The organism is Desulfosarcina cetonica JCM 12296, assembly GCF_001311845.1.
In the GTDB taxonomy this organism is placed as follows: domain Bacteria; phylum Desulfobacterota; class Desulfobacteria; order Desulfobacterales; family Desulfosarcinaceae; genus Desulfosarcina; species Desulfosarcina cetonica.
Genome location: NZ_BBCC01000006.1, coordinates 1 through 57671, shown reverse-complemented (window position 1 = coordinate 57671; position 57671 = coordinate 1). Strand labels below are relative to the sequence as shown.

Sequence of the window (57671 nt, the reverse complement as noted above, 5' to 3'; positions counted from 1 at the left end):
CATGCATCGGAACAGGCCGGTCACATCCAATCCAGAAAGGATTTCCTGGACGCCATGATAAAGGAGGTGGACCGACGCGCTCAAACGGCTTCCGATGAGGATTTTTATGCCTACGACGCGCTTCACACAACCATCGGCGTGGAAAAAGAAAAATTGAAGATCTTCAAGCGTCCGGAGATGCTGGCCTACATGGCCGGACTGCAAAAACATATGGAGGCAACCGGGCTGGTGGGGAAAACTACTTCCGTGGTGGATGTGGTGCGCAAAATCAATCAAGAGATGATTGACGGCAAGACGGAAAACTACCGTATCCCGGATACGCTGCAGGGCATCGCCGAATGTTACTTGCAATTCCAGCAGGGGCATCGGCCTGGTGACCTGTGGCACATGGTTACGCCGGACTTCATGCAGGCCAATCTATGGATGCAATTGAAAAGCGGGGACAGCAGTGCCATGAAATCCGCTGTAGAGGCCGTCGATGCCTATATGAAAGAGAATCCCGCGCCGTTTAGCATAACCCAACGTTGGGCCGGCCTGCATTATATCAACCTGGTGCTGCAGGAAAAGCTGACTCCTGCCATGCTGCGTTCGTTCATCGGAAGTTTTGCCGTGGTTTTCGTCATGATGGCGTTTTTGTTCCGCTCCTTGCGCTGGGGCCTGCTTTGCATGGTGCCGCTGACCATCACGATCTTGACGATTTACGGTATGATCGGCATCTCCGGCAAGGATTACGATTTGCCGGTTGCCGTTTTAGGGGTCCTGGCACTGGGTATGGCGGTGGATTTTGCCATCCATTTCTTGCAGCGTGGGCGCGTTTACTACAACACCACCGGGTCGTGGGAACAAACCAATGGCCACCTGTTCGGCGAACCGGCTCGGGCGATCAGCCGTAACGTGCTGGTCATCGCCATTGGTTTTCTGCCGCTTTTGATCGGGCCGATTGTCCCTTATAAAACCATGGGTATCATGCTGTTCGCCATTATGACCCTTTCCGGGATCGTTACCCTGCTGGTTCTCCCTTCAATGCTGACGGCCTTTGAAGATTGGTTTTTAAAAACCGAAAACGAGAGCAACCACACAGGCATCGGAAACGGCCAGTACTGCCGCTATCAATACTTCTCATAAATAATAGAAAAAGGGAGACCTTTCATGAAACGACGCTTTTTAATTCCACTGGCAGGGCTGTTGTTGCTACCGGTTCGGCCATGGCGCAAACGGCAACGCCGACAGCCGATGAAATCATCCATAAAGCCAACCACATGGCCCTTTACCAGGGTGTGGACACCCAATCGAAGGTGTCTTTGACGATCACGGACAAACAGGGGCGAATGCGCAAAAGAGCATTTAGCAGTCTGCGTAAAAACGATGACAACCTGGATCGGAATCAGAAGTACTACACGTTTTTTCAGGCACCTGCCGACGTACGCAAAATGACGTTCATGGTGCATAAGCATGCCGATCTCGAAGAGGACGACGATCGGTGGCTCTATATGCCGAGCCTGGATCTGGTCAAGCGGATTGCCGCAAGCGATAAACGGACGAGTTTTGTGGGATCGGACTTTCTATATGAGGATATTTCCGGTCGCAGCCCAAAAGACGATTTCCATGAACTGGTAGATACCACCGAGGAATATTATGTGATTAAAAATACGCCGAAAAAACCCGATACTGTGGAGTTTGCCCACTACATCGCCCATATCGACAAAAAGAGTTTTTTGCCGATGAAAATCGAATTCTTTAAGAATGACGGCCGGGCTTACCGGGTGATTGAATCATTGCAGGTGGATGCCATTAAAGCCAAGCAAAACGGCCGGCCGGTCATCTATCCGACGGTCACCGTTTCCATGGCCAAAAACCTGGAAAGTGGCAGTACGACGAAAATGACCGTTTCCGATGTTCGCTACAATGTCGGCATCCGCGACGATATTTTTTCCGAACGTTACCTGAGAAGGCCGCCAAGGGATGTTATGCGATGATACGAATCTTCAAGACAGGCTGTCTGATACTGCTTTTTTCCCTGATGCAGACCGTTGCTCCCACCCATGGGGCCGAGGGGAAGGAGAAGGCCTGGCCGAATTTTCTCGGACCGGTGGACGTGCATGGATTTTTAGAGATGCGCGGCGGAACCCGGACAAGAGACGATCCCGAGGCCAGGGACATTTCGGTGATGGAGGTTAGGCTGCAGGCGGATCTGTTTACTTACACGGATTGGGCGGAGTTCAAATTCAAGGGAGATGTGTGGGCCGACGGCGTTACCGAGAAAGGAGAGGGAGATGTCCGCGAGGCCTGGGTTTTCTCGCGCCCGTCCGGTTTCTTGGATCTCAAGATCGGCCGTCAGGTCCTGACCTGGGGCACGGGGGATCTGGTTTTTCTCAATGACCTCTTTCCCAAGGATTGGCAGTCCTATTTCATCGGGCGAGACAGCGAGTACCTGAAGGCGCCCTCGGATGCCGCGAAGATCAGCCTTTTCACAGAGCTGGCCAACCTCGACCTGGTGTACACCCCGCGGTTCGATCCCGACCGCTATATCACCGGTGAGTATATCTCCTATTGGGATGTAGCCGCGGCCGGCCATGCCGGGCGGAACGACATCATCCATGCCGACCGGCCCGATCGCTGGTTCGAGGATGACGAACTGGCCGTGCGTCTCTACCGCAATATCAGCAATTACGAACTGGCGGTATATGGGTATTGGGGCTTCTGGAAACGACCCGGAGGCCAAACCGTATCCGGAACAGCCATCTTCCCCGAACTGAATGTTTATGGTGCCAGTATCCGGGGACAGGTGGCCGGAGGGATCGGCAACCTGGAACTGGCCTATTACGATTCGGCCGAGGATTCCGGCGGGGGTGATCCGCTGATCGATAACTCGGAAATTCGCTATGTGGTGGGCTATACGCGTGACCTGGCGATGGATCTGAACGCCAGCCTTCAATATTACGTGGAACAACTGCTGGATTACGGAGCCTATGAGGAGAGCCTGTCCGGTATCCCGGCCCGGGACGCGTTCAGGCATGTCATTACTCTGCAAATCACTCAATTGCTGATGAACCAGACCCTTGCGCTGTCGCTGTCCGGCTACTACTCCCCCAGTGATAAAGACACTTATCTGCGTCCCAAAATCAGCTACGATTTCACCGACAGTATTATTCTGGAAACCGGCGCCAACATTTTCATGGGAGAAGTGGACCATACCTTTTTTGGCCAGTTCGAAAACAACACGAATGTCTATGCGGCCGTTCGCTATAGTTTGTAAGAGCCTGTTTGAAAAGCCCGCCTAAGGAATGGCGGAGAGGAATTGTAAAATGGAAAAAAATAAAGAAACCGCTGGTAAAAACATCGGCTCCCGGGACGAAACTATTTTTTCTCCGAGGATTCGCCCCATAGGAGTCATCAAAAACGAAATCGAAGAGCCGTTTCTGGTCGCCGGTAACGAAGGCCTCGACATGCAGAAAAGTATGGAGAAGGTACGCGAAGAAGTACGCGAATTGGACCAACGTATTTCAACCATTATTGTCGATGCAGACTGGGGCGATGCACTCAAGGGCATCGAAGCGTACTCCCATCTTCTCGTCTTGTACTGGGCGCATAAAGTGAACGAGCAAGGACGCGCCCTGAAACGGGTGCACCCCATGGGCAGAAAAGAAATCCCCGAGGTCGGTCTTTTTTGCACTTGCAGCCCGGCCCGGCCCAATCCGGTGCTTGCCTGCGTCGTTCGGCTGCATGAAAGAAAGGGCAATATCCTCAAGGTTTCCGGTCTCGACGCAATCGACGGAAGCCCGGTGGTCGATATCAAGCCCTATGTAAACAGTTGGTATCCCCGGGAAGCGGTGTCGATGCCCGAATGGATGCGGCGACTCATGGAAGAAGTCGACCAGTATGACCGTCTGAAACAAAATCCCAGGGCGGATTTCATCGAAGCCATCGAGAGGCGCGATTTGGCACGCTGCCTAATAAAAACGGCGGAGATCCACGGTCATTATTGCCCGGGCAGTGCGCTTGGCGTCATGGCGTCCATGCACGGGCTCAGTCTGCTATATGGGCTCAACCGATTCGACGCTGCCGTGACAAGTTCCGATGGTCTGGAAAACCTCATGGCCATCGTTGAAATAAATGCCTGTTTTGCCGATGGTGTGCAGGCGGTATCGGGGTGCACCCTGGGCAACAATGCATTGATCTATCGCGACCTGGGAAAGCATGCCGTGACATTGGCTATCAGAGGAAACGATATGGGCGTGCGTGTTTGTGCCCGCCCCGATTTTCGTGAAACCATCGGGCGCCTGGTCCCGGCGTTCTATCCGCTCATGGAGAAGGTGATCAAGAATAGGGTTCATACCAAAGAAGATGAAAAGCGATTCAAGGATACCGCCCGGGAAGCCGCCTTTGCCCTCATCAAACAGGATTTCGAGAATGTTTTTTCAGCCGAGCGGGTTCGCGTTGATTTGCCCGGATACGCGCCGATTGTTGACAGCATTATCTGTCAAAACTGCGGCGAACAGCTCATGGCGACAAAAGCCGCACTGAACGGGATCTGTCTGACCTGCGCGGAAAAGCCATACTTTCAGGTCGAAGGCAGGGGGATTGTTTCCAATACAAGACGGCAGGCATGATTGGAGCAATGGATGCCTGGCCGTACTGAACACAACCCGTAAGAAATCATATCGAATCTCATTAATGTATTGGAAAGAGGGTTTTAAAGGCAACGTTGAAACCTTAAGTCGAAAAAGGAGGGGGAAAAATGAGAAAAACGATTACATTGATGGTAACCGCGACAATCATACTGGCTGCGGCGACTGCTTTGGCAGAAAATGTAATAACCGTTAATGGAACTTTCAAAGGGGCTCTATACTCCTACCTTGGAAAGAAGCATCCGGCCATGCTGACCAAGGCACAGATCGCCCTCGAACCTGATTTTGTGCTTTGCGATGAGAGCGGCAAAGATTATTTTGTCGCCAACCTGCCACGTTTGAAAAAAGTCAGTTGCGTCAACGAGCTGGTGCGCGTTTCAGGCAAGCTGGATGAAGACGGAACGCTTTGCGCCGAATGTTTGGAGGTCTATCGCAATGACAAGTATGTCAAGGTTTGGGATCTCGACCAGGAGATAGCGGAAAGAAAAGCGCTGCTTAGATAGTGCCAAACACGTATGGGTTGAAGGGTCTACAATGCCTATATCGATGTTTACTAAAATTATACTGCCGTAAAAATAAAAACCCTCTTTTCCATAACCGTCACACATTATCGATGCCATTCAAACCAAATCGATTTGAAGAAAAGCAAGGATACCGAATGCAGGGGCCACGGGGTACAAACACATAAGGAGGTAGTGTGGATGGAAGCGAAGATAGCCGCATATTGTCTGGGACTCGACATCGGCTACGCAGCGGTGAAAGCTGCCGTAATCGATAGGCATGGCGCGGTGATGCATCATGCCTATCGCCTGCATAAAGGCAATGTTGCCATGGTTTTAAGAAAAATCATGGCGGATATCCTGACCATACTCGGCCCGGAAGAACTCATATTTGGCGCGGTGACAGGCAGCGGTAGCAAACGTTTTTCCCGTGGCGGCGGCATCGATTGCGTCAATGAAGTTGCCGCCATCGTTCAGGGCGGTCTGTCCATTGACGCGGATGTGGCCTCGATTATCGAGATCGGCGGGCAAAGCGCGAAATACATCACCGATTCCAGCAGGCAGGCCCCATCCGGCACACAAATTTCCATGAACAGCAGTTGTGCCGCCGGAACCGGTGCTTTTTTGGAAGAACAAGCGTCCCGGCTGGACCTTGCGTTGGACGAGTTCGGCCTTTATGCGGCCCAAGGCAATTCCATCCCGCGCATCGCCGGCCGGTGCAGCGTGTTTGCCAAAACCGATGTCACCCATCACCTGCAGGAAGGGGTTCCGCTGGCCGATATCGTACTGGGGCTTGCCCATGCCATGGTGAGAAATTATCGCGCCGCGGTCATGGGCAGCCTGCCCCGGCGCAAACCAATTTTGTTTGCGGGCGGTGTGGCCAAAAATCCGGCCATTGTTCGGGCCCTTGAAAAGGAGCTGAAACTTGACGCAGGCACCTTGATTGTTTCAGAACTTTCTCCGGTTGCGGGCGCTCTGGGCGCGGCGATCATGGCAAGCCGGCAAAAATCCGCACTTGATTTGAAACGGCTGCTTAATGAACTGGATAAGACCACGCTTTCATTTTCCGACGAAAACGTCCGGCATGACCTTCCACCCCTGGCCACATTCGGTTCCCATGATGGGGAAAACAAACACAATTGTGTATCCATTCCCTTAGAAAGCACGGCAGGACGTTTAAAATGCTGGCTCGGCATTGATGTGGGATCGACGAGCACCAACCTGGTCCTGTCGGATGCCGATGGCTGTCTGATCGCCTTGAAATACCTGAGAACTGCCGGCAAGCCCATCGAGAGTGTCTGTAGGGGGCTTGGCGAACTGAAGTTCGGATTCGGGGAGACAATCGCGGTCCAGGGCGTCGGTGTCACCGGTTCTGGCCGGCATCTGATCGGCCGGTTGGTGGGTGCCGACGTGGTCAAGGACGAAATCACCAGCCAGGCTAGAGCTGCCGCCGCCCTGGATGCGGATGTGGATACGATTTTCGAAATCGGCGGGCAGGATTCAAAGTATATTCGTTTGCAAAACGGCAAGGTGACGGATTTTCAGATGAACAAGATCTGTGCTGCGGGAACCGGTTCGTTCCTTGATGAGCAGACCAATAAATTTGATATTCCCATCGAGGATTTCGGCGATATGGCCCTCGCCGGCGAAGCGCCCACCCACCTGGGAGAACGCTGCACGGTGTTCATGGAGAGCAGCGTTGCCGCGAATCTATCCGGGGGAGCAAAACGCGAGGATATTGCCGCCGGGCTGTGCTACGCCATCACGAAAAATTATCTTAACCGGGTCGTGGGACACAAACCCATTGGGGATACAATCTTTTTCCAGGGCGCCGTGGCCTATAATCAAGGGGTCGTCAATGCCTTCAGGGCACTGACCGGCAGGGAAATCCATGTGCCGCCGTTCTTCAGTGTCACCGGTGCATATGGCGTGTCTATCCTGGCGCGGGAGGGAAACGAAAGCGGAAAAACAGTATTCAGGGGATTCGATATCGATCCCGTGGCACCGACCGAAATCCGGAAGCCGTCTGAAAGCGTGACGGGAAAAAAGGCCCAACGCTTCGACGTTCAAATGGCAAATATCTTTTTCCAAGGGTATAACGAGGCCCTTGAAGAGAACAAAAAGACTGTCGGCATCCCCCGGGCACTCTTTACTTACGGCATGTTCCCCATGTTCCATGCATTTTTCAAGGCATTGGGCTTCAATGTACTGCTTTCGGATACCACCAGTGACGAAACCGTCCGGCTGGGGCAGGAATATTCCCTGGACGAGGCCTGCTACCCGGTCAAACTGATCAACGGTCACATGGCGGAGTTGGTTCGAAAGAAAGTGGACTACATTTTCTTCCCGGACCTTTACACCGTGGACCATCCCGGGTCCCATACGCGGCAAAATTATGGATGCGCCTTCATGCAGTTGGCATTCAAGGTGATCCGCCGGGCCATGGACCTGGATGCCAAGGGGATCGAACTTCTCTCGCCGACCATCGCCTTCAACCAGGGCCGGGCGTTCATGATGAAGCAGTTCTCTGACCTGGGCCGGCAGCTTCATCGTAGCGATGCTGAAATCCACCCCGCCCTTCAACAGGCTATGGCGGCATTTCACGCATTTGAAGCGCGGATCGAGGAAAACGGTAAAGCGGTTTTAAGTCGGATGGATCCCTCGAAAAAGACGTTTGTTCTGATTTCGAAAATTTACGGGATCGCCGACCCGGTCCTTAACATGGGCATTCCCGAAAGGCTGACGGCCATGGGCTATCCGGTCCTGGGGTTTCATCACTTGCCCCCGGGAGACATCTCAAAGGAGCATCCGAACATGTTCTGGCCTTTTGGCCAGCATATTTTGGAGCCGGCGCATTTCATCAAGGCCCATCCCAACTTGTACCCCATTCTCCTGACCCATCACGGCTGCGGGCCGGATTCGGTCCTGACCCACTATTTCGCGGAATTGATGGAAGGCAAACCCTACCTGAATATCGAGGTGGACGAGCATGCCTCGGACGTGGGCGTCATCACCCGGCTCGAAGCCTTCGTGAACAGCCTGGATCCGCAAACTTATTCAAAAGGTATTGTCCGCCACCCGGTGAACATCAAGACGGATATGACCGAGATTGATCCGGCATCCACACTCTACCTGACGAACCTGTATCCGTACTCTGAAATTTTCGCGAGAATTATCATTTCCAGAGGAATCCACGCCGTCGTCCTTCCAGAAACCGATGCGACGTCCATCGACCTAGGCCGGCGTCACACGGTGACCAATGAATACTACTCCCTGACAGCCCTTTTGGGTGATGTGCTCCGTGCGGTCGAAGACGGAAAAATGTGCGACAACAAGGCAGTTTTTGTGATTCCGCAAAATGAGGGGGCGGAAATCGACGGTCAGGCCAATCGCTTCATTCGTGCCAAGCTGGATGGGGAGGGATACAACCATGTCGGCATCTTAGCCCCGTATATGGAGGATGTTCCAAGCCGCGGTTTCGAAGTGGCCTGGCCGGTTTTTCTGGGGCTGCTTGCCGGCGATCTCATCCGGTTTGCCTCCATTAAACAACGGGGTGCGCTTATGAACACCATTATCGCCACAATCGATAAGGGGCGCTTTGACATAGAGGAACTCATGACGGTTGCCGGCACGATTGCCCCAAAAACCGGATTCGGCCGGAACGGCAAAAGGATCCTGGTCGTCGGAGAGCCCTTGATTGTGTTCAATGATTTCTTGAATGATTACGCATTGCGTAACCTGGAAAAGCAGAGCCATCGTGTCATCTATGCGCCACTTGCCGAGTATATGTGGATGCTGTGGCGGGATTTTATCGGCCGGAACGGTAAAACACCGTTTCTTGAAGGACGAATCGGCGAAATGCGAAATGCCATGATCCGCTTGTCAGAATGCATTTCCGGGGAAGGTCCTTTCGAGCCCGATCCAGAAGCCTCATTGAACGGGCGGACAGGACCATCGGCTATTATGCCGGCAATTTTGGAAGGTATCGGCAGGCGAAAATAACCGGCGACCTGCGGCGCATTGATGGAATCGTTACCCTCTCATCCGCCTATGAGAATACGGGAATATCGCTGAATATCGTGAGAAAAGAATTTGAAACCGCCGGTTCCAAGCCTGTCCTCAATCTGACGTTTGATGGCAACCAAAATGAGAATGACCGCACAAAGATCGATTCGTTTCTCTATTATCTTTGAGGGGATACCATGCTTAAAAAATGTACGTCTCTAACCCTGGCTTTTTCCGGATTGGTCATGCTTGTCACCAGTACCGTGCTTTATCTGGGACCCGCCGGCCATGTCAGTCATTTTTGTCCATGGACATTCCTGGGGCTTTCCCGTCATCACTGGGGAGTCCTTCATTTGAACTCCGGCATGCTCTTTTGTCTTGCTATGGTGGTGCATGCTACCTGAACTGGCCCCTATTGCTGGCCTACGTCAAGAAAAAAAAGTCCGGATATGAAAGCCTTCCCCTGGCCGTATCGCTTATCCTGACCCTTTATGTCTGTGTGGGGGGGTATTATGAGATTCCACCCATGGGCCAGCTAATCGGTATCGCAAGGGCTTGTCGCATGTCGTCCATTGAAGAATACGGTTCCCCGCCCTATGGGGCCGCCGCTGAGTATCCCGTGTCGCAAATCGCTCGGTACATGGGATGGGATCCGGAGAAATCGATTGCCAAGCTTACCCTGAACCACATTGTTGTTAAATCCCCGAACCAACCCCTGACCGACCTGGCACGGACCAACCGAACAACGATAGGCCGACTCATGGATATCATGTGCAAGGATTTAACGGGAGGCGCCAATGAAGGAAAACTGACATCCCCTTGATGTTTTTACGGAATAGAACCGGAAAAGAGAAGACAATGAATTCTAAACATGGAAACGATTGCCATCATAAGTATAACGGTGGAAAAGAGCACGATGGGCGCGGTCCCAGTAGCGCATGGTTGCACGAGCCCAAAATGGTATTGGGGCACTTGCCGCTAAAAGCTGGACATGTTTTCGTCGATTTGGGCTGTGGTGCCGGCGATTACACCGTCGAGGCGGCGAAAATTGTCGGTCACGGCGGTAAAGTGTATGCCTTCGACAAATGGCAACATCTGATCGACAGCCTGGCAAAAATCGCAAAATCCCTGGAGCTGAGCAATATTGTGGCTCTAAAAGCTGATATTTGCGCCCCATTGCCGATTCGGGACAGCAGTGTGGATGCCGTATTTATCGCCACGGTGCTTCATATTTTCAATTTAAGAAAAACGGGGCCATCTATTTTTTCCGAAGTTTTCAGAATGCTCAAACCCGAAGGTTGTCTGGCTATTGTCGAGTGCAAAAAAGAGGAGCAGTCCTTCGGCCCGCCCAAGCACATGAGAAATGCTCCCGATGAGGTTGAGGCGGTAGTGATCTCTTGTGGCTTCAAAAAAATCGGCTACATTGATTTGGGCTACAATTACATGATCCAGTTTGCTTCTACTAATAAAAGGAGAAAGGAGAAAGACATGACGACACCACAACATTGCCCCGGCTTTGAACAGTTCAGGGAGTTGGACTCGTTTATCTGCCAGTGCCCGAATTGCGGCAAAGAAATAGAAATTTTCTCGGACGAATTCAACAAAGAACATCGTTGTCCCGGATGCGGTGAAAAGGTGAATTTCACCCAATGCGAGTTGAGTGGAAGAGGCCGGAAAGGAACGAAACGGTAAAAATGCAATCTGTTATGGCCCGGCAATTGGAAAGATGGTAACGGGATAGATGGGAACAGCGAAATGAAACGGCGCATCGATGTCCGGCCAAACGATAACAGATTGACGCTTTCGGAACTCGGCAAGCGCAGTGATCCTTGCGAGGATGTGGGCATCGATGACCACGGTTTTTATCCGTACCTGCGTTGCGAGAGTATCCGCATCCGGCCCGGCGTCCGGTTGGTGATGGCCGATCATACCCTGGATCGGCAAATTTGCATGAAATATGAAATCGACCGGGCGCCGGTCTCTTTTTGTTTTTCCTTGTCCCAGCGCATGCGTTGCACCATGCGCCAGGGGCACCGGTCGACAACGGTGGCCGAACGTGTCCCCGGAGACGGTGTGATAGCCTACTTGCCCAAAACACAAGGAACCGTCGACATTTTTCCGGACCGGCATGTTGCCGGCGTTTCCCTGCATTTTTCCGTCGCGGCTTTTTGCGACCTGTTCCCCTCGCCGCCCGAGTGCCTGGCCCATCTGACGGCAACGGCCCACGGCTCATGGAAAGACAAGCCGGTTTACCGGCAAACCCGTTTCAGTGCCAAGACCCTGCATGTTCTTGAACAGATCATGGGCTGTCCTTACACCGGTGACATTCGCAACGTTTTTCTCGAGGCCAAGGCCCTCGAACTGGTTGCGCTCAACATGGCCGAGCGGGTCCCCGGGCATTGCCCGGTCTCGCCGGAGCTGGACCGCCGGGACGTCGACCGGGTCAAAGAGGCGTACCATATCTTGTTGACCCGTTTGGATCATCCTCCCAGCCTGGTCGATTTGAGCCGCAGCGTCGGTCTCAACCGCAACAAACTCAACCGCGGTTTCAAGGCCCTGTACGGCGGCACCGCCTTTGCCCTCCTGCGGCGGGAGCGGCTTTCCAAGGCCCGTTTCCTGCTCGACAATTCGGACCTCAGCCTGTCGGAAATCGCGCTTTCCGTGGGGTACAACAGCCAGGCAAACTTCACCACCGCCTTTCGTCGGCGTTTCGGCACGCCCCCGAATACCTTCCGCCGATAAGTCCCGCGTTTCGACATTGTGCGTCGCGCAATAAAGAAAGTGCATGGCGCAAAAGACCGGCCGTCCGTTTCGCTATATAAAGATGCGTTACCAACAGATGGCTGAAGCCATCGGGCAAAAATCCGGTACCATTTCCCATAGTCATTTACTGCGACGGTCCAGTAGAGCCATGAAGGCTTTTCCCTAATTGAGGTGAATTGCCGTCATGGCTTTTTTCATTTGGAGACGAGGCGTATGGACATGCACGGGCGTTGGACGAAGCGAAGCGGAATGCGAATAGCGATATTGGGATTTTGTCTGTACGGGTTGATTTTCGCGGGCAAGGTGCTTGGCGCAGAAACGTCGGTCCACAAGCTTGACGATGTGGTGGTCAGCGAGAAAAGCATCGAACCTGAAATCACCCAAACACCACAAATGACGACCATCGACGTGGGGGCCTACGAGACGATCGGCAGCGTGCAGAACATCGGGGATATTCTCAAGGACCAGCCGATTCTGGATTTCAGAAAGGCTCGGATCTGGTTCCCGGCGATATCGTGGACGGTGAGGATGCCTTCTGGATGCGGGGGGTTGGCAGCAGCCGCTTCGTTACCGCCGTTGACGGGTCGAACATTCACAAACCCGGCGGACGCCAGAGCTATCATGTGGTGGATTATTCGTTATTGCCGACCGATTTAATCGAAAACGTCGAGATTCTACCCGGGCCGCATTCGGCATTGTATCCGGCGCAGAGCATCGGCGGGGTGATCAATTTGGTCACCCGAAGGCCCGAACGGTATGACACCATCAAGCCCCGGGTCCATGTCGCCACCAGTTATAAATCCTACAACACCCAAAATCACAGCATCACCGCAACCGGCGGTATCGGCGATTTGGTTTACGATGCGGGATATCAACGATACAGCACCGACGGCTACCTGAGACATTCCGAGGCGGATATCGATTCGGCGTTTGGGCGGATCGGTTACCTGCTGCCGTCAACCGGTTATATCACCTTGACCGTCAACCATAGCCAAGGGGAGCGGGAAATCCCGGTGAACAATGACGCCGCCTTGGGGGATCATGACGGCGATTATCCAACGGTAAACCAATCTTCCTATTTCGAATGGCAGTCGCCCGCATACGATGGAACGGCCAACGCCTTCCGCCTGAATTATCTCCAACCCTCGCCGCTGGGGGACTGGTACCTGAATGCCTACTACAACGAGGAAGCGTGGAAACGGACGACCCTGCGCAAAAACACCACGGGAATCGTTTACGATGCCGGCTGGGAGGCCACCTGGTATACGCGGGGCGCCAAATTGCAGGATACGATCCGGTTCTCGGATGCCCATGAAACCGTTATCGGCGCCGAGGTTCAGCAGTTTCTCGACGGCTTTGACACCAAACAGGGATCGCCCGCCGCCTTCGATGATCAGAAACGGGTGGAAACCCGGGCCGGTTTTGCTCAGCACCGCTGGCGGATCATCCCGCGGTTGACCCTGACCGCCGGTCTCCGGTACGAACATGCCGACACATGGACGGACAACATGTCCTCCAGCACCGGTGCGCTGATGATTAGCGGGCAGCCGCGATGGATCGAGAGAAGTTTCGACGGCTGGCTGCCCAAGTCCTTTCTCACCTATGACTTGGATGACTTGGCCGCCGGACTGCGGGATACCTCCGTTTCGCTCGGCGTCAGCCGCATCTGGCGCGCACCAGTCAACTTCGCGGATTTCAATTATGCGGGACGGCCGGTGGGGGTATGGACCGAGCCCGAACACGGCATGGGTTACGATTTGGTGCTTACCCGGCGGTTGATCAACGATATTGAGCTCAAGGTCAATTACGCCTATTATGAAATCAAGGATTATCTTGCCTGGAACGGCAACTTCTCTAAGTACACACCCGGCGGCGGGAATTCGGTCACGCCCGGCATGGAATACAAGGATTACGTTATCAATCTTGAAAAGATCGTGCGCCACGGCATTGAAGTACAGCTCAGCGGTCATCTCATGGACGATCTCTTCTTTTATTGCGGGTATGCCTATCAGAAATTCGAAAACAAGGGGGGAGAACTGGCCGGAGAAGACGCCATCGACAATGTCGCCCAAAACAGGGTCAACGCCGGTCTGCGCTATCGATTGCTGCCAAACACGACCTTGCTACTCGACTATAAATACCAGGACGACCAGGTGATCCAAAAGGCGGAAGAGGTCGCCCCGGATGTATGGGCATTTTCGGAAATCGCCATGGACGCCTATCACGTGTTCGACCTGGCGGTTAAGCAAACCCTGTTTAAAAGATGGGGCTTTTTGGAAAATGCCACCCTGAAGGTCTATGTCAACAACCTGCTTGATGAAGACTATGAAAATCTCAGCGGCTATCCGGCGACGGATCGGACGTATGGCGCCGCACTGGATGTTTGTTTTTGATTCATTGATCCGTTCTCGACAATCGCCCCGTTTAGGATTGATGAACTCGTAAAAAGTCGCATTTCCGACGGATTCGTAAAAAGCCCAAGATCAAGGCTTGCGAATCCTGAGGAATGAGGCGTACTTAGCGTACTCCGCAATGACGAAGGATACGCGTAACGCCGATATTGGGCTTTTTACGAATCCGTCAGGATTGAATTACTTCCCAATGACCGCCTTTGGCCGGCCCGATGCGCCGAAGCCGGCCCTGATCCTGCAATTTACGGATATTTCTTTCGATGGAACGTTCGGTCACGCCAATTAACCCAGCCAGTTCCGGTATGGTTAGATGCTTGTTGCGGCTTAAAAGCGCCAAGATTTTCACCGACGTTTTCACCGACGTTTTGGACGGCATTGAGGCCGGTGTTGTTTTTTCCACCGATTTCCGGTGAACTTTTACAATAAAGAGGCAACCATCACGGTCATCAATGAAATCAATTTGCGGCCAAGCGTCCAAGGCGCGTTTGATGCCGGAGCCCAATCCGTGATAGGGCAGCAGCCCCTTGGCAACATAGGAAACAAGGATCGGATTGCGGATATTCGAATTGCCGACCAGTATCTTTTCCACGGTCAGATTGTTCGGCAAATGCCCGGGACTGATAATCTCGATGCGGTTGTCGAAAATAAACAGACGAACCGGCGCACTCACCAGATAATCACGGTGTACCAAGGCGTTCACCAAAAGCTCTTCAAAAACGCTTTCCGGGATTTCGGGTAGTCCCGGGGCATTCACACCCCGTCCGGCCTGGATCTTGTGAAGGTTCCGCATTACAAACGCAAGGGCATCGTCGAAGATCTTTTTAAGGGTGCCTGCAAAGTCTTCGGTATCCACGTAATCGGTAACGTGAATCTCGTTGCCCGGGTAGCGGATGGCCTTAACCACGAACTGGGGTTTAATCCATTCAGGGCGTTCGGCGAACATCAGCACCCCGGCCAAGTTCAGCATTCCACCGTCGGTTGCCAGGTTCATGTTCTGCAGCAGTCGCAACAATTCCGACGGGTCTTCCGGAAAATTGCGTTTGTAGATGTCGCGCAGAAAATCTCGAAACCGCAACTTGTCCAATGTCTCCACCCCTGCTTTGGTCGGCAGTTCGTCCGCATGGAACTGATCGGAGACCTGGAAAAGTCTTCGTAATTCTTCCTTGGAGTTGACTCGTCGTTTATCCGCGCCCACCTTGAGCCAAATCACTCCATTTTTATCGAAATACTGAACGTCGACGATTTGGTCTTTTTTTACGAAGATCGGCCGGTGCTTGATCGCATCACTTTCGACCTGTTGCCGGGACAGATTCTGGCCTTGCTGGGTCCCAACGGTGCCGGCAAATCCACGTTGCTCAAATGCATCGACGGCCTGCTGCGGCCGCAAAAAGGCAGTATCGAACTGGGCGGCAGGCCGATCCGGGGCCTGGGCCGCAAGGCGATTGCCAAACGCATGGCCTATGTGCCGCAAACCAGCGGCGAGATCTTCCCGTTCAACGTCATCGACATGGTCCTTCTGGGCCGGTACCCTCATGGGAACGGGCATACCGGCAAGAAGGATCTTGAGAAGGCCTTCAAGGCCCTCGAGCGGATGGGCGTCCAAGACCTCGCGATGAAGGACTTCGGAGCGATCAATGGCGGACAGCAGCAAAGAGTGACCCTTGCCAGGGCCATTGCCCAGGAGGCCGAGGTATTCCTGCTGGACGAACCCACCAGTAATCTCGATATTCGTCACCAGCTCGAAGTCATGGACTTGCTACGTCATTTGGTAAAAACCAACGCCTTGTCGGCCATCATCTCCATGCATGACCTCAATTTGGCCGCACGCTATGCGGACACGGTCATCGTGTTGGATCAAGGCCGGATTGCCGCCTCTGGCGATCCGGCGATTGCCCTGACGGCTGAAACGATCGCGTCGGTTTATGGCGTGGCGGTTGAAGTCGGACGCGTGCAAGACAAACCGCATGTCATCCCCCTGAAGGCTCTCCCGGATCAGGAACAATAAGACACCGTGAAGCCGCATATCTAATTTACATTAAGGCAACGTTGCCGCCGCATTGAAAAAAACGTGGCGGATACCTTGACGATCCTTGATTCGGAAGAGATCGCGTTTGCCGCGCTGACGGCCAGCGGCAGCAAACATTCAGTCTCAAATGATAAATCGGCTCGCCTTGCCAAAAGCAGTTACAACGACCGCCTTTTTCGCCCGTGTCGCAGAAACATACAACAATGCTCGCTCACTGATCTCTGAGTCGACCTTTACGGTGGGGTCAGAGGATCGCGCCCCAATGCTTTCAAGCGGAATTATTCCATCGTTGACGCCGGCAATGATGACATGATCGAATTCGAGACCTTTCACACGATGCATGGTGCCCAGACGAACGCCCGGCGCTTGGCGATCCTCGGCTTCGCTGCGTTTGACCATATACACGTCGATATCTTTTTCCTTTAATGAGTTCTGATATTGCATGAGCAGGTTGTTTGTTCTGGCGACCAGGCAAATACCGTTTAATACACCCGTGTCCGTTTTTATTGTATTCAGATAGTCGGCAATAAAATCGACCTCTTCCTTAAAACCGGAGAAGATTTTCACCTCTGGATAGACGCCATGCAGCAACGATTTGTACCCTTTCTGGTCGTCAGTGCCGCCGTCAAGATCATCGATGGACAACCCTTTGAGCAGGCTGATGGCCCAGGCCCGCGTTTCGTCAGTGGTCCGGTAATTAATTTTCAGTTTTCGACTTCTCCCGACGATATTTATCCCACATTGACCCAATACGACTTTGTGCCGATAGATTCGCTGATGTGCATCGCCAACGATGAAAAGATCGTTCTTGCCCTCCGGAACCATCTGCCGGATCAAACTGAAGGCCTGAATCCCCATATCCTGGGCTTCATCCACAACGATTGCCCGGTAAGGCAAATCCTCATTCTTATTGGCCAGCAACAGGCGGGCGTCTTGCATGGCATCCGCCGGTTCTCTCAAACCATTTTCATTCAGCAATGCCCAGTATTCTTCAAACACGGACCACACGCTTTTTCGAGCTTTACGGTTTAAGCGGATGCCCCGGCCGATTCGACTGGCCTGCATGTACTCATTGGCGGATGAAATCGCCTGGGGTTGAACAACCCGTTCCCACTCTTCCCGATAAAACGAAGGCTCAAGATTTAACCCATCGGGTGCCATGTCCACGGCCTGCTTCCATAGTTGATCCGTGCGATTCCCGTAATCGATCTCGTATTCGTACCCATTGCGCCGCAAAAAGGTTGCCACCCATCGGTCCAGATTGGCCACCTCGATTCGTCTCAACACATCCTTGGAGCAGATTTTACTGAGGTTGTCCTGAATATCGGCGGCCAGGTTTCTCGTAAAAGTGGTAAAAAGAATGCGATCGTTCTCATCGTTGAAAAGGTGCTGCGCCAGCCACTTGGCACGATGAATGGCGGCCACGGTTTTCCCGGTCCCGGCACCTCCCAATACCCGGACCGGACCGTTCCAGGACCGTTCAACCAGTTTTTGCTGGGAGGGATGCAGAAAAACACGCCATTTTTCAAGCGGTGCATTGAGCATTGCGGCCAGCTCGAGGTCATCTTCCACAACGTAAAAGCGGCGTCTTGAATCAGGATTTTCCAGTGCCGCCCCAAAATCCTCGGTATCAACAGGCTTTTTCGCCTCGGACGCTTCAATTTCCTGGAAGACGTCTTCCAGGCTGTAGCCACTGGCTATGAAAAACAAGGATTCGTAGGCTTCCTGGGGAATTTGGCCAGCTAATCGGTCGAGATCCGATTCATCTCTCACCCCTCTCACCACTTGAAGCTGCTGCTCGGGTACACCCAGCTTTAGCAGGTGTCGATCACGCACATCGTCAAACAGGCCCTTTTCCCCATCATCCGACTGTGATTCAGCGATCACTTGCGACGGATCACCAGCCTCCACGTCAATTACCTGTAGACTGCCGGTTTCCGGATGAATCTGATACGTTTTGTTCTCAGCCCATCGATACGCTTCATCGTGGTGGTCCACCCACAAGAGCACATAGACATTTCCCGATTCCGGTTTCAACACGATGCCCCGGTAGGATTGATCGATGCGCACGGAGCGCATGTTGGGGTCCTTGGCACAGACGATACGTTCATAGTTGATGCCGGGGAGCATGGGATCTGACCTGAACTTGTTGATGAAATCGAGGACTTTGGCCTGCTGTTTTCGGGGTACCTTGGAAAATGAGGTAAAAAAATCCGAGGCGATGGCCACTTTGATTTTCGATTTATTTTTCTTCATCAGTTGCCTTTACGTAAGCCGAGGATAGAAGGGATACGAAAACGGTTTTTTAGCGCAGAGCACGGTCAAGAAAACCGGCCTGATCATCAAGAACGGATTCAATTTCCACGGCCCACCAACCCAATGAGGTAAATGCATCCTTGAAGCGAAGGTGCGCTTGAGTGAGAAGTGCCACTTTCTGCTCAGCCCAGGCAAGTTCAGCTTCACCGATAATTTCACCCGTATCGGATTCAAGCTCAAAACCGACTTCCGGGACAGCCCACCCGTTTTCCGCCATTTTATCGACAAGGCCATGCAAGGAATTATCGGTCAACGATTTAACTTCTTCCCATGCATCCGGGTTTTCCTTTGCCGCTTCCGAAACCGCATCTTGAGCGGTGGATGCCTTCCGATACACCTGTCCCGTAACCTTGCCTTCGGTGGTTGAGAAAAACGCATTTCCTAAAAATTGGAACAGATTATAACAACGAAGGAAACCATTCCATGCCGCTTCGAAATCGGCTTTCTCACGTTCCGTCGGTCCATCGGAAAGACACCATGCCGTATAAAGGCCGGATGGGTTCCCTTTGTTGAGGGAATTTTTATCAATCGAAAAAAATGCATTGATAAAATCCTCATCCGCACTGGTTTCAAACAAACCATAGTAGCACGGCGGTTCTATGCTTCCGGCCTGTTCTGCAATCTCCTCGGGAAAACGTGCCTGTAGCTGTTCTACCCAGGCCACTCTTTCTTCGTCCTTGGCAAAACGCTTATGATCAAGATGCAACAAACCATTAACAAACGCGTGGTATTGCCAACGATTCTCATCGGGTGCGGATAGGAAACGGACCAGCCAGTTGAAGCTGTCCGTCGTGTTCAGATTCAACAGTTTTTCGATCTTGAAGGAAGCCATCAGCCGATTATAGTTTGCGTTTTTCCCGTTGTCGGTGATGCTTAGATAGTTGTTAAAGAACGCCCCTTGGCTTTTATACTGGTTCTCCAGGTCTTTCCAGGAAAGTGACCAGACATGGAATTTACCGGATCTTGAAATGGCATACCGCTGTGCCATATCCTGACCAATCCGTGTTTTGTGGTAATAGAACCCATCGGTAAACACCACCAGCGGCTTGACCCCGTCCTGCATCCGTGATGGCCGAAAGAGGAAATCAGCTTTGGAAGGAACATTGATTCCATCGGCGGCGCCCAGCTGGACCTGCGGCTCGATCGTGTAGGTATGGCGCCCGATTTTGTAGAAATAACCTGGCTTTCCATTGACAACCGCCTTGGTCAGCCTGGCGGGAATGTCATCCACGCGAACACGACGCAGTGCCTCGATAAACTTTGCTTCCAACTCGCTGTCAAAAAGCGAATTGATCTGTACGTCTTTCAATGACTGCCTACGGATCAGCTTATCCTTATGCTGAAGAATTTCGGTCAGCATGGCTTTGGCCGTCTCTCTTGACGTTCCGGCCATGGTGTAGCTTCGTCGATAGGCATACAGGCATTGATAGCATCCATCCTTTTCCGGGTCCCGGTTGCAGGGGCAGGTTTTCAGTGTTTCCAATGCAACCTCAAGAACCTCGAACAACGGCTTTTCCGACCGCATCAATTGCTTGATATATCCGGTCCCACCGGGGACGGTATCGTAAAGGACAAGATATTTTTTGCGATAGGTCGAATTGGGGACCGGTTCTTCATGCACGGCCGTCTGCAGATGGTCAATGTTTCCGCCGAATACTTTTTTTAGCCCCAGATGCAATGCGGCAACAAAGCTGTGAAGTTTCTTTTCGGAGCCTTCAAATGTGGTTACCGGCAGCAGCAACTGGATCGCCTCGGAGGAGAATTCACGATAAAGATAGACGCATTGGGTCAGGTTGTCCTCCGACTCTTTTTTTCTTGCACGACACCACAAGGCATGCTGAATCTCATCGCTTTGACCCTGCACCTTCCCGCAGTGCTTGCAGATGACGAATCCCTTGCGAGGGGAATCAATACCGGCAATGGTCAGGTTTTCTCCGGCATCGTCCTTTTCGCCAAAGTTGATCTCCCGCAGGTTCACCCGTTTGAGAAACTCCAGGCCAAAAGGCAGTTCGTCACCATCGATCACGTAAGCATCGGTGATGTCGGTTTCATGGTAACCGATCATCATCTGCTTGTTGCAAAATGAGGGTTCCCGATCATCGCTGTCATCGCTGATGCGGCTTTCGCGATCCGAGGTCGTGGCAAATACCTGGCGCATGCGGATCATCTGCCGTTTTTGCCCGGCATCCGACCACATGGCACTTCCACAATGAGGGCACGTACTGGTTTCCGGGGACTTGCCGACCAGGGCATGGTGGGCGCATTGCGTACAGAAACGCCAGATCTCGATTTCGGAAACCGTCAGATCTACCTGATCAACCTTTACCTTACGGCCACCCGCGTAAAAGCTGTTTTCCGGGGCCAGTTCGCTGATGGCGCTGACTGCCGGCCGTTCATAGTCGAAACTGAAGGTTTCATAGTTGCTTTCCCCTTCGCGCACTGTCTTACGCCGTCGGTAGATAATGGAACGTAACAGCACGCCGGCTTCGGGGAACGCGTAGTTGGGGATCAGGCCTTCATCTGAGAAGAATTGCAGTGTCTGGCGATCGTTGATCCGGGTGACCAACGCCTGAAGGGCGCTTTTTTCCCGTACCAGCTCGTCGAGTTCTTTCTGGAAATGCTGGTCTTTGGCGTGGTGTTCTTTTTTTTTGCGAATCTGCGAACTTAGGGCCGTCACTTTTTTCTTTATCGATTCGCGTTCTTTGGCGTGAAAATGAAGCCCATCGATGATCCGATACGTCAGGCTGCCCAGCGTATCCCGATCGCCTTGGACAAATTGCTTGATGTGATGGATCGAATCATCCGTCAGTGACAGCGCGAAAATATTCAGGAACCGACCAACCAGATCCGTGCGGTGAAGCTCGATGAATTCGAGGAAATTATGCGGGAACTTGCCTGGATCGGGTTTATCGAGGTTTCCCAATACCTGTCGTAATTGAGGGGGCATGGCGCCTTCGGTAATCCCCATTTCAACCCAGCGGTCCATGCAAAATGCCGTGAATTGTCGTTCCAATACCGCCGACGCATTCAGAAACACCCCCGGCGGATCGAGCTGGCCGGCAATCATCGATTCCGGCTCTGAAAAAAAGTAAAGATCGTGGGGCCTGGCATTGGCGACCGTCAGATTCAAAGCATTGCCGTCCCGCCGGCCGGCTCGGCCGATGCGCTGCAGGTAGTTTGCCTGGGCGGGCGGCACGGAGCACAGAATTACCGAGGAGAGATCACCGATATCGATACCCATCTCCAAGGTTGGTGTGCAGGACAACAGATTAGGATCCCATGGTTCGCGGTCTTTGCTTTTAAAACGTGTTTCCAGGGCTTCCCGGGCGTCCCGATCCAACAGACCGGTATGCTCTTCGGCAAAAATACGCCCCACATCGCCCGAGGCATAGAGCTTGGCGTAGTAATCCGTCTTTGGAGGTAGCGCCTGATAGGTGCCCGTACAGTGAAACCGCAGGCATGGCGAATCGGTCCACCCATCCGACTCGATCACCGCCGCCGACGTTTCATGACCACAGGCTTGGCAACGAAACTGAATCACGTCACGGCTGATGCAAAGCGCCTCGGGCACGATCCCCCACACCCGCTCACCCTTGACCCGTTTTTCCCTCAGCAGGCCGCCATCACACAGGGCCTTTAATACAATTTCATAAATCGTTGGGACCAGCTCGGTTACCAGCGGGTAAACCGGTGCCAGACATTTATCGGCCCATGCCGTGTACCAGGTGGTTCGCCGTGCCCCACCACCCAGCAGCGGATCGAAACGTTGCGTGCGTTTGGTCGATAGAAATGCCGGTGCCCGTGTATTGATACCGAAATTGGGCATCCAAGGCACTTGGCTGAGCAAAAAGGTATTGCCCAACCCATCGATGTACCGATCCAGAACCGGATGATGCACGCCCCCCTGATGCCTGAGATGGGCGATCAACCCCAGGATAAACCGTTTCAGGGTCAGCGCATCCAGTTGGCGCAGGCCGCCGATCTCGTTGCACAGCGCTTCCAGGGCCGTATCAACCACCCGATCAAGCAATTCCCCATCCGGCAGCGCCACGGATGAGCTGGTTTTTTCCAGGGTCCGACCGATGCGGCAACGAAAACCATATTCGGTATAGATCTCCCAGGCAATCCGCTGCTTCACATCGTCGAGGAGCGTGGCATCCGCTGGAACCCTGCCGGTGCTTTTAAGTGCCTCGTAATCGGCAAACCAGCCCATGTCCGGTGCGATAAATGTGGCAATGAAGGCCGCTTCGCCCATTGTTGACAGCCAATGCCGAATGAAACCGGCGGGGATGGTGTCCAGCCGGGAACCATCACCAAATTCCTGGACATACTGCTGCAGGGCACTGCGCATATTGAAACGGTAGGTTCGTCCGGCAAAAAAACCGGCCCGATGGGCCGCGTCCTGCACGGAATCGGAAAAGGTCAGCAGTTTCTTGTCATCATTGAAGGTGGATGCATAAAGCTGGGCAATCAGTACACTGGTCAGGCTGGCCGCTCGCGATCCCAATATCGTTAACCCGTTATGGGCACCACAATACGGGCAGTGGTGTGTACCGATCTGGTGGTTGCTCCGCGCAACACGATTGTTGGGGGCAAACACCCGAATCATACCCCCCTGTCCGCAGTTGGGGCAGTCATCGGCGGTCAATTGGGTGGTCAGATGAATACAATGCGGGCATAAGAGATAAAACTGGACGTCGGCCTGGATATCCTGCGGTTCGGCGGTTTCCGGAAAGAGAAACACGATTTTTGGATCGTTGCGAAAAAACAGAGATAAACGTTCTGCAGATCCGTGTTCACCGCACTGTCGTGCTGGCGCTTGACGCCGGCCCACCCCATGCTGCCGCAGTCCCGGCAGTGGATCAGGGGCAGGTGCTGTTTTAATTGATCGTCGTTGAGATCGTCGGCAAAGTGCAGTGCCGGTGGATTGGCCACGGCCCCGACCATGCGGCGCAATTCCCGCAACCATAAATGGTAGCGCACATGCAAAAAAGGCGTGCGCATACCGTTTTTCTCTTCCACGGCCGAGGAGACCAGCGCCGCCAGGCTGGCCAGGATGTCGTGTTTGTAGGCATCCGGTGCGGATCTGAACTCTGGTGTCACGCGCTGAAGGTCGACCAGGATGTCGCTGCAGCGGCGCACGCGTCCCCCCAGCACCTTGAGCAGGTTCTGAAAAAAAGGTGCCCCTTGAGCCGCTCGCAAAGGTCGATGCGCCAGGAACCGTCGAGAATCTCATCCCTGGGAATGGTTTCGTTGAACCAGAGGGCGTGTTGGGCAGCAATGTAGTCTGCAAAATCCGTGTATTGTTCGGGGTTGAGTTGATCCGCCTTGGCCAGGGGAACGATATCCACCTGGGATATCAGGCTTTTTTCCAGAAAAGCACCGGCCGATACCCGGTATTCGGTAATCAGGCCTTCATCGTCCAAGGTTTCGCCGAAAATCTGGGATGCATAGGCCACCAGGCGGTTGGCTTCGCTTTTTTCTCCCAGGGTGGCCGAGGTGCCGACGCAGCAAAGAACCCCTTGGGGCGTATCCAGCCGGGCCTTCAGCCGGCGCAGCAGGCAGGCCAGGTCCGTCCCCTGGGCGCCGTCAAAGGTGTGCAGTTCATCCACCACCAGGTACCGCAGGGTCTCGGGCCGGTTGTGTTGCCACAAGGGGTAGTCCTTGGCCCGGATGAGAAGATAGTCCAGCATTTTGTAATTGGTGAGCAGAATGTCCGGTGGGCTGTGCCGCAGCGTGTCCTTGTGGCTGATGATGGCATCGTCGGACATCCCCATGCGTGGGTCTTTTTCGCTCTGCCCCACGAACAAGCCGGCGGTGACATTGCCCTTCAGGTTGGTATCCCCATAAATCATCCTGGCCAGGCGGGTGGCCTGGTCGCTGGCCAGGGCGTTCATGGGGTAGATCAAAATGGCCTTGATGCCCGGCTCGCCCCGGTGGCGGTAACAATGATCCAGGATCGGGTACAAAAAACACTCGGTCTTGCCTGAACCGGTTCCAGTGGCAACGATGGTGGATTTTGGTTTTGGCCCGGACAGGCGTGCAAATGCGTGTTCCTGATGCAGGTAGGGCGGAAACGGAAGCGTGATCTCAGGGAAAATGTCGGTCCGTTGGCTTCCGGTCTCAAAAGGAAGCTGCAAACCAAGAAAGGGGCCTTTGAAGACCCCTTCCGGTTGGGATAGCAGGTTGTCCATGATGCCGTGGAAAAACGGGGTTGAAACGGGGAACGTGGTTTTCAGGAAATCTTCGACACCTGTCTTGAGCTGCGCGGCGAGAACGGAGGGTATCATTGGCCGGTATCCATTTTAGTTAACCACGAATGACACGAATTGCACGAATAGGTATTTATGGAACGAGGATGGAAATAGGTGAGGAACAGGCTTTAATCGAACCTATGGTGGCACCCCGATTGGGTAATGTTCGTCCTCGTACCTCTCGGCAATCCGCGTTAATCTGATAAGCTCTTCCAGTTCTGGTGTGCCTTTTTGGGCATCCATCAACACATCAATCCGTTTTAAGATGGTCTGGTATTCGGATTCTGAAATTAATTTTGTAGTTGTTTTCACAAGACAAATCCGTTTTTGACTCGGCCGCCGAATGGCGTCTCACCGCCTACCGTTTGAATAGCGGCAAGGTCAGGGGCGGAAAACCAGCCCGTTGGATCATGCTTTGAATAAACTCGCGAAAATATGGCCAGGTATTCATCTGGATGTTTACCCGGATGAAAATTTCCAGGAAATCATCGCTTAAAGGTCGTTCTGAAGAAAGGATCACCCGATAAGCGCATACAGCCTTCAATGCGAAATCTCTTTTGGTTGTTTTCGTGGCTGTCAGATCGTAGCTGGAAATGATGGACGCAACATTATCCTCATCGATGGTATATGTCGCATCATGCTTGATATCCAGCTTCATGTTGCTGCCGAGTTTATCCCGATTTGTTTTGAGCGTACAGGTGTCAAGCAGAATAGCTTCCAATTCGACCTGATTTAAAAACTCTCTGTAGGCCGCCGGTTCCATGGCTTGTTTTGCCGTTTTTTTCACCAAAATATCACCTCTTAGGCTGCTTTCGGGTATTCGTCGGCAAAAAGAGTTCGGGTATCGTAATTTCCAGACTGCTCTGTCTTTTTGACGTGGTATTTAAGCGCACCGATGCATTGATTCAAGGATTGGATTTCATCTTGCATCCCCGTCAGTTGCCGCCAACCGGTCTGTTTGAAAATTCATTGCCAATAACGTGCAAACGTATTGGTTCAGACTGACGCCATTTTGCTGGGCGGCTTGCGCCAACTCCCGATGCAGGAATTTTGGCAAACGGACCAGAAAACGCCCACTGAAATTATCATCCGCAATTTCGGGCTCCGGTATTTCAAGCCCTTCTTCGAGATAGTACTGAAAACGCTCACGTTGGCTGTTTTCCAGATCGGCCAGGGCTTCTTCCTTGGTATCGCCATCTCCCACAATACCCATGGCGCCGAACTGCGGCAGCCTGGCCATGTATCCACCGCCTTCATCCTCCGGAATGTGAACGATCTCAATCCGATAAGGCAATGCCAGATAATGGTTCAGGTTTTTTTTCATGATGGATCTCCCAACTCTTGCAGCAATTGGACAGCTTTTATCAATTGCTTAATGTAAAACCCTTTTACCTTCTGCCCGCCTTTAACCGGAACAGATATTTCGCCATATGGCTGATAATCCGGGAATTCTTTTAAGGCTTCACACCTTACGACCATATGCGAAGAGCCCTTTTGGTCCCACATATCCGGGAAATAGTTGTTTAAAAAGGTTTTAACATCCTGGATGCGGGCCTCTTTCGGAATGGTATCGGCCCAAAGTTCAAAAAGCTTTTGTGCTTTTCCCATTTTTTTATCTCTATTTTGATATCACATATAGTATCGCTTGAACCACGTTTCAAGGATAAAATATATTAAAACCACGAATCACACGAATCACACGAATAGCCATCTTAAATTAACTATTCGTTATTGTTAATCTTTTTTAGAAACTGCATAATATACCAAATATTTTGTAATTTTTCCCATCCATTATTCGTGTAATTCGTGTGATTCGTGCTTCCCAAACCGTTTTTCAAAGAAAGCCCAAGCCGTTTCATAATCCTTTTCCCGGTCGCAGCGGTCAAAAGGCGCCAAATAAGTCACGGTCCGCTCCTTTGGCCCACCGGGCTGGGTGTCGTCCATGAAGGTCTTGGTGACGGTGCCTTGGGAGACGTCCTTGATGTCCTCCCAGCCCAGCGGAATTCCACGTTCGCTGCGTCCAGGGGTGTTGATTCCGTATGCAGCATCCCGCTGGTTGGCCTTGCGGGGTAGCCCCACACCGACAAGTCCCTTGGAGTTGGTGAAGACAATACGGCCATTGGTGTCGTACCAGGTGTCGGACTCGTATTGACGCATCACGGGGAATTGCACCCGGTAAATGGTCTTTAGCTCTTTCAGGGTGAGCCCTAAGGTCATGGCCACAAGGACGTCGATTTCCACAAGGGCTTGCCTTCTGGTGTAATCGGTACGCAGGGCGCAGTTGCGGTTCCATTGGGGTGTAAGATGGGAAAAGAATTTAGACGGCAAACGGGTATCCGATTTGGACCAAAAAAAGGATGTGAACTCTTGGTTCCAATGTTTTTCCCATAACTCCGAGTAATGTATCGAAAGACAAGTAAGAATCATCATTCTATTTGAAATCAATGAGTTAAAAAACCCTTCGATAAGAGGCAGATACTTGGCCAAATTATTTCTAAACCTTGGGTTTCCTGTTGTTTTTATATAAAAATCATATGGTAATGAAATAAATGCTGATGCAGATGCAACGAGGTTCTTATCTTTTTCAAAGGTTAGTGAAAAGCATGGATCGATGTGGCCTATTGCAGGAGGAAAAATACTTGAAATCAAAGTCCGTTCCCCAGATTGGCTTAACATTGAACGAGAAACCAATCTATAAGAGTCAGTAACAGCTTTTCCATCCTCCCAAGGCACCTTCGGCGTCCGCCTCAAGTATTCCTCGACTTCGCAAGCTGGTATGTAGTTGGTTCGCGGAAGATAGTCATCAGGCAGTTTAGTGAGGTCAAGTATATCGTAATGTCCCTTTTCAGTGCATACTTGGCGAGGAGTTTTGTAAAAAGGCGTACCAACATAAAAATGAGGGCCGGATAGAATCCAGTTTGAGGTGCTACCTGGGAAGCGGGTATTGCGCTGAATCGTGCCGTCTTTTTGCGCATTGGTTTCATGCCACATTTCAAGGGGCAAATATTCCTCTTCAAGATCTCCAAGCCGTTTTGGTTGACTTGCAAATTTTCTCAGAACAGCAATCAGTTCTCTGGCATGCAAAGACGGTAATCTGGCAGAATCAACAGGAGTATCAGGTGGATCATATAGTGCTACAAATAAAGATAATTCTCTATGGGTTACTTTAATAGCGCGATTTGAATGCCCTTTAAAATTCCACTTCCCATCTTCGGTTTTAATTCCCGGAGTTAAACCTACTCCATCGTGATTCATTGATTCGTCAATGACTCTGGGGTGTATAATGTTTGCTATGGTTGTAAAAGCAGGTTCACCTTTTTCTCCGTAAATATTCAGGCTAAATCTTTCACGATGGCCAATCGGAAACAGAATCAACTGGTTTTGTATTTGAAAATGATATTTTAACCTTGAATAAGCCTCCTGGCGAAATCCACCCCCTTTCGGATCGTCATAGATCCCCTCGGGATGCAAAAATGCGGATACACCCGTACCCCACATCCAAGCCTGGGGTAGAAAACATTTATACAAATTGGTCTGGATCCCCTTGAGCATGGGGTAATTCTGAAGTGCGTTGAGGAATCCCTGGGTAGCGTCCGCGTCCTCGTACTCGGTGAGATAGTCCGACAGTAGGTTGTATTTCTCCACGGCCTCGTCCCGGAGCTTGGCCAGGTTGGAGGCCGAAATTTTCCGCAATACAAACTGCGGCTCCTTGTCACCCAGAATGCCGCCTTCGTTCCATTCCACCTTGAGCCACGGCGGGTTCCCCAGAATCAAATCAAACCACCCAAATCCTCAAACAAATCTGCAAACTCCAATTCCCAATGCAGAAAGCGATACCATTCGGACAGCGTTTCCACAACCCGCAATCGCGCAAACTTCTCCTTCAGGTCATCGACGCAAACCACGCCCAACCGTTCAATCATATCCAGCGACATCTGCTTGGGTCGCGTGTCCGGAAAAAGGGAAAGTTGTTCGCCCACGCCCGGCTCCGACGAATAGATATCGCCCTCCAATAACAAGGATATCTCGAACAGAAATTCCTCACGGGTGGGTAATAAATCAGCCTTTTCAATGGGCCAGAACCACAGGGCACACCAGTAATCCATAGCCATCTTAAGTCGGCGATAGGCGCTGGAACTGCGGATATTGTGGGAGAGCAGTTCCTGGGAAAAGACCCGGTCCTTGAAATGGGTGAGGGTCTGGCTTGCGCCTTGTTGGGGAGCGGGCTGTCCGAACACCTGCAAGGGGTCGCTGGTGCGCTGACGGATGGATCTGAGATCCTTCACATGGCTGTTCCACAGCCGGTCGACCGCCGCGGAGAGCTTTTCAAGCTGGGCGATATCGGCTTTTTTATAGGATTTGGTGAATTCCTTGCGCCAGGCGTTGATGGTCTCGATTTCGTCTCCGGCCAGGGATTTGATTACCTTGTCCGTGTAGTTGGCCATGCCCTTGTCCGGCAGCAGAAAATGGTAAACGCTCTTGGCCGGCCGCTTTTCGCCCAAGGGGATGCGTGTGGGCACCTCATCCAGCCACAGCGGATCGCCGCGATTCTCTCTTTTAAGCAACTGGCTGTCGAACACCTGGCGCCGGGCACCGATCAGCGAGTTCCCACAGGTGAGTTGCAGGCCAAACCAGGGCACATAAGCGCCTTTATAGATGGTATTCAGCCACAAGGATACTTCGGCCAGTTCCACGGCCACCGGGTTCAGGTCCACGCCGAAAACATTGTTGTCGGCGATGTACATTTTGACCTTCTGCTTTTCCTGCAGGTATTCGTCATGGGGAATATCCTGATCCAGCTCTTTTTGTTTGTGCTGCAGATACGCTTCGGCAAGCTGGTTGACGGCTTCGTTCAAAAAGGCGGCACTGCCCATGGCCGGCTCGCAAACGGTAAGCCGCAGGATCTCATCGGCGGTTTTATCCTTGAGCAGTTCCTTGAGGGCGTATTTAACCAGGCAACGGGTCAGCACCTCCGGGGTATAGTAGGAGGCCGACTTTTCCCGGTCGCGGCCTGCCAGCCGATAGATGAACTTGCCCTTGGGGTGCAGCACCAGATGGCCCGTTTCATCGAACTTCTCCTCATCCGTGTATTTTTCAAGATCCTCGGCCTTGACGAAATAACCGATGTTCAGCTCATCGAATTTCTCGCCGGCCTTCTTGACCTCATAAAGATCGGTCTCGGCGAAAAAACCACGGTAGGACAGCAGGGCTTCGTATACCGCCCCCAGCTGGTTGATGCCCAGTTGGGCATAGGAGATCCGCCCCCGCCGCGCCCGCCTGCCGCCGGGCCGGGTCAGGGACATGAGCCTAATCACCTCTTGGAGGATATGGTTGCGGAATTTGACCCGATTCAATAGCGCGGTGCGTTCAGGATCGAATAAATGTGAATTCAACGCTGTGATACGAAAGATATGGAAATCGGTTTTGCCGTCTATTTTCAGTTGTGTGTCTTTCTGCTTCCGGGGGTGGCCATGGTAAATCATTTCAAATAGTAACTGAATTGATTCGTGAATATAGGTGCCATTGCGCGATTCCTCGGTGGTGATCGGCACCATTTCGAGCTCACGCAGACTTTCCAGGCTGTAACCCTTGCGATACTGCTCCGAGTCCATGGGCGCATATCCGAGTTCAGGCCGCGCCTCGATATAAAACAGAAACAACAGCCGGTACATATAGCGCAGACACTCGATGGTCAGCTGTTCGGCCAGTTTACGCTCGTAGATCTTCTCCTTGAGCACGTCCTTGAGATATACCACCGCCTCGTTGCCCAACAGTTCGATGGACTGGCGTAGGGCGTATTTCAAATCCTCGGAGACTGAAAAGGCATGTTTGTGGGAATTTTCATCGAGATTATCCAGAAGGCTCAGGCCGTCTCCGGGGCAGACATTGTCCCGATGCAAGAGCGCCGCCATGGCCTTGAACGTGGATGGTTCCCGGCGCCCGAAAATCTCCTTCAGATCAAAACGCAAAAAGCGTTTCTGGTTCCATTTTCCGCGATCCAAAAGCATCAACTGATCCAGGTTGCCCAGCAGCACCCAGCGCGGTGGCTCCGGCAGGCCGAATACCCGGCGGGAAACGATCGCTTCGAAGGTCTCACCCTCGATGGGATGAACCTTCCCGCCGGAATCAAATTCGGGCAATTCGTGCTTCCCATAGTGATAATCCGCAATCACGATCTCCAGCGGATCGAGTTCATCCCCATTGGGATTGAACCCATGCATGATCCAACACTCCGGGGCGCCGCTTTTTTTGGCTATCTCTCCGGCGATGGGCAACAACCGGTTTTCCTCCAATTGGCGGATATCAAAATTGACCGGATACCCCAGCGCGCCCATCAGACGGCCCAGGAAGGCAAATTCAGCCTGCCGTTTTTCCTCAACCTGGCGAGTCTTGGCATGTTGATCGCGCAGCCGGAAATAGTCTCGTGACAGGGATTTGAGTTGATCGTAGGGCGGTCGGATATCCTGATCCTTTTTCAGGGTTTCCCATTGGCTGAACACCTCCTTCAGGTCGTTTTCGAGGATGGCGCTGAGATAATGGTGGGTATAAAATTCGTTTTCGTTGATAATGCCGGTTAGGTCGATGGCCATGTTAATTCCCCTTGAAAACGGCAATAACCTGAATATACGGATTGTCTTCCGTGCTCATGGTATCCTTGATCCATTGGCGGTAGGCATTAAAGATCCCATCGATCCGGCGACCTTTCTGTGCCTTTTGGGAAAGGATAATCTTTTCATGCTGTCGGCTCTCTTCAAATTGCAGTTCCAGTTGCTGGTGCTGCTTTTTTCGCAGCCGATCAAGGGCGTTCATATGGTCATCCAGTTTTCCCCGGATACCGCTTTCAAATTCCAACCGCCGCAATTGCATCCATTCCCGGGCCTTGTCGATGGCTTCGGGCATCAAGGCTTGATTCGATCAACGTCAATGACGCGTTTCTCATTGGGAAAGGATGTCGTTCCCAGGCCAGTTTTATCGAGGATCATCTCAAAGGGCTTTACCATTGCGGGTTGGCCATTCTGGAAACAAACGCCGAACCAGCGGTGAACCAACGGATGACTTTTTCGGTTGGGAATCAGACCGGACATGAGAAAAATGGTTTCACCATCCTGTAATACAGATGGCATCTCAAGCACTGGAGCCTCGTGACGGCGGAAAGCCGCTTGCAGTTTATCGTTGATCCAGTCGACAACCGGATTGAGTTCCCAGAGATAATGGATTTGCGGCCAGGCTTTCTCATCCTTGCGGCTGCGCTTGATCTCCTCCTGAATGGTCGACTTGTCCGCGGACAAAACAAAGAATCCATCATCCGGCCAGATTTCACGGGGATGAAACCGGAATCGGGATTTCAGTTCATCGTTCGGAGCTATATCAATCCGTTTTTCATCCGGATAAAGATCGGCCTGGACCCTGCCGAAATGGCGCAGATAGCCAATGGCAGATGCCACATAATCAAAATCATCCTTGAAAAGCGAAGGCATGTCTTGCTTGGCGATTTCGGTCATTTGTCCGGTAGGCGGTTCATCATCACCAAAAAGAATCGATTCGGGACTTTCCTCGTGATTTGCGGCAAACGCCTGGAATTCCTCAGGGGTCAGTCCTTGCTCAATGGCATCGGCCGTCTTTTTCTCTTCTTCATCGATGTCGTAAACGCCCATGAACTCGGCCGGGTCGCCGATGTTTTTGACGGTTTCGTTGTCTTTTTGGATCAGCAATTCGAGAATGCGCATATCCCCACGGATGCGTTCGACCTCGCTGCGTGTCACAAGATAGACGATCTGAGGCGTTTCGGTCTGGCCATATCGGTCGATACGGCCATTGCGCTGCTGAAATACCATCAGCGACCAGGGAATATCGAAATGGATCATGCGGTGGGACAGGTAATGCAGATTGATGCCTTCCGAGGCCACATCCGAGGCCACCATCAGACGGATGGGTGATTCATCCTTGCCGAAATCCTCGACCACCTGCTGCTGTTCGATGTCCGACATTCCGCCATAGAGAATGGCGACCTGCTTTTCCTTGAGGTTCAGATCTCGGATCAAATTCTTTTTCAGGAAATTGAGCGTTTCGATCCGCTCGGTAAAAATGACGATACGGTCATGACTGTCATTGGGGGTCCAACCAAATCCGTTTTTTTGATCCGTAATGACATCCAGCAGCTTCTGGTATTTCGAAAAATCGTCGCTATCGATCGCCGCGATCGCGTCCGCGAAGGTTCTCAGCGTCTGGATGTCTTTGGCAAATCGTGATGTTTCGTCTTTCTCCAGACGATTGATCCGATTGGCGATGGTTTTCAGACAGGCCGCGGGACTTGAAAAAAGCGCCTTCTCCAGCGTGATCTTGAACAGCTGGCCAGGGCCACGCTTTTGATCCAACTCGGAAAATTGTATTTTGATGAAACCATCAAATGCGGATTCCTCCAACGGACTGGCATCACAGTGGGCCACCCGGATCTCCCGCTCCTTGAATGCCATTTCCACCTGATGTTGAATGTCTTTCTTGAACCGGCGGATATAAAGCCCCTTGATATCCTCTGGACCATATTTTTCCGGATTGGCAATGGCCGTGGGATCGAGCATGTTCATGAGGCTGGCGAAACTGCGGGCTTTGCCATCGTGAGGTGTTGCCGACAGCATGATCAGGGTGTCCGATCGTTCCGATAGGAGGTTGGCAAGCTTGGCTCTCTGCGACGATGCATTGCCTCGTTCGGCCACATTATGGGCTTCATCGATGACGATGATGTCCCAATAGGCATTCTCCAGATAGGTCCGGTACTCGGTATCCTGCTTTAACGTATCGATGGAAATGATGGAGCGGTCATAATAAAAAAAGGGATTCTGGTTGGTGGGAATCCTTGAACGAATCCGCTGAATGCCTACCGAATCCAGCCGAACAAGGGGGATGGTGAAACGACTCCACATCTCTTTCTGGAACTGGGTCAACATGCTTTTTACAGCCAGAACGAGGATCCGTTTGCCTTTTCCCCGTCGGATCAATTCACTCAACAGGATCCCCGCGGCAAGTGTTTTCCCAAGGCCAACCGCATCGGCAATCAGAATTCGCTGACGGGGCTGCTGAAGCGCCTGAATAGCCGGATCAAGCTGATACGGCACTGGATCCATGGCCGCCTTGTGCCCGATGTACAGATTTTGATCCGTGGGTGGTTTACGCCGAAGCAAGCTCTCCATGTAGAGCAAGGAAGCCTGATAGGCACTGGAATCATCGGTGACCAGCTTGGTATCCCGTGGATCGAGAATGTCGATCTTGTTTTCAATCTCCGTGAGAAAAATCGCATCTTTGTCGCGAACCAGCTCGGAAATGCCAATCACACTCAACGCTTGCCCACCGGTTGATGTGCGATCAACCCGCTTGACCAGCCATTCGGCATCACGAACCTCGATCCGCGCCCCAGGGGCTACCGCCATTTGATGTCCCGCCATTTTACTCACCGTAGTATGCTCAACCGATTAATACAAATCGGAGCAGTCGCGAATCACAAGGATATTTACCGTTCATGGATTTTCTTGAATCTGCAATTAAGAGGGCTTTTCGAATTTGGTATGAGCAGACAGGCCAAGCAATGTTTCCACCCGACCAGCTGCGTGCATTACCTTGTATACATGGAAAAACGAACGAATGTGCAAAACGAAATTTATTATGGGAAACCCCAAGTGTCAATCCTTCTTTCCCGTCGAATCGGATGTTAAGGCCTAAAATCAAAAGGAAATCCCGCAGGTAATCATGGTTCATCGTGGTCATCCTGGTATCCACCACCCCGCCATATTATGTCTCCGCCTCCCAGATTGCCAAACTGGATAGCGCTGTCCAAATATGTGGATAGGGGGCTCTTTTCCCACCAGATTTTTGGACATCAATGTTCGATCCGAAGCTTATTTTACCTTTATTTGAACCATCAAAAACCATTTAGAGCCGTCAAATTTATTGCTGGCCTTCCCGTTTGCACATTCCCGCCGAAAGTGTGTCCCGCAGCCACCCACCCCACCACGTTTACGATCTGCCATCCGATCACAATGTGCCAACCCAGTTAGGCCCCCTGCCCATCCCGCTCGGGATGTACAGCCTGCATGGCCCTGCCTTCGCGCACGTTCTGTCCTGCTTGCGAGACTGTAATTGGGGCCATCACGATTTTTCATTTGTGGTTATGGTTACACTGGCGCTCTGATAGCTGGGAAACCGATTCAAATTCAAGCTAAACCAAGCCGTTGACGCATGATAAACGAAAAAACCATTGTTAACCGCCTTGACCATTCTCCTTTTTCTTTTTTTGTTACCATCCAATTGATTGACGGATTCGTAAAAAGCCCGATATCGGCGTTACGCTTCATCCTTCGTCACTGCGGAGTACGCTAAGTACGCTGCCTACGGCACCCGCGATAGCGGTATTCTCAGGATTCGCAAGCCTTGATCTCGGGCTTTTTACGAATCCGTCGGAAATGCGACTTTTTACGAGTTCATCAGTGTTGTTGCATCGGTATGAGGGGTGCGACGGATGAGATGTTTGTGGACGCGTTGGTGGGAACGAAACCGGCTGTCGATTACAGGTAGCGGACCACCCACAAGGCGGCTTCCATACGGTTCTTTACTCCAATCTTCTTGTAGATGTTGTATAGATGGGTTTTAACGGTGTTGGGGCTGATGAAGCACTCTTCGGCGATGTCGCTGTTGCTGGCACCGGAGGAGATGGCAATCAATATTTTCTTTTCGCGGGCGGTGAGCATGGCTTCGGCCACCGCAACGCTGGAGCGTCGATAATGGATGTCCACGAGAATTTTGGAGGTTATTTTGCGGGAAAACCAGAGTTCGCCCTGCAAAATCGCCTTTACCCCTTTTATAAATCGGTCCAGCGGTTCGTTGAGGTAGAAAATGCCTCGAATGCACCGCTCGATCACCTGTCGCTCGAAGGCGGCACTGGCATCGGGATCAACATTGAACAGCGCCATGGCCTGCTCGATGGGATCGGGAGCATCGCCCAAGCGCAGTTTGACGTTCATCTCTTCGAGGTTCAGGCCATACCCGTCCCATAGAACCAAGTCCCACGAGGGCCGCTCGACGATATCCTCCCTATCCTGAATGGCAACCATATCAACCTGATGCGCGCCGCCCAGTTCGGACGCGAACATGGCCTGAAGCAGTTTGTTCTGAAATAGGTTATGGCTCGCCAATCCAATCTGAAAATAGCCTGCTTTCGGTTCTAAGAGCGGCGGATCCTCTTCAAATCGCTTGGTTACAATCTTGGGCGGTATGGCACGCTTTCGTTATGGTCCGCGGACTGCTGTGAAAAGAATCGCTTTCCTGCTTGGGCAACGGTAACCCGAGAAAACGTGAAACGATTAGTATCAATAGTCCACATTTATTAGAATTGTATTAGTAAAAAAATACCCGCGTAGACGATATCGCGTTCAACGGCTGCATGAATTGACGGGGCAGCCTGACGTCGTCTTCGCTATCGCTGGGCCGGGTACGCGCCCCTTGCGACTTGGCGGTGACAAGCGGGCAAACATATGGGCTGCGGAAATAAAAAGGCGCCCCGGTTGTTGCCCGGGGCGCCATGAAATAATTCGCTATCGCACGATGGGGCTAATTCACGCGCTTCTTGCGCTGACCCCACTCCTTCTCACGCAGCACGAACTTCTGGATCTTGCCGGTGGAGGTCTTGGGCAGCGAGGCGAATTCAACCGCCTTGGGCGCCTTGAAGCGGGCCAGGTTTTCCTTGCAGAAGGCGATGATCTCCTCGGCCGTCGGATTCGAGCCAGGCTTGGGTGTAATGAAGGCCTTGGGCAACTCGCCCCACTTCTCGTCCGGCATGGCCACCACGGCCACCTCCATCACCGCCGGATGGCGGTAGATGACGTTTTCGACTTCCACCGTGGAGATGTTCTCGCCGCCGGAGATGATGATGTCCTTCTGGCGGTCCATGATCTGGATATAGTTGTCCGGGTGCATGACCGCCAGGTCGCCGGAGTGAAACCAGCCGCCCCGGAAGGCTTTTTCCGTGGCTTCTTCATCCTTGTAGTACCCCAGCATGACCACATTGCCGCGCATGACCACCTCGCCGATGGTTTTGCCGTCGCGCGGGACCGGCTCACCGGTGCTGATGTCCACCACATCCAGGAACTGGCAGACCGTGTAGGCCACGCCCTGGCGTGAACGGATCGCCGCCCGCTCCGAGGCCGGCAATTCGTCCCAGGGTTCCTGCCAAGCGCAGATGGTATATGGCCCGTAGACTTCGGTGAGTCCGTAGACATGGTTGATATGGGCGCCCATCTCCTCCATCTGGCTGATGATGGTCGGTGAAGGCGGCGCGCCGCCCACGGCGATTTCCAGGGGCCGCTTCAACTTGACCGACGTGAAATCCGGATGGTTGGCGATGCCGATGAGCACGATGGGCGCGGCGCACATGTGCGAGACGTTCTCGCTGGCGAGCAGGGCAAGGATCTCCCCGGGATCGACCTTGCGCAGGCAGACATGGGTGGCGCCGGCGGCGGTGACCGCCCAGGGAAAACACCAGCCATTACAGTGGAACATGGGCAAGGTCCACAGGTATACCGAGTTGCTGCGCAGCCCCATTTCCATGCAGTCGCCCAGCTGTTGAGGTAGGCGCCGCGGTGGTGGTACATCACGCCCTTGGGTTTGCCCGTGGTGCCGCTGGTATAGTTGATGGTTGCCACGGCGTTCTCGTCCGCGATGTCCATGGGTACCGCCTCGGGGCTGCCGGTGGCCAGAAAGGCTTCGTAGTCCATCCCTTCCAGCGGGCGGGCATCGCTGGCATCGCAGATGTTGACATAGGTCTTGACGCCGGTGATCTCGCTTAGGACCGGTTTCACCAGATCGGCGAATTCGTTGTCCACGAAGCAGACGCTGGTGTCGGAATGATTGAGGATATAGGCCACCTCCGGCGCCGAAAGGCGGATGTTCACCGATACCAGGGCCGCGCCGATCAGCGGAACGGCAAAGTGGGCCTCGAGCATGGGCGGGATGTTGGGCGAGATGAAGGCCACTTTGTCGCCCCGTTTGACGCCGATGGCTTTCAGGGCACTGGCCAGCCGGTTGACGCGCGTGTAGAGCTGACCATAGGTGAAACGCTGGTCGCCGTGCACGACGGCCAATTTGTTCGGGTAGACCTCGACGCTGCGCCGGATGAAATTGACCGGTGTCAGCATTTCATAATGGACGGAGGGCTGGCTCATGGGGGTTCTCCTCTCTTCCGATGGTTGGGTGTTCGCCCGTGGGGGCGTCCGTCGGGTGTGGCGTCGCCTTGATCAACATTCAGCCGGCTGCCGACCGGCGGATCGGTTCTTGATGGATCGCTAATCTTTACTACCAATGGTGGGGATCACCGTAAATCGGGGGAGAGTTGAAATAAGAGGAAGACAACTGCTGAATTCCAGGGTAGGTAATTTACCTATCTCTGGATGGGCACGACCTATGGCCATGCCCCATGGACGCGCCGGCGGATACGGCGACGGTTGCGGGGAGTGCCGTCTTATGCGGGGGGCACTGCCCCTTGCCCGCCCTCCTTTTCGACCCACAACACCGCGTAGCGCACCAGCTCGGCGGCGTTCTTCAGCCCCAGCTTCTCCTTGATGCGCTCCTTGTGCGTGCCGATGGTCTTGACGCTCAGCTGGAGCCGATCGGCGATCCGGGCCGGGGTCATGCCGCGCCCGATCATGTAGAAGACTTCCAGTTCGCGGCTGGTCAGGCCACTGAGTGACGAGCCGGCCAAGCGTGCGGGGTTCTTCTGGAACTTGTTGAGGATCGTCGCGGTCATGCTGGCACTGAGGAAGATATTGCCGGCCAGGATGTGGCGGATGGCCGTGATGACCGATTCGGACGTCTCCTTCTTGTTGATGTAGCCGCGGGCACCGGCCCGCAGACAGCGTTCGGCGTGGATTTGTTCGTCATGCATGGAAAGGACCAGCACGGGCAGCGACGTGTGTTCGGCGTTGATGGTTTGCACGAGGTCGAAGCCGTTGCTTTGTTTCAGCGACAGATCCACGATCACCAGGTCCGGGGCGAGGTCTCCGATGGCCTGGCGGGCCTCGTCCACGTCCTCCACCGCGCCGCATACGCAAAGGTCCGGCTCCTGCTCGATCAGGTCCACCAGGCCCATCCGGAAGATCGGGTGATCCTCGACGATCAGGATCCGACGGGGCGCATCGACAGCGTTGTCAGACGATTGCGTCATCGGCAGGTCCTCCGTTTTTGGCAACATGGGGGGTGAAGGTCAGCGATACCACGCAACCGGCGTCGCCGTCCCGCCGGGCATCCAGCATGGCGCCGATACGTCGGGCGCGGTAGTTCATGATGCGGATCCCCATGCCCGTGCGTTTCAGGCTTTTGGGCAACCCCTGGCCGTCATCCCGAATGATGAGCTGTGCCGTGTCACCCGTACGGGTGAGACTGAGGCTAATGTTCCGGGCTTTTCCGTGCTTGACGGCGTTGTAGGCCGCCTCGCGGGCGATGTAGTAGATGTGGGTGGCCATCAGGTGATCTTTCAGAAAGATCTCCTCGTCGTACCGGAGGCGACACCCCACACCGTAGATCTCCTCGATATCGCGGCACAGTTCGGTAAGGGTCAACTCCAGCCCCTGTTCGGCGATATTGATCGGGCACAAGCCACGGGAAATACGGTTCGTCTTGCGGATCGCATCCTGAACAAGATCCCTGGATTTGTCAATGGCCGCGAGGTCCGCTCCCGCCAGCTTGGCGAGCTTTTTGCGCATGACGGTCTGCATCACTTCAATCCCCAACAGGTGCGAGCACAAATCGTCGTGCAGGTACTGCCCCAGTTGGCGGCGCTCGCGCTCGCTGATATCGATCACCTCCAGCTCCAGGCGTTTGGTCTCCGTGCGGTCATCCACGGCGAACAGCACACACCGGCGCTCCCAGATGTCAACGCTCTCGGCGTTGATTACACCGGTGCGCATTTCGCCCTGGGCATTGACAAAGTCGATGTCCATGTCGCGTACGCGACCGCCGTGGTCGAGCAGGCCGGTCAGACGGTCGAGGTCGGCCGGCGTGTTGAAGATCGGCAGATCGGTAAGCTGGGCGTCCTTGACCGTGGCAGGGGGGCAGGCGATCAGGTCCAGGAAGCTCGGGTTGGCATCGATCAACCGGCCGGTCTGCCGGTCGGCGATGAAGATCCCGCTGGGACTGGCATGAAAGGCCTTGGAGAAGAGTTCCTCGCTTTTTTCAATGCCTCGGCGGTCTGGCGGCGTTGGGCCACTTCCGCCTGGATTTCACGGCTGTAGGTCTCCAGACGGTCCATGAAACGGTTGTAGTAGACGGCCAGGTTGCCGATCTCATCCTTGCTGGTGAGGTCCATGCGTGCGGCGAAATCGCCTTGCGTGGCGCGTGCCAGCCGGTTTTCCAATTGCCGCAGGGGGCGGGTGATGCCGCCGGCGATGGAAAACGTGGTCGGCAAAACCAGCACCAGGATGACCAAAACCGTCGTGAAGACGATGTTGCGCAGCGATTTGAGCGGAGCATAAAACTCTTCCCGGTAACAGGTGGAGGCGACGATCCAGTCGTAGTCCGGAATGTAGTTGTAAATCACGATTTTCTCGCGATAGCGGACTTCGCCGGGATTGCGCCAGCCGTACACCAACTTGCCGGTTTTGGTTTCGCTCTGATGCCGCACCAGGTAGATTCCGTCGGCATCCCGGGCATCCCACAGGTTCCCGGAGAGCACCGGATGCACCACCACCTCCCCCTTGCTGTCGATGACGTAGCTGTAGCCGGTCTTGCCGAAATTGAGCGACAGAATGCTGTCCTTGAATTCCGATATATCGATCAGCTCGCGGAACTCCTCGCGGTAGGTGGACACCGAGATGATCCAGTCCCACGGCTTGAAGAAGGTCATGTACAGCGCCTTGGGGCGGGGGGTGGTCTCTCCCGGATTCTTCCATTCATACTCCAGGTAGCCCTCCTTGCGCCGGATTTGCTCCTGGATGAATGGGAACGCCGAAAAGTTGACCCCCACCACGGCGGGTCTGGGGTGTTCCACCGCCAGGCCGCTTGAATCCAAGCAGTAAATGTAGCCGGTTTTGCCGATGGTCTGACTGAAGAAGATCGTCCTGAGCTTTGCCTTGGCCTCGGCCTCGGTCATCTCTCCGGCCTGAACCGCGTTGTAATGGGCGGTGACGATATCCCGGTTTTTCTCCGCCACGGCGCGCAGGTAGTTTTTGATGGAGCTTCGGCCGTGGTCTTGACCATGTCGAGAATGGCCGTCGTCGCGTTGGACAGCTCATTGTCGATGTTGCGCTCGATGCTCTTGCTGACCTGGTAATAGACGGCGATCCCCACCAGCATGACGGCCACAAAGACCATTAATGCGTAGACATAAAACATCTTCAGCCGCAACGGCAGATCGCGAAAATGTTTGACGATCGGTATCATGGCGGTCTGATCCAATTATTTTATAGGGTTGATCCTGGCGGTATATTTGCATATTATCTGTGTGTCTAATGCCGCCCGATTTGAGACCTCGGCTGCAGGCGTACCGACTGATCCACATATTGTATAAAATATCAACAAGAAAGCGTGGCCCCAACCCCCGGCTTCGTTGCGGGGCAGCTTTTTCATCGGATGCAAGCGTGGGAAAAAATCGTACAAATGCCGCAAATAAATGATCATTCGCCAACTTTGAAACATGGTTGCCCATTTTCCTCAATCGATAAAGTGGGGCCCAAGGCACCGGATCGATTTTCGAGCCGGGCCTCTTGGTCAATCCTTCGGTATCTTATCCTGTTGTCCACGTGCGTCTTGTTTTTGCATGGCTGTGCCGCGACCCGGAGTTTTTGGAAAGGTCAGCCGATTCAGGATCAAGGACTGGACAGTATCGAAGAAAATTACTTTTTGGTAGACGAGGGCGATGACGTTGTTGGCCGGCTGGCGACGATCACGCTCCAAAGGGGGGATACCCTGCCGGATATCGCCCGCCATTTCAGCCTGGGGATCAATGCGCTCAGCGCCGCCAACCCGGGGGTGGATGTATGGGTGCCCAGGGCCGGCGAGCGCATTGTCCTGCCGCTGAGTTTCATCCTGCCGGAAACGCGCAGGGAAGGCATCGTGATCAATCTGGCGGCCATGCGGCTTTTCTACTTTAAAAAGGATGGCGGGCAGCAGGCGGTGGCGACTTTTCCGGTCGGTGTCGGCAGGGAAGAGCGGCCCACCCCCATGGGCCAAATGTATATCACGCGCAAGAAATATCGGCCGACGTGGTATGTGCCGGCATCGATTGCCGCGGATCATCGTAAAAGGGGCGATCCGCTGCCAAGCCAGGTGCCGCCGGGGCCGTTGAACCCCTTGGGCGAATATGCTCTCTACTTAAGCAAGTCAGGCTATCTGGTGCATGGGACCAACAAGCCGGCCAGTATCGGTCTGAGGGCGACCAACGGCTGCATCAGGCTTTATCCGGAAAACATCAATCGGCTTTTTGACGCCACCCCGGTGAAAACAGCGGTAGAAATCGTGAGCCAACCCTATCTCGTGGGCCGGCATGGCGGAAGGGTTTACCTGGAAGCCATCCCCCTTACGAATCATCAGGCACCGCCGAGTTGAAAAAGGCCTATGCGAAATTGAAAAAGATTGAAAAGCAAACCGGCCATGTGCTTGATTGGAATAAAATCAAAACGGTCGTGGCCGAGACCCGCGGGATTCCCGTTGTTGTCTCCGTCCTGGGTCGCGGGGGAAAGACGGCGGTAACGGATCCGGTAAGACTGAGGCACCCGGCAACGTTGTCCGGCCAACCCCAGGTGCCGGAGTGGAGAACCGATGCATGGTATGTGTTGGCCGCCGATTTTGATGATGCGGTCGATGCCAAAAGGCTTGCCGCGATACTCAACCACCAGGGTCCGCAAATTCCGGCACGGGTGCTGTCAACGGGCGGCAGGCACCGCGTTCTCGCCGGTCCGTTCAGCAACTCGAGGGAGGCGGCGGAGGCGGTCAAACGGCTGCGAATCGATTTGGAGATGGAAGGCGTCATGGTCGCGCCCGTGGCGCAGGGGAGCACCCCGTCCGGTAACTGACTGACGGGGCTTTTTATGAATCCGTCATTTTGGCGATGGGATACGGCATATCACGGTCACTGTTATGGTGAGACAAACCCGAAAGAAGAGGAGGTAACGGATGATGAGAAAAGGTCTATGGATGGTTTCGGTAATGCTTGTTCTGGGATTCGCTGTGGGGGGCTGTGCCACGAAAAGTGATCTCAAGGACATGCAGGCACGGGAAATGGCGATCAGCATGAAGGCGGACCAAGCGGCCCAGGATGCCCAGGCCGCCAAGGCGGCGGCTGACGAGGCCCTGACGAAAGCCAATGAGGCCACGGCGCGTGCCGAGGCTGCCGAACAAAGGGCTCAGGAAAGAGAGCGTATCGCCGATGAAAAGATAAGACAGGCCGATGCGATTTTTCAGAAATCGATGACGAAGTAAATAAACCGAAGGGAAGCGGCCGGTCCGATAACCGGCCGCTTCTTTGTTCTCCATGCTCTGCACGGCGCGCACGACAAAGACATTTGGAATAGGACGGGTTTTGCGATCATCGACCATATCGTCAACACACACGCTGGCAGGTACCGGCAAGCGGTTGAATGGGACATTCTGGTTTCAGCGCCCGTTTTTCCTAAGTACCGTGCTGGCCGTTTTTCTTATTTCCGGATGTAGCCATGATAGCCTGAAGCCTACGGTCGAATCGGTCTACCAAAAGGCCAACACCTTGTTCGCCCAGGGAGATTACGCGGCCGCACTCGGTCAATACGAGAAACTTCTCGCAAAAGCGCCCAAGACGGTGGACCGGGTGCTTTTCGAGATAGGGATAATTTACACCTATCCTGAAAACAACCGCAAGGATTATGGTCGGGCACTGGAATACTTTAGAAAAATAATTGATGAGCATCCGAAAAGCGCATATCGGCGCGACAGCCAGATGATGATGCTTCAGATCCAGAATGTCATCACCAAGGATAACCTGATTGCAGAACAGCGAACACAGCTCGACGCCTACCGCCGACAGATCGATGCTCGGGAAAATGAGATCATCGCGTTGCGGCAAAGGGTGGGAACCCTTGAACAGAAGGTCTTCGAACTTTGGACCGAGCCGGTGGACAAGGTCCTGATCGAAAAGAAAGAACGCCGGCTCACCTTGATTTCAAACGGCGAGGCGATCAAAATCTACAAGATCTCCCTCGGCGGCAACCCGGTCGGCCCGAAAGAAAGGCAGGGCGACCAAAAAACGCCGGAGGGGACTTACACCATCGTGTCGAGAAACCGGCACAGCGACTACCACCTCTCTCTTCGTATTTCCTACCCAAATGAAAAAGATGTCAAGCGGGCCAAGGAACTGGGCGTTTCTCCAGGCGGCGATATCATGATCCATGGCATGAAGAACGGTTGCTCCTGGCTTGGCGGCGTTCACACTGAGATCGACTGGACCAACGGCTGTATCGCCATGACCGACAAGGAGATCGAGGAGGTCTCCCGGTTGGTGCACAACGGGACACTTGTCGAGATAAAGCCATAACGCCCGTCCCAGCTTCTTGCTTTACGCCTGAATGTTCGCCCTGAGAAGGGAGAGCCCCTCCTCCCGGGCTTTGAGAATGGTTTTCAGATGGATGTCATGGAATTCCGGTCGCGGTAGAATGTGCGCGTTGAGCGCCTTTCGATAGCGCAGGTATTCATCCTTTGCCGAGATGTTCGGCATGACTTTTTCGGTGTAAAGGAAGTCGTCAATCGGCCCGTTTTTCCCGTTTGGGTTGCCTTGGGAAAGATCCACCCGGTGTCCTTCAAAAACCAGGAAGCAGTGGACCATCGGCAGATAGGGGAGCCGGTGCCGGTCCAGGATCCGTTGTGCTCCCGTGACCAGCGACTCCGTCATGGCATAAATGCCGATGTTCTTGTCGATGGCGATCTCCAGCTCGGCCGCCAATGTGGCGATGACTGCATGCTTGGTGGTGCAACTGCCTTTTTTCTCCTTGAACAGGATCATCGGCTCGTCCCGGTCGGCGTTGTAGCCATAGGGCAATTCATGTACGTAGCGGCAGGCATGATGGAAATCGGCAATGCCCATATCCATGAAGGTGCGCGCCATTGCCCCTTTATCCACAATCGGTTTGTCGGGGAATATCGTATACGGTTCCATTTTTTTCCGTTTCTTTGGGTTGCGCCATCAACCCGCATCAGGTGGGCTTGTTCAACCCCTCCGGACGGTGGCGGACATGGCAGACACCGGTCACCGTATTGACGGCATGGGGAAAATACTTTCGTTTGAACCAGAAGGCGGCATTCACCAGGCTGATCAGCACCGGCACCTCGACCAGCGGACCGATCACCGCCGCGAACGCCTGGCCGGAGTCGATGCCGAACACGGCCACGGCTACGGCGATGGCGAGTTCAAAATTATTGGAGGCGGCAGTGAAGCTCAACGTGGCGGACTGCTCATAGGTGGCCCCGACGTTCATCGACAGATAAAAGGAAACGAAAAACATCACCACAAAATAGATGCAAAGGGGAATGGCGATGCGCAATACGTCCAGGGGAACGTGCACGATGTGTTCGCCTTTGAGGGAGAACATCACCAAGATGGTGAACAGCAGTGCGATCAATGTGATGGGGCTGATTTTGGGGATGAATGTCTCTTCGTACCACTGCCTGCCTTTAAACCGCAGACCGATAAAGCGCGATGCCATGCCACCGATGAAGGGGATGCCCAGGTAGATAAAAACGCTCTCGGCAATTTGCGCCATGGAGATATTGACGACCAGCCCCTGCAGGCCAAACCACCCTGGCAGTACCGTGATGAACACATAGGCGTAGACCGAAAAAACAGGACCTGGAAAATGGAATTGAATGCCACCAGCCCCGCGCAGTATTCACGGTCTCCGGCTGCCAAATCGTTCCAGACGATCACCATGGCGATGCAACGGGCCAGTCCAATTAGAATCAAACCGGACATGTACGCGTGGTGACCGGAAAGAAAGGCCATGGCCAACAGGAACATCAATATCGGTCCGATGACCCAGTTTTGAATCAAGGAAAGGACCAGCACCTTGGTGTTGCGGAACACCCGTGGCAGCTGTTCGTATTTCACCTTGGCCAGCGGTGGGTACATCATCAGGATCAGCCCGATGGCAATGGGGATGTTGGTGGTCCCCACCTGAAAATGGTCAACCACCTTTCGGACGCCGGGGAATAGAAACCCGCCGATAACACCGGCAAACATCGCCAGAAAGATCCAGAGCGTCAGGAACCGATCAAGGAAGGAGAGATTTCGGGTCCGTGAATCAGCCATGGCAGTGTTCCTCATCGGACTGAACGGCCAGCCGGCAGTCCAGTTTTTCTCGATCCGTTTTGATCAAACGTGCATTTTTAAGCAGAAACAAATGCTTGGATACCGTATGGTAAATGTCGGCAGACCATTGTCAAGGTGCTTTTTCATCAGTGTCGTATCTGTGGATGCAGAACAGGGTTGCCGTGGGGCTGTTGAAAATGGTCAACGGCTGCGTGCCGATGGATCGCGAACGGTTTTGCAAACGCCTTGTATCTTAGCCTGTTTTGCGATAATGAAATATTACCATTCCGTATCTTCCAATAATCTGACACTGATTTCATCAAACACGTTGGAAAGGGCCTATGCGCAGGGTAGTTTTCAACCAGAAAGGCGGTGTTGGTAAGACGACCATTGCCTGTAATTTGGCGGCGCTTAGTGCTGCCGCCGGGCAGAGGACCCTTTTGGTCGATTTGGATCCCCAGGCGAACTCCACGCAATATCTACTCGGCGATCAAGCGGATGCGCTGGAGCTGACATTGGCGGATTATTACCAAGAGACCCTCAGTTTTACCTGGTTCCCCAAAGAAGTCGGCGCCTACGTGCATGCCACGCCCATAGACCAGCTGTCCCTCTTGCCTGCCCATGAAATGCTCGGCGAGATGATGTCGCGCCTGGAATCGCGATATAAAATCGGAAAACTGAAAGATGTCCTGGATCAATTGGACGCATATGATGCCGTCTATATCGATACTCCCCCCGCCTTCAATTTCTATACCCTTTCGGCGCTCATAGCCGCTGACCGTTGTCTGATTCCCTTTGATTGTGACGATTTTTCGCGACGTGCGCTGTATCAACTCCTCAATCGCGTTCGTGAAGTCCAGCAGGACCACAACCGCAACCTGGATGTCGAGGGTATCGTCGTCAATCACTTTCAGGAGCGCGCCAACTTGCCCAGAACATTGGTTGCGGAGCTTGCCGAAGAAGGATTGCCCATTCTACAAACCCGGTTGTCGCATTCGGTGATCATCCGCGAATCCCACCAACATGCCATCCCTGTGGTCAATTATGCGCCCAATCATAAGCTGGCCGAACAGTTCAGATCTTTATTTAACGAATTGAATGGAGAGAAATAGGCGTTTTCGGCCTCAGCCGGAAAGCCATGGAAGAAAAAAGCCCCTTGTCGGTATTGTCAAGAATTTAAATCGCCTTGACAGTTATGCATTCAACAGGCACAGTCATTGGGTTGACAATGTTGACCATACCCAATGCGTTGCGAAGTCCTAAACAGCAACGCAACCCATTTACCCGAAGAAAGGAAACAGAAATGAAGCAATTTGTCGGTGCCGTTCTGGCGGTCGCTCTGATGGCCGGGCTTGGCATGGCGGCGGAAAACAAGGTCGAGCTGAAAAGCACCAAGGACAAGGTCAGCTATGCCATCGGCGCGCGGATCGCCCAGGATTTGTCTCGGCAGAAACTCGATCTCACGCCGGAAATGGTTGCCGCAGGGCTCAAGGATGCCATGGCCGGCGGCAAGATGCTGCTGACCGAGGAGGAATCCCGCACCGTTTTGATGGACTTCCAGAAAGAACTCATGGCGGCCCGAGAAGCCGAAATGAAGGCCGTCGGCGAGAAGAATGCCAAGGAAGGCAAAGCCTTTCTGGCGGCAAATGCCAAGAAAAAAGGCGTCGTCACCCTGCCCAGCGGCTTGCAGTACAAGATTATCACCAAGGGCAAGGGAAACTCCCCGGGAAAAGACGATACGGTGACGGTCAACTATCGGGGCACGCTGATTGATGGCAAGGAGTTTGACAGTTCCTACAAACGCGGGAAGCCGGCGACTTTCCGGTGAAAGGCGTGATTCCCGGCTGGACCGAGGCGTTGCAGTTGATGAAGGAAGGTTCCAAGTGGGAGCTCTTTATCCCGGCCGACCTGGCTTACGGCGAACGCGGTGCCGGCGATGCCATCGGCCCCAATGCGACCTTGGTGTTTGAGGTGGAGTTGATGTCGATCAAGAAATGATCGATTCGTAAATTATCGTCCTTTCGATTGTCCTTTCCTGGGCCGACTGCAGGTGGCGGAGACCCCTCGCCGGCGGCCCAGGTTTTTTTATTTCTTCTTCGGTGTGGTAGAGAGGCTTTTCGTTCAGGCGGCCAGGCCCAAGGCGCCGGTCGGGCAGCTTTTGACGCATTCGGGATCCCCGCCGCACAGGTTGCAGTGAACCAGTTGGTCGCCGTGGGCAAACAGGGCGCCAAAGGCGCAATCCACTTGGCGTTGATGCGCGTTTGACCAGAAAAAGGCTTGCCTCAAATCCGCGTTCGTTTCCATGCCCTCTGATTTCAAGCAGCTCATTTTCTTGCACTGCCGGCAGACCACCGGCTGATGGCGTTCGTAGTCCAGATGCCCCAGTTTCACGCGGATGGCCGACGCCTCCCGCTGTACCTGGCCGGAATGGACCAACGAGCAGGTGACTTCACAGATCAGGCAGCCCGTGCATTTGGTTTTGTCGATTTTTACGCGCATTGGGACACCTCCTCGCAGACGAATGCATCCAGGTTCAACCGACCGAGGGTCGCCTGGGTGGGAATGCCGATTTCATCCCAGCCGTGGAGCTGGTAGTAGTCATCCAACAGCGTCTCGAATTTTTCCCTGTCGATGTGCTCTCCCCGGGTGGGGCCGTCGGGAATCGGTTGGTCGTAGTACAGATTCGGCAGGTAGTCATCCTTGCGCGAGATACCTTCCCGGTTGATGAACAGTCTTTCCGTGGTATAGATCCTCTCCCCTAGTGCGTACAGGTCCTGATCGGTCATCTCCAAGCCCAGGATCTTTTGCAGCAGCTTGCAGATATCGACGTAGCCGATGGCGTTGATGCTGCTGAAAACGCCGGCCAGGCGGCAGATGCCCACCGAGTCGGTCACCGCATTGAACAATTCGTGCCACCACACCATGCGGGCCTTGCCGGTGTAATCCTTGAAGTCCTTGCCCACATCGCCGCCGTAGAACTTGTTGAGCAGGTCTCTGGGATAGTTGACCACATCGGCGGAGGGCCGGCTGCGCATGTGGCAGGTTCCCCGGGTGGCCACGGCCAGCCCGAAGGCCAGCGCTTGGCCGCCCGCTCGTCGGTCATTTCGATGGAGACGTTCTTGATGGTCAACAGGTGCTTGCGAGCTTCGGCGGGAAGCCGGTTCAAGGCGAAGCTGCCCTCGGCCACGACATCGCCATAACCGTTTCGATAAACCGTGTCGGTGAGCAGCCGTTCGATGGCGTTATGGTCGCCCCAGGTGAGGGCATATCCCACATCGTCCTGGGTGATGATGCCTTTTTCATACAAGGTGAAGGCGAATCCCAGGTAGTTGCCGCCGGAGATGGTATCGACACCATACTGGTTGCACAACTCGGACAGATAGACCACCGAGGATAGATCCAGGTTGCCCAGGGTCGGTCCCATGGATGCAATACTGGCATATTCGGGGCCTTCCCCCTTGGTGCCCTTGAACCGTCCCTCCTTGATTTCAAAACGATGGCGGCAATGGACGGGGCAGCCGAAGCAGGAGTTCGAGCCCTTGCCCATCTTGGCTTTGAAGTTTTCGGCATATAGATCCATGCTTGGTCGCCCACGGTGGTTTTCTGGTGGTAGCGATAGCTGGTCCATCCCCGGCTGTTGGCATTTTTAAAGAGGATCGGCGTGCCATACGTGCCCAGGGCCTTGCCCCAGGCGCTGCTGGTGGACTTGGTGTTGGTTTCCCGCAGAAGATCGATATAGCCTCTGGGATCATGGATGGAAAAGGGCGTGTTGCCGCGCACGGTGACCGCCTTGAGCCGTTTGGAGCCCATCAGGGCGCCCAGGCCGGTTCGGCCGGCGGCGTTTTTGGGACCGGTGATCAGGCAGGCGAAACGGACCCGGTTTTCCCCGGCCGGGCCGATGCACATGGTCTGAACCCGGTCGTCGCGAAGTTCTTCCCGGATCATGGCCTGGGTCTCGCCGGTTTGCTTGCCCCACAAATGGGCGGCGTTGACAAAGGCGATGTTCTCGTTTTCGATATACAGATAGACCGGCGTGGGACTTTTCCCGGTGATCACCAGATGGCTGAAGCCGGTGCCGGCCAGTTCCGCGCCGAAATAGCCGCCCACGTTGGAGTCGCCGAGATAACCGCTTTCGGGGGATTTGCCGGAGACGTTCATCCGCCCGCCCAGCACCCCGGTCAGCAGGCCGGCGCCGAAGATCAGCGGGCTGTCGGCGTCGAAGGGATCGATGCCCCGGGGCGCCAGATGGGTCAGGTAGTACATGTTCAACCCCCGGCCGCCGAAAAAATGTTTTCTCAGATCCAGGGGGACGTCCTGGATATCGACTTCATGGGTGGTCAGATTGATGAAGGCGGTTTTTCGGTTCAGTGGCATATCAATGGCTCCATGGTTGCTGGTGAACGAAGGGGCATGCAATCAAAACAGGAAAGATCAGCGCTTTATTCTGTCATTTGCCAGGGGATGTAGCTATTTCCATGCCATTTTGATAGTGTAGTTAAATCAAATATTTATTTATGTGTATGCGAACATTCATCAAATATAACGACTATGTTTGTTTAATATCGTGAAATTCACCATATATCATGATATGTTGGATGGGCTCTGAAACCGATCGAGGCGCTCGGGAGACACACGCATGTCCGTGAATGAAAACGAATTTTTCCGTCAGGCCACGCTTCACCTGTGCAGCAGCCTGGATATCGGAAAAGCCATGCAGCGCTGTCTGCGGTTTATCGAAGCCTTCATGCCGGTGTCCTGGATGTCCCTTTACCTGTACGAGGAAGAGACCGGCCGGCTGTTCAACCTGGCCACCGTATCCCGCCGGGGAAGCGTCCCGCCACTGCCGCCGATCGCCCTGCCCAAGGAGGCGATCATCCAGATTGAGGGTGAATTCGCCAAGTGGCAGGAGGTGAAAATCGTCGACAGCCCGGAACATGATGCGGTTTCCCGGACCGTTTATCAGCAAACCGGAAAGGCCAATATCTCCCTTCTGGTCATGCGGCTGGTCATCGAAGACAAGCGCCTGGGCGCGCTGACGGTGATTGCCGAGGAGAAAAACGGCTATCGCCGGTCCCACGCCGAGCTTCTCGGCCTTCTGCGCAAGCCTTTTGATATCGCCGTGTCCAATGCGGTCCGCTACATGGAAATGGTCAAGCTCAAGGACATGCTGGATGCGGAAAACCGGGAACTGAACCGGGCGCTTTTCCATCGTTCGACGGATGACGTCATGGGGGCCGACACGGGATTGAAGGGGGTGATGGAGATGGTGCGTCAGGTGGCGCCGCTGGACAGCCCGGCCATGCTCCTGGGGGAGACCGGTGTGGGCAAGGAGGTGATCGCCAACGTAATCCACTATTCCTCGCCGCGCCAAAACGGACCCTTCATCAAGGTGAATTGCGGCGCGATTCCGGAAACCCTGTTTGACAGCGAGCTGTTCGGTCATGAAAAGGGCGCCTTTACCGGTGCCGTTGCCCTCAAACGCGGCTATTTCGAAAGGGCCCATGCGGGCAGCCTTTTCCTGGATGAAATCGGGGAGCTTCCCCTGCAGGCCCAGGTGCGCCTGCTCAGGGTTTTGCAAACCAAGGAGGTCAACCGCGTGGGCGGATCACGCCCCATCCCGGTGGATGTGCGCATCATCACGGCCACCCATCAAAACCTCGAAGCGATGATCAAGACCCGACAGTTTCGCGAGGATTTGTGGTTCCGGCTGAACATCTTTCCCATTACCATTCCGCCCTTGCGGCACCGCAAGGCGGACATCCCCACGCTTTTTCACCATTTTCTGCAGAAAAAAGCCCGGGAACTGGGCATCCACCACCTGCCACAGGTCACGGCCACGGCCATCCAGCGGCTTCAGGCCTATCCCTGGCCGGGCAACGTCAGGGAACTGGAGAATCTGGTGGAGCGAACCCTCATTCGCAGCCAGGGGCGCGATGCAAATGGGCTGTCGGAAATCGAATCCCTGAGCGGATTCGAGCCCGCCCCGCCGCTTTCGTCGCCGGATGACCCGGATCCCGCGGTACTGGCTCTGGATTTGGCCATGGCGGAGCATATCCGGCGGGTACTGCGGATGACCAAGGGCAAAATCTACGGTCCGGGCGGGGCTGCCGAATTGCTGGACATCAATCCCAACACGCTGCGCAGCCGTATGCGAAAATTGAGTATTCCTTTTGGGCGGGTTTAGTCGCGGCCGTGACGCCGGCCGGGTTTTCGGACGCGTCCATTGAAAACGACGTGCATGCGGCAGCGCTGGCAGTCGAATTCCAGGCGATAGCGATGGCGGCCGTCGTCGATTTGCAGCGGCTCCGGCAGGGGGTTGTCCTTCCCCGATGTTTTGAGGCAGGCGTCCAATTGGTGCCGGATGCAGTAACGGGTGGTCATCACGGTTTTTCCGGCAGGATCGGCAAGGGTCTCGAAGGCCGGTTCCATGCGCCGGACCCCGTGACGCCGGTAGAACGCCCGGGCGTGCGCGTTGAGGATATTGGCCGTGAAGGTCAATTCCTTTTCCGGATAGGGGACCGCGTTGGTCGCTGGGGCGGCGGTCCAGACCGGGAGGGCCTGCAGCCGGGCCCGGGTATGCTGGTCAAGGGCCTCGCGCCGCATGGCGTTCAAGGTGCCGATGGGAATGAACCCGGGCGCTGCCGGCTCAACGGTCACCCGGGTGACCGTGTAGGGCGTATCGCCGGTGCGGGACAGTTGGGTGACGATCTGCTCGCCCATGCGATCCGGGTGCTTGGCCGGATCGAAGGCCAAGTGCTGCTTGAATTGGCTGCGGTGGGCGTCTTCATCCACCACGGTCAGGCAAATCCCGTCCGCGTCCTGCTTGAAATCGATGGTAATGGAAATTTTCCGCTGGGCCGAAGCCTTCTTCAAGACCCGTGAAAAGGCGTGGTCGTGATTGCGGAAGAGGCGCGTGCCGACCCTGAGTCCCTTCATGGCGTTGGGGTAGATGCGCTGCTCCAGGACCCGCTCGACCCGAAAGCCGACCAGGGTTTTCGCCTGGGTGAAGAAGCACAACCCGTCCCCGTTTTCAAGGACGCGCCGCGCATGCGAAAGAAATCCTGGCCCACGGCGGTAACGGTGCCCACCGGCTGTCCGGTGGCCTTTTGGGTGTCCAGGGAGGCGATCTTCTCATCGCGTCCGTTAATGAAATAAGACGTATAACCGCGGTTGAAAGTGCGGTCCAGATCCGGCGTGAAGTTGTACGTCACGTCACCGGAAGAGGGCCGGCCGAACGACGGGTTGGCCGCGATAAAGCGGTCGATGGCCGTCCGGTAGGCGGCAACCACATTCTTCACGTAGTCGATCTCCTTCAGCCGTCCCTCGATTTTGAAGGAGGTGATCCCGGCCGCCACCAGATCGGCAATGCACCCGGAGAGGTTCAGATCCTTGAGCGAAAGCAAAAACCGTCGGTCCACCACTGTTCTGCCGGAACCGTCGGTCAGGGTGTAGCGGCTGCGGCAGGGCTGGGCGCAGACCCCACGGTTGCCGCTTCTTTGGGTGACGGCCTGACTCATGTAGCATTGCCCGCTGTAGGCCACGCACAGGGCGCCATGGACAAAAGTTTCCAATTCCACCTTGGTTTGCCGGCGGATCTCCCCGATCTCCGTTAGGGCGAGTTCCCTGGCCAGGATCACCCGGCTGAAGCCCACCGCTTCGAGAAATCGGACCTTTTCAGCCGTGGCGTTGTGCATCTGAGTGCTGGCGATCAGCGGGATGGGCGGCAGGTCCAGCTCCAGCAGCCCCACATCCTGAATGATCAGGCCATCCGCGCCCATGTCGAAGACCGCCTGGATGATATCACGCGCCAGGGGGATTTCGGCATCGGTGAGGATCGTGTTCAGGGCCACGTAGACCTTGGCGGAATAAAGATGCGCGTGACGGATCAGCCGGGCGATATCCGCCGCTTGGCTTCCGGCCTCCGCCCGGGCGCTGAATCGGGCGCCGATATAGACTGCATCGGCGCCATGTCGATGGCGGCCATGCCGATGGCGGCCGTCTTGGCCGGGGCGAGCAATTCCAATGGGGTGGTCATCGGATCCATTTCTCGTGCAGCCGGTGATGGATCGGGATGGGGATCGATCCGGCAAAACAGATTTTCACTTCTCCATCTCCCAACAACGGTATGGGTTACGCAACACGCCAGGCCGCATGAAGGCCCGACCGGTGACTTCTACCGCAAAGCCCCATGAAAAGCCAGGCAGATAGGTGCGATCTTGCGATATCATCCCGGAAAACGTGGATGGAGACAAATGAAAGGATGTTCAGGGCGGGGAGGCTGCGGGGTGATGCGCGACGGGCGCGGCGTTCAGCGTGGATGGCGTGTCCGCCGCGCCCGTTTAAAAAACGATTGAATTGGCGATTATTTGACGATCGAGCCGAAGGTCGGCAGCACCATGCGGCCGAAGACATGGTTATTGACCATGGCGGCCACCAGGTAGATGCCCACCCAGCCGGAAGCATAGAGCAGATAGCCCACCAGCGGTTTCAGGGTGGCTTCGAGAATGCCCATGTCCAGACCGACGATCAACCACAAAACGACATCGAGCAAGAGCACCAGAACGAAAAGGGGCAGGGGGCTTTTCAGATAGGCCGGTGTGACGGCGGTCAGAAAGGAGGCGCCGGCCATCCAGCAGAAGCCTTCGACCATGGATTCCGGCTTGACGCTGCCGACGACACCTGACAGCATGAGGTATTTCGACAGAACCGAAAGCGCCGCTCCGAACATGAAGAACGCGGCAAAGAAAAGGAAGACATTGCCGCCGGTCATGTTGTGATCCTTGAGCTCCATGACGGCAACGGTGTATTGCACCACGCCGCCGCCAACCAACCAGGCGGCCAGAAGCGGGAAACCGCCAAGCGACACCTTGCCGGTGAATACCGCGCCGAATCCAAAACAAGCCACTGCCAAAGCGCCAAGCCCTGCCGGTCCGGGAGTAACAAAGGTGTGTTCATTCGACATCGCAATACTCCTTGGTAGAAAAGGGTTAGAGGGGGAAAAGCATTTGTCTGCTATCGTTGTCTACCCGGCCACGGGCAGCGCATAAATCGCCAAGGTCAATTTTTTTGAAGATGGGTGGTGCGAAAAAACGAAGCACAACGACTGACGACCTGTTTGATTCCTTCCAGGAACGACCCTATCTCAAACGCCGGTTGGCGACAATCGGATCGGACCTGAAAATGGATTAAGAAAATGACTGATGGGTTGTAGGTTGTTAACCTATGCGGGCATATGGCGCATGCCGATCTTTGGGTATTTGCTTCTCCGTTGACGTGCGTGTCCGGTCGATCGTATGATCATTGTCTGGCGTCGAATGGCTTTTGATTATCCCAATGAATTAAGGGAAAACCATGCCTTCAACAAAAATCATGGCCGCAGCCCTTCGGTTGGCCCGCAAGACAGGCTGGATCGCTGTCCTTATCGCGGCCTTGGGGATCGCGGTTGACTTGGCGCTCATGCACTTTTTCACCGATAAGCATCGCACTCAGCAGGAAAATGGGGTGACACTCGAACTCGCCGCTTTACGGGCGCGTATCGAGGGACAATTAAACAACGATTTGTATCTTGTCTTTGGCATGGCCGCGCATATCGCCGTTGATACCGATATTTCCGCGAACCGTTTCGATCGCTTGAGTCGGGAATTGGAGAGCAAAAGCCCCTCCTTGCGGCATATCGCCGTCGCGCCTGATTTCATTATCCGATACGTCTACCCACTGAAAGGCAACGCGTCCGTCCTTGGAATGAATTACCGGTCAGTTCCCGATCAGTGGCAGGCGGCCCTGGCGGTGAAGGAATCCGGGCATCCGATTCTCGCGGGCCCCTTGAATTTGGTTCAGGGGGGCTATGACTTGGTGGTCCGGGTCCCGGTGATATTGACCGATACGGGTGCGTTCTGGGGCCTGGTATCGGCGGTGATCGATTTTGAGGGACTGCTTCGAACGGTCGGCCTTGAACCGGCGTCCCGTACCTTGCAGGTCGCCATTCGCGGCAAGGATGGAAGAGGCGAAAAGGGCGAGATCTTCTGGGGCGGGAAGTCGCTTTTTGAGAAAAAGACCCGGGCGGTGACCATGATGGTCGTGCTCGCTTCCGGGATGGGGACATGGCAGATCGCGGCCATCCCCACATCCGGTTGGATCGTGGTGACACCCTACCGGTGGACGATTCACCTTTCCGTCCTGGCCATTGCCGTTTTGGCCCTGCTGACCACGATCGCCCGTTACCACGGCAAACGCAAATTGATCGAAAGCGAAAAACGGCTGAAAAGCATGAGCCAGGCCAGTCATGACGCATTGATCATGATCGATGACAATAGCCGGATCACCTTTTGGAATCCGGCTGCCGAGGCGATGTTCGGATATACGGAGGCCGAAGCCCTGGGGAAGGATCTGCATCAGATGCTGGCGGTCCCGGAAGATGCCGGGAAGGCCCGAATCGGCATGCGGCATTTTGCCAAAACCGGAATGGGACCGGTGGTCAGCAGTGTTACGGAAATGGTGGCGGTCCGCAAAACAGGAGCGGTTTTTCCCGTCGAGCGTGCCGTGGCGCCATTTCAACTGGAAGGACGATGGTATGCTGTCGGCAGCGTGCGCGATATCACCACCCGCAAGGAGGCCGAGCAGAAACTCACGCGCCTCGCCACCACGGATTCCCTGACCGGATTGTTCAACCGCCGCCATTACATGGAACGGGCCGAGGCCCAGCACCGGCAGGCGCTTCGCTACCGGCAGCCGTTCAGCGTTATCATGTTCGACCTTGACCACTTCAAGCGGATCAACGACACGTATGGCCATGACACGGGCGACAACGTTTTGTCAACGGTGGCCGAGACGGCTCGGGGGGTGATGCGTGGCACGGATATCCTCGGCAGACTTGGCGGCGAGGAGTTTGCCATCGCCATGCCCCAGACCGATCTTGGTAAAGCCGTTGCCGCGGCGGAGCGGTTGCGGGCCGGTATCATGGCGGCCGCGGTTGAGACGTCCCAGGGTGCCGTGCGGTTTACCACCAGCATCGGGGTCGCGCTTCGGAGGAGACGCTCGCCACCTTGATGCAGCAGGCCGACAAGGCCCTTTACAACGCCAAGCACGGCGGCCGCAACCGCGTGGCGGTTTTTGATGCGGCATCTTCCGGTTCGGGGAAGGGCCCCATGCAACCAGAAGGCAAGACCAACACAACGTCCTGACCGCCGGTGGCTTCTCAAGGGGACTGGCGTCTGGAAACCCCGGCTTCGTCAAAGGTCGCCATCTCACACATGATCCGGCAGGCGGCCTCGACCATGTCGATGGTCAGGGCCGCGCCGGTACCCTCTCCCAAACGCAGGTCCAGGTCGATGACCGGTTTGAGTCCCATTTTCTCCAGGGCGGCCGCCTGGGCGGCCTCCACCGACCGGTGGCCGCTGATCAGGTACCCCACCACCTTCGGTTCGATCAGATAGGCAATCAGGCCGGCGGCCGTGGAGAT

47 protein-coding genes and 4 pseudogenes (1 of these 51 running past the window's edge) are annotated in these 57671 nt (G+C 54.3%); 23 read left to right on the top strand and 28 right to left on the bottom strand.

Annotated elements, in window-relative coordinates; translation table 11 throughout:
- From JCM12296_RS02490 to JCM12296_RS02430, 12 genes are all read left to right on the top strand, one after another.
- Nucleotides 1–58, top strand: the 3' portion of a protein-coding gene (locus JCM12296_RS02490) for an efflux RND transporter permease subunit (protein ID WP_054689414.1). 1559 nt of this gene lie to the left of the window's left edge; 58 of the gene's 1617 nt are visible here — the last part of the coding sequence; the start codon falls outside the window, past its left edge; it ends in the stop codon at nucleotides 56–58.
- The gene (locus JCM12296_RS02485; protein WP_054689412.1) at nucleotides 55–1125 is read left to right on the top strand and encodes an MMPL family transporter; all 1071 of its coding nucleotides are present in this window, start codon (nucleotides 55–57) and stop codon (nucleotides 1123–1125) included. Before JCM12296_RS02490 ends, JCM12296_RS02485 begins: the two co-directional genes overlap by 4 nt.
- Nucleotides 1126–1205: 80 nt before the next feature.
- On the top strand, nucleotides 1206–1976 hold the full coding sequence (locus JCM12296_RS02480; RefSeq protein ID WP_054689410.1) for an outer membrane lipoprotein-sorting protein: 771 nt from the start codon (nucleotides 1206–1208) through the stop codon (nucleotides 1974–1976).
- Nucleotides 1973–3256 (top strand): hypothetical protein, encoded by a 1284-nt coding sequence (locus JCM12296_RS02475; protein ID WP_054689408.1) that lies wholly within the window; start codon nucleotides 1973–1975, stop codon nucleotides 3254–3256. Before JCM12296_RS02480 ends, JCM12296_RS02475 begins: the two co-directional genes overlap by 4 nt.
- A 49-nt stretch (nucleotides 3257–3305) precedes the next feature.
- Nucleotides 3306–4610, top strand: a complete 1305-nt coding sequence (gene tsaA, locus JCM12296_RS35725; protein ID WP_083455735.1) for a tRNA (N6-threonylcarbamoyladenosine(37)-N6)-methyltransferase TrmO — start codon at nucleotides 3306–3308, stop codon at nucleotides 4608–4610.
- A 128-nt stretch (nucleotides 4611–4738) separates the two neighbouring features.
- Nucleotides 4739–5131 carry a hypothetical protein gene (locus JCM12296_RS02460; RefSeq protein WP_054689405.1) on the top strand — a complete coding sequence of 131 codons (393 nt, stop codon included), beginning with the start codon at nucleotides 4739–4741 and terminating at the stop codon, nucleotides 5129–5131.
- A gap of 198 nt (nucleotides 5132–5329) precedes the next feature.
- Nucleotides 5330–9130: an acyl-CoA dehydratase activase gene (locus tag JCM12296_RS02455; RefSeq protein ID WP_157067316.1), complete on the top strand. Its 3801-nt coding sequence runs from the start codon at nucleotides 5330–5332 to the stop codon at nucleotides 9128–9130.
- Between the two features lie 200 nt (nucleotides 9131–9330).
- Nucleotides 9331–9537: a DUF4405 domain-containing protein gene (locus JCM12296_RS43265; RefSeq protein WP_306303938.1), complete on the top strand. Its 207-nt coding sequence runs from the start codon at nucleotides 9331–9333 to the stop codon at nucleotides 9535–9537.
- Nucleotides 9507–9956, top strand: a complete 450-nt coding sequence (locus JCM12296_RS02450; RefSeq protein WP_246803931.1) for a hypothetical protein — start codon at nucleotides 9507–9509, stop codon at nucleotides 9954–9956. The genes JCM12296_RS43265 and JCM12296_RS02450 overlap by 31 nt, the downstream gene beginning before the upstream one ends.
- A 35-nt stretch (nucleotides 9957–9991) precedes the next feature.
- Nucleotides 9992–10825 carry a class I SAM-dependent methyltransferase gene (locus tag JCM12296_RS02445; protein ID WP_246803925.1) on the top strand — a complete coding sequence of 278 codons (834 nt, stop codon included), beginning with the start codon at nucleotides 9992–9994 and terminating at the stop codon, nucleotides 10823–10825.
- 63 nt (nucleotides 10826–10888) lie between these two features.
- The gene (locus JCM12296_RS02440) at nucleotides 10889–11875 is read left to right on the top strand and encodes an AraC family transcriptional regulator (protein WP_054689403.1); all 987 of its coding nucleotides are present in this window, start codon (nucleotides 10889–10891) and stop codon (nucleotides 11873–11875) included.
- Between the two features lie 536 nt (nucleotides 11876–12411).
- Entirely contained in the window at nucleotides 12412–14289 is a 1878-nt protein-coding gene (locus JCM12296_RS02430) for a TonB-dependent receptor (protein ID WP_083455734.1), read from the top strand.
- 187 nt (nucleotides 14290–14476) lie between these two features.
- Here JCM12296_RS02430 and JCM12296_RS02425 read toward each other — a convergent pair whose 3' ends face one another.
- The gene (locus JCM12296_RS02425; RefSeq protein ID WP_246803924.1) at nucleotides 14477–15502 is read right to left on the bottom strand and encodes an ATP-binding protein; all 1026 of its coding nucleotides are present in this window, start codon (nucleotides 15500–15502) and stop codon (nucleotides 14477–14479) included.
- A 75-nt stretch (nucleotides 15503–15577) separates the two neighbouring features.
- On the opposite strand from JCM12296_RS02425, the gene JCM12296_RS37775 reads away from it, so the two are divergent.
- Nucleotides 15578–16312 carry an ABC transporter ATP-binding protein gene (locus JCM12296_RS37775; RefSeq protein WP_246803923.1) on the top strand — a complete coding sequence of 245 codons (735 nt, stop codon included), beginning with the start codon at nucleotides 15578–15580 and terminating at the stop codon, nucleotides 16310–16312.
- Between the two features lie 144 nt (nucleotides 16313–16456).
- On the opposite strand, the gene JCM12296_RS02415 is transcribed toward JCM12296_RS37775, so the two are convergent.
- The 18 genes and pseudogenes from JCM12296_RS02415 to JCM12296_RS02345 all read right to left on the bottom strand — a co-directional run bounded on the left by JCM12296_RS02415 (nucleotide 16457) and on the right by JCM12296_RS02345 (nucleotide 41322).
- Complete coding sequence (locus JCM12296_RS02415) at nucleotides 16457–18589, bottom strand: UvrD-helicase domain-containing protein (RefSeq protein ID WP_054689396.1); 2133 nt, start codon at nucleotides 18587–18589, stop codon at nucleotides 16457–16459.
- Between the two features lie 49 nt (nucleotides 18590–18638).
- Nucleotides 18639–23393 carry a DUF1998 domain-containing protein gene (locus JCM12296_RS02410; protein WP_172683735.1) on the bottom strand — a complete coding sequence of 1585 codons (4755 nt, stop codon included), beginning with the start codon at nucleotides 23391–23393 and terminating at the stop codon, nucleotides 18639–18641.
- Entirely contained in the window at nucleotides 23306–23791 is a 486-nt protein-coding gene (locus JCM12296_RS39600; RefSeq protein WP_054689392.1) for a hypothetical protein, read from the bottom strand. Before JCM12296_RS39600 ends, JCM12296_RS02410 begins: the two co-directional genes overlap by 88 nt.
- Complete coding sequence (locus JCM12296_RS02400) at nucleotides 23749–24939, bottom strand: DEAD/DEAH box helicase (protein ID WP_054689390.1); 1191 nt, start codon at nucleotides 24937–24939, stop codon at nucleotides 23749–23751. Before JCM12296_RS02400 ends, JCM12296_RS39600 begins: the two co-directional genes overlap by 43 nt.
- Before the next feature lie 322 nt (nucleotides 24940–25261).
- Nucleotides 25262–25690, bottom strand: coding sequence for a protein-export chaperone SecB (locus JCM12296_RS02395; protein WP_157067313.1), 429 nt, complete (start codon nucleotides 25688–25690; stop codon nucleotides 25262–25264).
- A 132-nt stretch (nucleotides 25691–25822) separates the two neighbouring features.
- Nucleotides 25823–26227, bottom strand: coding sequence for a type II toxin-antitoxin system HicB family antitoxin (locus tag JCM12296_RS02390; RefSeq protein ID WP_054689386.1), 405 nt, complete (start codon nucleotides 26225–26227; stop codon nucleotides 25823–25825).
- On the bottom strand, nucleotides 26224–26511 hold the full coding sequence (locus JCM12296_RS02385) for a hypothetical protein (RefSeq protein WP_054689384.1): 288 nt from the start codon (nucleotides 26509–26511) through the stop codon (nucleotides 26224–26226). Before JCM12296_RS02385 ends, JCM12296_RS02390 begins: the two co-directional genes overlap by 4 nt.
- Nucleotides 26512–26694: 183 nt before the next feature.
- Complete coding sequence (locus JCM12296_RS41250; RefSeq protein ID WP_218187942.1) at nucleotides 26695–28677, bottom strand: hypothetical protein; 1983 nt, start codon at nucleotides 28675–28677, stop codon at nucleotides 26695–26697.
- The gene (locus tag JCM12296_RS41245; RefSeq protein WP_218187941.1) at nucleotides 28674–31493 is read right to left on the bottom strand and encodes a hypothetical protein; all 2820 of its coding nucleotides are present in this window, start codon (nucleotides 31491–31493) and stop codon (nucleotides 28674–28676) included. Before JCM12296_RS41245 ends, JCM12296_RS41250 begins: the two co-directional genes overlap by 4 nt.
- A gap of 1 nt (nucleotide 31494) precedes the next feature.
- On the bottom strand, nucleotides 31495–31803 hold the full coding sequence (locus JCM12296_RS41240) for a hypothetical protein (protein ID WP_218187940.1): 309 nt from the start codon (nucleotides 31801–31803) through the stop codon (nucleotides 31495–31497).
- Nucleotides 31803–34328 carry a DEAD/DEAH box helicase gene (locus tag JCM12296_RS02375; protein WP_218187939.1) on the bottom strand — a complete coding sequence of 842 codons (2526 nt, stop codon included), beginning with the start codon at nucleotides 34326–34328 and terminating at the stop codon, nucleotides 31803–31805. Before JCM12296_RS02375 ends, JCM12296_RS41240 begins: the two co-directional genes overlap by 1 nt.
- A gap of 1131 nt (nucleotides 34329–35459) precedes the next feature.
- A complete protein-coding gene (locus JCM12296_RS02370) occupies nucleotides 35460–36086 on the bottom strand; it encodes a LuxR C-terminal-related transcriptional regulator (protein ID WP_054689382.1) in 627 nt (208 codons plus the stop codon).
- A 415-nt stretch (nucleotides 36087–36501) separates the two neighbouring features.
- Nucleotides 36502–36729, bottom strand: a complete 228-nt coding sequence (locus tag JCM12296_RS43260; protein ID WP_246803929.1) for an AMP-binding enzyme — start codon at nucleotides 36727–36729, stop codon at nucleotides 36502–36504.
- Between the two features lie 264 nt (nucleotides 36730–36993).
- Nucleotides 36994–38084 (bottom strand): annotated as a pseudogene (locus JCM12296_RS02365) (AMP-binding protein); the annotation flags it as partial.
- A 323-nt stretch (nucleotides 38085–38407) separates the two neighbouring features.
- A complete protein-coding gene (locus JCM12296_RS02360; RefSeq protein WP_054689380.1) occupies nucleotides 38408–39109 on the bottom strand; it encodes a response regulator transcription factor in 702 nt (233 codons plus the stop codon).
- Nucleotides 39093–40061 (bottom strand): sensor histidine kinase, encoded by a 969-nt coding sequence (locus tag JCM12296_RS02355; protein ID WP_246803928.1) that lies wholly within the window; start codon nucleotides 40059–40061, stop codon nucleotides 39093–39095. Before JCM12296_RS02355 ends, JCM12296_RS02360 begins: the two co-directional genes overlap by 17 nt.
- The gene (locus tag JCM12296_RS02350) at nucleotides 40034–41092 is read right to left on the bottom strand and encodes a cache domain-containing protein (RefSeq protein ID WP_083455729.1); all 1059 of its coding nucleotides are present in this window, start codon (nucleotides 41090–41092) and stop codon (nucleotides 40034–40036) included. The genes JCM12296_RS02355 and JCM12296_RS02350 overlap by 28 nt, the downstream gene beginning before the upstream one ends.
- The gene (locus JCM12296_RS02345) at nucleotides 41029–41322 is read right to left on the bottom strand and encodes a hypothetical protein (RefSeq protein ID WP_157067312.1); all 294 of its coding nucleotides are present in this window, start codon (nucleotides 41320–41322) and stop codon (nucleotides 41029–41031) included. The genes JCM12296_RS02350 and JCM12296_RS02345 overlap by 64 nt, the downstream gene beginning before the upstream one ends.
- 459 nt (nucleotides 41323–41781) lie before the next feature.
- On the opposite strand from JCM12296_RS02345, the gene JCM12296_RS41235 reads away from it, so the two are divergent.
- From JCM12296_RS41235 to JCM12296_RS02325, 4 genes are all read left to right on the top strand, one after another.
- Entirely contained in the window at nucleotides 41782–42486 is a 705-nt protein-coding gene (locus tag JCM12296_RS41235) for a L,D-transpeptidase family protein (protein WP_218187938.1), read from the top strand.
- Nucleotides 42483–42953 carry an SPOR domain-containing protein gene (locus tag JCM12296_RS41230; RefSeq protein WP_218187937.1) on the top strand — a complete coding sequence of 157 codons (471 nt, stop codon included), beginning with the start codon at nucleotides 42483–42485 and terminating at the stop codon, nucleotides 42951–42953. Before JCM12296_RS41235 ends, JCM12296_RS41230 begins: the two co-directional genes overlap by 4 nt.
- Nucleotides 42954–43053: 100 nt before the next feature.
- Nucleotides 43054–43359 (top strand): Lpp/OprI family alanine-zipper lipoprotein, encoded by a 306-nt coding sequence (locus JCM12296_RS02330; protein WP_213183079.1) that lies wholly within the window; start codon nucleotides 43054–43056, stop codon nucleotides 43357–43359.
- Nucleotides 43360–43459: 100 nt separating this feature from the next.
- Nucleotides 43460–44446: a L,D-transpeptidase family protein gene (locus tag JCM12296_RS02325; RefSeq protein WP_213183077.1), complete on the top strand. Its 987-nt coding sequence runs from the start codon at nucleotides 43460–43462 to the stop codon at nucleotides 44444–44446.
- Nucleotides 44447–44467: 21 nt separating this feature from the next.
- On the opposite strand, the gene JCM12296_RS02320 is transcribed toward JCM12296_RS02325, so the two are convergent.
- Together JCM12296_RS02320 and arsB are read right to left on the bottom strand one after the other, a co-directional pair.
- Nucleotides 44468–45064, bottom strand: a complete 597-nt coding sequence (locus tag JCM12296_RS02320; protein WP_054689367.1) for a hypothetical protein — start codon at nucleotides 45062–45064, stop codon at nucleotides 44468–44470.
- A 37-nt stretch (nucleotides 45065–45101) separates the two neighbouring features.
- Nucleotides 45102–46033 (bottom strand): annotated as a pseudogene (gene arsB / locus JCM12296_RS02315) (ACR3 family arsenite efflux transporter).
- Nucleotides 46034–46554: 521 nt separating this feature from the next.
- On the opposite strand from arsB, the gene JCM12296_RS02310 reads away from it, so the two are divergent.
- The 3 genes from JCM12296_RS02310 to JCM12296_RS46960 all read left to right on the top strand — a co-directional run bounded on the left by JCM12296_RS02310 (nucleotide 46555) and on the right by JCM12296_RS46960 (nucleotide 48211).
- A complete protein-coding gene (locus JCM12296_RS02310) occupies nucleotides 46555–47325 on the top strand; it encodes a ParA family protein (protein WP_054689365.1) in 771 nt (256 codons plus the stop codon).
- A 191-nt stretch (nucleotides 47326–47516) separates the two neighbouring features.
- A complete protein-coding gene (locus JCM12296_RS02305; RefSeq protein ID WP_281491906.1) occupies nucleotides 47517–48041 on the top strand; it encodes an FKBP-type peptidyl-prolyl cis-trans isomerase N-terminal domain-containing protein in 525 nt (174 codons plus the stop codon).
- A complete protein-coding gene (locus JCM12296_RS46960) occupies nucleotides 48038–48211 on the top strand; it encodes an FKBP-type peptidyl-prolyl cis-trans isomerase (RefSeq protein WP_281491905.1) in 174 nt (57 codons plus the stop codon). Before JCM12296_RS02305 ends, JCM12296_RS46960 begins: the two co-directional genes overlap by 4 nt.
- A gap of 123 nt (nucleotides 48212–48334) precedes the next feature.
- Here the strand turns inward: JCM12296_RS46960 and JCM12296_RS02300 are convergent, their stop codons facing one another.
- The 3 genes and pseudogenes from JCM12296_RS02300 to JCM12296_RS43250 all read right to left on the bottom strand — a co-directional run.
- Nucleotides 48335–48712 (bottom strand): 4Fe-4S dicluster domain-containing protein, encoded by a 378-nt coding sequence (locus JCM12296_RS02300; RefSeq protein ID WP_054689364.1) that lies wholly within the window; start codon nucleotides 48710–48712, stop codon nucleotides 48335–48337.
- A pseudogene (locus JCM12296_RS43255) lies at nucleotides 48703–49793 on the bottom strand (aldehyde ferredoxin oxidoreductase C-terminal domain-containing protein). Before JCM12296_RS43255 ends, JCM12296_RS02300 begins: the two are co-directional and overlap by 10 nt.
- 203 nt (nucleotides 49794–49996) lie before the next feature.
- Nucleotides 49997–50587: pseudogene (locus JCM12296_RS43250) on the bottom strand (aldehyde ferredoxin oxidoreductase N-terminal domain-containing protein); the annotation flags it as partial.
- Nucleotides 50588–50849: 262 nt separating this feature from the next.
- On the opposite strand from JCM12296_RS43250, the gene JCM12296_RS02285 reads away from it, so the two are divergent.
- The gene (locus JCM12296_RS02285; protein ID WP_054689359.1) at nucleotides 50850–52397 is read left to right on the top strand and encodes a sigma-54 interaction domain-containing protein; all 1548 of its coding nucleotides are present in this window, start codon (nucleotides 50850–50852) and stop codon (nucleotides 52395–52397) included.
- Here JCM12296_RS02285 and JCM12296_RS02280 read toward each other — a convergent pair.
- The 3 genes from JCM12296_RS02280 to JCM12296_RS02270 all read right to left on the bottom strand — a co-directional run bounded on the left by JCM12296_RS02280 (nucleotide 52394) and on the right by JCM12296_RS02270 (nucleotide 55175).
- Nucleotides 52394–53230, bottom strand: coding sequence for a DUF3656 domain-containing protein (locus tag JCM12296_RS02280; protein ID WP_054689357.1), 837 nt, complete (start codon nucleotides 53228–53230; stop codon nucleotides 52394–52396). The two genes, JCM12296_RS02285 and JCM12296_RS02280, sit on opposite strands and share 4 nt — an antisense overlap.
- Entirely contained in the window at nucleotides 53146–54303 is a 1158-nt protein-coding gene (locus tag JCM12296_RS02275) for a peptidase U32 family protein (protein ID WP_054689355.1), read from the bottom strand. The genes JCM12296_RS02280 and JCM12296_RS02275 overlap by 85 nt, the downstream gene beginning before the upstream one ends.
- A 272-nt stretch (nucleotides 54304–54575) precedes the next feature.
- Nucleotides 54576–55175 (bottom strand): GPR1/FUN34/YaaH family transporter, encoded by a 600-nt coding sequence (locus tag JCM12296_RS02270; protein ID WP_054689354.1) that lies wholly within the window; start codon nucleotides 55173–55175, stop codon nucleotides 54576–54578.
- Between the two features lie 389 nt (nucleotides 55176–55564).
- Here JCM12296_RS02270 and JCM12296_RS02265 point away from each other — a divergent pair, with 389 nt between their 5' ends.
- Both JCM12296_RS02265 and JCM12296_RS41225 read left to right on the top strand, forming a co-directional pair.
- On the top strand, nucleotides 55565–57259 hold the full coding sequence (locus JCM12296_RS02265; RefSeq protein ID WP_054689352.1) for a diguanylate cyclase: 1695 nt from the start codon (nucleotides 55565–55567) through the stop codon (nucleotides 57257–57259).
- Nucleotides 57256–57393 carry a GGDEF domain-containing protein gene (locus JCM12296_RS41225; protein WP_157067311.1) on the top strand — a complete coding sequence of 46 codons (138 nt, stop codon included), beginning with the start codon at nucleotides 57256–57258 and terminating at the stop codon, nucleotides 57391–57393. Before JCM12296_RS02265 ends, JCM12296_RS41225 begins: the two co-directional genes overlap by 4 nt.
- Nucleotides 57394–57407: 14 nt before the next feature.
- Here the strand turns inward: JCM12296_RS41225 and JCM12296_RS02260 are convergent.
- A partial coding sequence (locus tag JCM12296_RS02260) for a nicotinate-nucleotide--dimethylbenzimidazole phosphoribosyltransferase (protein WP_172683733.1) occupies nucleotides 57408–57671 on the bottom strand: 264 nt, incomplete at its 5' end.

Bases quoted from the DNA above. Each gene is read 5' to 3' on its own strand.
- JCM12296_RS43260 (WP_246803929.1), bottom strand. From the start codon at position 36,729: ATGCCGGACGAGAAGTGGGGCGAGTTGCCCAAGGCCTTCATTACACCC.
- JCM12296_RS02265 (WP_054689352.1), top strand. From the start codon at position 55,565: ATGCCTTCAACAAAAATCATGGCCGCAGCCCTTCGGTTGGCCCGCAAG.
- JCM12296_RS02485 (WP_054689412.1), top strand. From the start codon at position 55: ATGATAAAGGAGGTGGACCGACGCGCTCAAACGGCTTCCGATGAGGAT.
- JCM12296_RS02475 (WP_054689408.1), top strand. From the start codon at position 1,973: ATGATACGAATCTTCAAGACAGGCTGTCTGATACTGCTTTTTTCCCTG.
- JCM12296_RS02320 (WP_054689367.1), bottom strand. From the start codon at position 45,064: ATGGAACCGTATACGATATTCCCCGACAAACCGATTGTGGATAAAGGG.
- JCM12296_RS02460 (WP_054689405.1), top strand. From the start codon at position 4,739: ATGAGAAAAACGATTACATTGATGGTAACCGCGACAATCATACTGGCT.
- JCM12296_RS02345 (WP_157067312.1), bottom strand. From the start codon at position 41,322: ATGATACCGATCGTCAAACATTTTCGCGATCTGCCGTTGCGGCTGAAG.
- JCM12296_RS02305 (WP_281491906.1), top strand. From the start codon at position 47,517: ATGAAGCAATTTGTCGGTGCCGTTCTGGCGGTCGCTCTGATGGCCGGG.
- JCM12296_RS02270 (WP_054689354.1), bottom strand. From the start codon at position 55,175: ATGTCGAATGAACACACCTTTGTTACTCCCGGACCGGCAGGGCTTGGC.
- JCM12296_RS02455 (WP_157067316.1), top strand. From the start codon at position 5,330: ATGGAAGCGAAGATAGCCGCATATTGTCTGGGACTCGACATCGGCTAC.
- JCM12296_RS02360 (WP_054689380.1), bottom strand. From the start codon at position 39,109: ATGACGCAATCGTCTGACAACGCTGTCGATGCGCCCCGTCGGATCCTG.
- JCM12296_RS02375 (WP_218187939.1), bottom strand. From the start codon at position 34,328: ATGGCGGTAGCCCCTGGGGCGCGGATCGAGGTTCGTGATGCCGAATGG.
- JCM12296_RS02480 (WP_054689410.1), top strand. From the start codon at position 1,206: ATGGCGCAAACGGCAACGCCGACAGCCGATGAAATCATCCATAAAGCC.
- JCM12296_RS02445 (WP_246803925.1), top strand. From the start codon at position 9,992: ATGAATTCTAAACATGGAAACGATTGCCATCATAAGTATAACGGTGGA.
- JCM12296_RS02415 (WP_054689396.1), bottom strand. From the start codon at position 18,589: ATGAAGAAAAATAAATCGAAAATCAAAGTGGCCATCGCCTCGGATTTT.
- tsaA (WP_083455735.1), top strand. From the start codon at position 3,306: ATGGAAAAAAATAAAGAAACCGCTGGTAAAAACATCGGCTCCCGGGAC.
- JCM12296_RS02330 (WP_213183079.1), top strand. From the start codon at position 43,054: ATGATGAGAAAAGGTCTATGGATGGTTTCGGTAATGCTTGTTCTGGGA.
- JCM12296_RS02440 (WP_054689403.1), top strand. From the start codon at position 10,889: ATGAAACGGCGCATCGATGTCCGGCCAAACGATAACAGATTGACGCTT.
- JCM12296_RS02285 (WP_054689359.1), top strand. From the start codon at position 50,850: ATGTCCGTGAATGAAAACGAATTTTTCCGTCAGGCCACGCTTCACCTG.
- JCM12296_RS02300 (WP_054689364.1), bottom strand. From the start codon at position 48,712: ATGCGCGTAAAAATCGACAAAACCAAATGCACGGGCTGCCTGATCTGT.
- JCM12296_RS02385 (WP_054689384.1), bottom strand. From the start codon at position 26,511: ATGGGAAAAGCACAAAAGCTTTTTGAACTTTGGGCCGATACCATTCCG.
- JCM12296_RS02390 (WP_054689386.1), bottom strand. From the start codon at position 26,227: ATGAAAAAAAACCTGAACCATTATCTGGCATTGCCTTATCGGATTGAG.
- JCM12296_RS41245 (WP_218187941.1), bottom strand. From the start codon at position 31,493: ATGGCCATCGACCTAACCGGCATTATCAACGAAAACGAATTTTATACC.
- JCM12296_RS02310 (WP_054689365.1), top strand. From the start codon at position 46,555: ATGCGCAGGGTAGTTTTCAACCAGAAAGGCGGTGTTGGTAAGACGACC.
- JCM12296_RS41240 (WP_218187940.1), bottom strand. From the start codon at position 31,803: ATGCCCGAAGCCATCGACAAGGCCCGGGAATGGATGCAATTGCGGCGG.
- JCM12296_RS43265 (WP_306303938.1), top strand. From the start codon at position 9,331: ATGCTTAAAAAATGTACGTCTCTAACCCTGGCTTTTTCCGGATTGGTC.
- JCM12296_RS02400 (WP_054689390.1), bottom strand. From the start codon at position 24,939: ATGATACCCTCCGTTCTCGCCGCGCAGCTCAAGACAGGTGTCGAAGAT.